The organism is Methylomicrobium sp. Wu6 (assembly GCF_035916875.1).
Classification (GTDB): domain Bacteria; phylum Pseudomonadota; class Gammaproteobacteria; order Methylococcales; family Methylomonadaceae; genus Methylomicrobium.
Window position 1 is genome coordinate 1 of the sequence record NZ_JAXUHN010000080.1, and the last position, 57,384, is coordinate 57,384.

The 57,384-nt window shown below is 53.5% G+C and carries 58 protein-coding genes and 2 tRNA genes (1 of these 60 only partly in view); 31 read left to right on the top strand and 29 right to left on the bottom strand.

Annotated features, from left to right (window positions below):
* Positions 1–208: cold shock domain-containing protein (locus tag U2W12_RS11385; RefSeq protein ID WP_326500807.1), on the bottom strand; the 208-nt coding region annotated here is incomplete at its 3' end.
* A gap of 172 nt (positions 209–380) precedes the next feature.
* On the opposite strand from U2W12_RS11385, the gene U2W12_RS11390 reads away from it, so the two are divergent.
* The 3 genes from U2W12_RS11390 to U2W12_RS11400 all read left to right on the top strand — a co-directional run bounded on the left by U2W12_RS11390 (position 381) and on the right by U2W12_RS11400 (position 4,566).
* Complete coding sequence (locus tag U2W12_RS11390; protein WP_326500808.1) at positions 381–1,331, top strand: LOG family protein; 951 nt, start codon at positions 381–383, stop codon at positions 1,329–1,331.
* Positions 1,332–1,344: 13 nt separating this feature from the next.
* Complete coding sequence (locus tag U2W12_RS11395; RefSeq protein WP_326500809.1) at positions 1,345–2,607, top strand: DUF4010 domain-containing protein; 1,263 nt, start codon at positions 1,345–1,347, stop codon at positions 2,605–2,607.
* A 273-nt stretch (positions 2,608–2,880) separates the two neighbouring features.
* Complete coding sequence (locus tag U2W12_RS11400) at positions 2,881–4,566, top strand: glycosyltransferase family 39 protein (RefSeq protein ID WP_326500810.1); 1,686 nt, start codon at positions 2,881–2,883, stop codon at positions 4,564–4,566.
* 103 nt (positions 4,567–4,669) lie between these two features.
* Here U2W12_RS11400 and U2W12_RS11405 read toward each other — a convergent pair whose 3' ends face one another.
* The 5 genes from U2W12_RS11405 to U2W12_RS11425 are packed head-to-tail and all read right to left on the bottom strand — an operon-like array spanning position 4,670 to position 11,456.
* Complete coding sequence (locus tag U2W12_RS11405; RefSeq protein WP_326500811.1) at positions 4,670–5,668, bottom strand: cytochrome d ubiquinol oxidase subunit II; 999 nt, start codon at positions 5,666–5,668, stop codon at positions 4,670–4,672.
* A 2-nt stretch (positions 5,669–5,670) separates the two neighbouring features.
* A complete protein-coding gene (locus U2W12_RS11410) occupies positions 5,671–7,068 on the bottom strand; it encodes a cytochrome ubiquinol oxidase subunit I (RefSeq protein WP_326500812.1) in 1,398 nt (465 codons plus the stop codon).
* A gap of 47 nt (positions 7,069–7,115) precedes the next feature.
* The gene (locus tag U2W12_RS11415) at positions 7,116–8,081 is read right to left on the bottom strand and encodes a phosphate-starvation-inducible PsiE family protein (RefSeq protein WP_326500813.1); all 966 of its coding nucleotides are present in this window, start codon (positions 8,079–8,081) and stop codon (positions 7,116–7,118) included.
* A gap of 32 nt (positions 8,082–8,113) precedes the next feature.
* Positions 8,114–9,736 carry a GTPase domain-containing protein gene (locus U2W12_RS11420; protein ID WP_326500814.1) on the bottom strand — a complete coding sequence of 541 codons (1,623 nt, stop codon included), beginning with the start codon at positions 9,734–9,736 and terminating at the stop codon, positions 8,114–8,116.
* Positions 9,717–11,456, bottom strand: a complete 1,740-nt coding sequence (locus tag U2W12_RS11425) for a GTPase (RefSeq protein WP_326500815.1) — start codon at positions 11,454–11,456, stop codon at positions 9,717–9,719. The genes U2W12_RS11420 and U2W12_RS11425 overlap by 20 nt, the downstream gene beginning before the upstream one ends.
* Positions 11,457–11,584: 128 nt before the next feature.
* Here U2W12_RS11425 and U2W12_RS11430 point away from each other — a divergent pair, with 128 nt between their 5' ends.
* Complete coding sequence (locus U2W12_RS11430; RefSeq protein ID WP_326500816.1) at positions 11,585–12,013, top strand: hypothetical protein; 429 nt, start codon at positions 11,585–11,587, stop codon at positions 12,011–12,013.
* Between the two features lie 78 nt (positions 12,014–12,091).
* On the opposite strand, the gene glgC is transcribed toward U2W12_RS11430, so the two are convergent.
* On the bottom strand, positions 12,092–13,309 hold the full coding sequence (glgC, locus tag U2W12_RS11435) for a glucose-1-phosphate adenylyltransferase (RefSeq protein WP_326500817.1): 1,218 nt from the start codon (positions 13,307–13,309) through the stop codon (positions 12,092–12,094).
* A gap of 751 nt (positions 13,310–14,060) precedes the next feature.
* Here glgC and U2W12_RS11440 point away from each other — a divergent pair.
* Positions 14,061–14,507 carry a CBS domain-containing protein gene (locus U2W12_RS11440; protein ID WP_326500818.1) on the top strand — a complete coding sequence of 149 codons (447 nt, stop codon included), beginning with the start codon at positions 14,061–14,063 and terminating at the stop codon, positions 14,505–14,507.
* A gap of 16 nt (positions 14,508–14,523) precedes the next feature.
* On the opposite strand, the gene U2W12_RS11445 is transcribed toward U2W12_RS11440, so the two are convergent.
* Positions 14,524–16,254, bottom strand: coding sequence for a hypothetical protein (locus U2W12_RS11445; RefSeq protein WP_326500819.1), 1,731 nt, complete (start codon positions 16,252–16,254; stop codon positions 14,524–14,526).
* 352 nt (positions 16,255–16,606) lie between these two features.
* Between U2W12_RS11445 and U2W12_RS11450 the strand changes: the two genes are divergently transcribed.
* The 6 genes from U2W12_RS11450 (at position 16,607) to U2W12_RS11475 (ending at position 22,809) form a co-directional block, all read left to right on the top strand.
* Entirely contained in the window at positions 16,607–18,211 is a 1,605-nt protein-coding gene (locus U2W12_RS11450) for a hypothetical protein (RefSeq protein WP_326500820.1), read from the top strand.
* Between the two features lie 149 nt (positions 18,212–18,360).
* Positions 18,361–18,927 (top strand): 2OG-Fe(II) oxygenase family protein, encoded by a 567-nt coding sequence (locus U2W12_RS11455; RefSeq protein WP_326500897.1) that lies wholly within the window; start codon positions 18,361–18,363, stop codon positions 18,925–18,927.
* A gap of 386 nt (positions 18,928–19,313) precedes the next feature.
* A complete protein-coding gene (locus U2W12_RS11460; protein WP_326500821.1) occupies positions 19,314–20,096 on the top strand; it encodes a GNAT family N-acetyltransferase in 783 nt (260 codons plus the stop codon).
* Entirely contained in the window at positions 20,068–20,871 is an 804-nt protein-coding gene (locus U2W12_RS11465) for a lysophospholipid acyltransferase family protein (RefSeq protein ID WP_326500822.1), read from the top strand. Before U2W12_RS11460 ends, U2W12_RS11465 begins: the two co-directional genes overlap by 29 nt.
* 131 nt (positions 20,872–21,002) lie before the next feature.
* On the top strand, positions 21,003–22,019 hold the full coding sequence (locus U2W12_RS11470) for a M14 family zinc carboxypeptidase (RefSeq protein ID WP_326500823.1): 1,017 nt from the start codon (positions 21,003–21,005) through the stop codon (positions 22,017–22,019).
* Positions 22,012–22,809: an alpha/beta hydrolase gene (locus U2W12_RS11475; protein WP_326500824.1), complete on the top strand. Its 798-nt coding sequence runs from the start codon at positions 22,012–22,014 to the stop codon at positions 22,807–22,809. Before U2W12_RS11470 ends, U2W12_RS11475 begins: the two co-directional genes overlap by 8 nt.
* Positions 22,810–23,132: 323 nt before the next feature.
* Here the strand turns inward: U2W12_RS11475 and U2W12_RS11480 are convergent, their stop codons facing one another.
* Positions 23,133–23,534, bottom strand: a complete 402-nt coding sequence (locus U2W12_RS11480; RefSeq protein ID WP_326500825.1) for a hypothetical protein — start codon at positions 23,532–23,534, stop codon at positions 23,133–23,135.
* 279 nt (positions 23,535–23,813) lie between these two features.
* Here U2W12_RS11480 and U2W12_RS11485 point away from each other — a divergent pair, with 279 nt between their 5' ends.
* The 12 genes from U2W12_RS11485 to U2W12_RS11540 all read left to right on the top strand — a co-directional run bounded on the left by U2W12_RS11485 (position 23,814) and on the right by U2W12_RS11540 (position 33,116).
* Positions 23,814–24,266 carry a TerB family tellurite resistance protein gene (locus U2W12_RS11485; RefSeq protein ID WP_326500826.1) on the top strand — a complete coding sequence of 151 codons (453 nt, stop codon included), beginning with the start codon at positions 23,814–23,816 and terminating at the stop codon, positions 24,264–24,266.
* A 460-nt stretch (positions 24,267–24,726) separates the two neighbouring features.
* Entirely contained in the window at positions 24,727–26,037 is a 1,311-nt protein-coding gene (locus U2W12_RS11490) for a tyrosine-type recombinase/integrase (RefSeq protein ID WP_326500827.1), read from the top strand.
* A gap of 863 nt (positions 26,038–26,900) precedes the next feature.
* Positions 26,901–27,323 carry a CHC2 zinc finger domain-containing protein gene (locus U2W12_RS11495; protein WP_326500828.1) on the top strand — a complete coding sequence of 141 codons (423 nt, stop codon included), beginning with the start codon at positions 26,901–26,903 and terminating at the stop codon, positions 27,321–27,323.
* Entirely contained in the window at positions 27,316–28,758 is a 1,443-nt protein-coding gene (locus U2W12_RS11500; RefSeq protein ID WP_326500829.1) for a DUF3987 domain-containing protein, read from the top strand. Before U2W12_RS11495 ends, U2W12_RS11500 begins: the two co-directional genes overlap by 8 nt.
* On the top strand, positions 28,751–29,413 hold the full coding sequence (locus tag U2W12_RS11505; RefSeq protein ID WP_326500830.1) for a hypothetical protein: 663 nt from the start codon (positions 28,751–28,753) through the stop codon (positions 29,411–29,413). Before U2W12_RS11500 ends, U2W12_RS11505 begins: the two co-directional genes overlap by 8 nt.
* Complete coding sequence (locus U2W12_RS11510) at positions 29,403–29,579, top strand: hypothetical protein (RefSeq protein ID WP_326500831.1); 177 nt, start codon at positions 29,403–29,405, stop codon at positions 29,577–29,579. The genes U2W12_RS11505 and U2W12_RS11510 overlap by 11 nt, the downstream gene beginning before the upstream one ends.
* Positions 29,580–29,615: 36 nt before the next feature.
* Complete coding sequence (locus tag U2W12_RS11515; protein WP_326500832.1) at positions 29,616–30,029, top strand: DUF5681 domain-containing protein; 414 nt, start codon at positions 29,616–29,618, stop codon at positions 30,027–30,029.
* Positions 30,026–30,502 carry a hypothetical protein gene (locus U2W12_RS11520; RefSeq protein WP_326500833.1) on the top strand — a complete coding sequence of 159 codons (477 nt, stop codon included), beginning with the start codon at positions 30,026–30,028 and terminating at the stop codon, positions 30,500–30,502. The genes U2W12_RS11515 and U2W12_RS11520 overlap by 4 nt, the downstream gene beginning before the upstream one ends.
* Positions 30,503–30,565: 63 nt before the next feature.
* Positions 30,566–31,924, top strand: a complete 1,359-nt coding sequence (locus tag U2W12_RS11525; protein WP_326500834.1) for a hypothetical protein — start codon at positions 30,566–30,568, stop codon at positions 31,922–31,924.
* Between the two features lie 104 nt (positions 31,925–32,028).
* The gene (locus tag U2W12_RS11530; protein WP_326500835.1) at positions 32,029–32,280 is read left to right on the top strand and encodes a hypothetical protein; all 252 of its coding nucleotides are present in this window, start codon (positions 32,029–32,031) and stop codon (positions 32,278–32,280) included.
* Between the two features lie 4 nt (positions 32,281–32,284).
* Positions 32,285–32,536: a hypothetical protein gene (locus U2W12_RS11535; protein WP_326500836.1), complete on the top strand. Its 252-nt coding sequence runs from the start codon at positions 32,285–32,287 to the stop codon at positions 32,534–32,536.
* Between the two features lie 307 nt (positions 32,537–32,843).
* Positions 32,844–33,116 carry a hypothetical protein gene (locus U2W12_RS11540; RefSeq protein ID WP_326500837.1) on the top strand — a complete coding sequence of 91 codons (273 nt, stop codon included), beginning with the start codon at positions 32,844–32,846 and terminating at the stop codon, positions 33,114–33,116.
* A 599-nt stretch (positions 33,117–33,715) separates the two neighbouring features.
* Here U2W12_RS11540 and U2W12_RS11545 read toward each other — a convergent pair.
* The 10 genes from U2W12_RS11545 to U2W12_RS11590 all read right to left on the bottom strand — a co-directional run bounded on the left by U2W12_RS11545 (position 33,716) and on the right by U2W12_RS11590 (position 41,456).
* Positions 33,716–33,792 (bottom strand) — tRNA-Pro (locus U2W12_RS11545).
* A 105-nt stretch (positions 33,793–33,897) separates the two neighbouring features.
* Entirely contained in the window at positions 33,898–34,251 is a 354-nt protein-coding gene (locus U2W12_RS11550; RefSeq protein WP_326500838.1) for a MerR family transcriptional regulator, read from the bottom strand.
* Positions 34,232–34,531, bottom strand: coding sequence for an integration host factor subunit alpha (gene ihfA / locus U2W12_RS11555; RefSeq protein ID WP_326500839.1), 300 nt, complete (start codon positions 34,529–34,531; stop codon positions 34,232–34,234). The genes U2W12_RS11550 and ihfA overlap by 20 nt, the downstream gene beginning before the upstream one ends.
* Before the next feature lie 4 nt (positions 34,532–34,535).
* Positions 34,536–36,911, bottom strand: coding sequence for a phenylalanine--tRNA ligase subunit beta (gene pheT / locus U2W12_RS11560; RefSeq protein WP_326500840.1), 2,376 nt, complete (start codon positions 36,909–36,911; stop codon positions 34,536–34,538).
* Positions 36,912–36,925: 14 nt separating this feature from the next.
* A complete protein-coding gene (gene pheS / locus U2W12_RS11565) occupies positions 36,926–37,945 on the bottom strand; it encodes a phenylalanine--tRNA ligase subunit alpha (RefSeq protein ID WP_326500841.1) in 1,020 nt (339 codons plus the stop codon).
* Between the two features lie 187 nt (positions 37,946–38,132).
* Positions 38,133–38,495 carry a 50S ribosomal protein L20 gene (rplT, locus tag U2W12_RS11570; protein ID WP_326500842.1) on the bottom strand — a complete coding sequence of 121 codons (363 nt, stop codon included), beginning with the start codon at positions 38,493–38,495 and terminating at the stop codon, positions 38,133–38,135.
* A 15-nt stretch (positions 38,496–38,510) separates the two neighbouring features.
* Positions 38,511–38,708, bottom strand: coding sequence for a 50S ribosomal protein L35 (gene rpmI / locus U2W12_RS11575; RefSeq protein ID WP_326500843.1), 198 nt, complete (start codon positions 38,706–38,708; stop codon positions 38,511–38,513).
* A gap of 152 nt (positions 38,709–38,860) precedes the next feature.
* Positions 38,861–39,391: a translation initiation factor IF-3 gene (gene infC, locus U2W12_RS11580; protein WP_326500844.1), complete on the bottom strand. Its 531-nt coding sequence runs from the start codon at positions 39,389–39,391 to the stop codon at positions 38,861–38,863.
* Positions 39,392–39,406: 15 nt separating this feature from the next.
* Entirely contained in the window at positions 39,407–41,314 is a 1,908-nt protein-coding gene (gene thrS / locus U2W12_RS11585; RefSeq protein WP_326500845.1) for a threonine--tRNA ligase, read from the bottom strand.
* Between the two features lie 65 nt (positions 41,315–41,379).
* Positions 41,380–41,456: transfer RNA gene (locus tag U2W12_RS11590), tRNA-Val, on the bottom strand.
* Between the two features lie 229 nt (positions 41,457–41,685).
* Here U2W12_RS11590 and acs point away from each other — a divergent pair.
* From acs to U2W12_RS11605, 3 genes are all read left to right on the top strand, one after another.
* Entirely contained in the window at positions 41,686–43,629 is a 1,944-nt protein-coding gene (acs, locus tag U2W12_RS11595; protein ID WP_326500846.1) for an acetate--CoA ligase, read from the top strand.
* Positions 43,630–43,757: 128 nt separating this feature from the next.
* Positions 43,758–44,426 (top strand): hypothetical protein, encoded by a 669-nt coding sequence (locus tag U2W12_RS11600; RefSeq protein ID WP_326500847.1) that lies wholly within the window; start codon positions 43,758–43,760, stop codon positions 44,424–44,426.
* Entirely contained in the window at positions 44,399–45,448 is a 1,050-nt protein-coding gene (locus U2W12_RS11605; RefSeq protein ID WP_326500848.1) for a hypothetical protein, read from the top strand. The genes U2W12_RS11600 and U2W12_RS11605 overlap by 28 nt, the downstream gene beginning before the upstream one ends.
* A gap of 13 nt (positions 45,449–45,461) precedes the next feature.
* Here the strand turns inward: U2W12_RS11605 and U2W12_RS11610 are convergent, their stop codons facing one another.
* Positions 45,462–46,256, bottom strand: coding sequence for a ferritin-like domain-containing protein (locus U2W12_RS11610; RefSeq protein ID WP_326500849.1), 795 nt, complete (start codon positions 46,254–46,256; stop codon positions 45,462–45,464).
* 165 nt (positions 46,257–46,421) lie between these two features.
* Complete coding sequence (leuB, locus tag U2W12_RS11615) at positions 46,422–47,528, bottom strand: 3-isopropylmalate dehydrogenase (RefSeq protein ID WP_326500850.1); 1,107 nt, start codon at positions 47,526–47,528, stop codon at positions 46,422–46,424.
* 234 nt (positions 47,529–47,762) lie between these two features.
* Between leuB and U2W12_RS11620 the strand changes: the two genes are divergently transcribed.
* Positions 47,763–48,365 carry a hypothetical protein gene (locus U2W12_RS11620; protein WP_326500851.1) on the top strand — a complete coding sequence of 201 codons (603 nt, stop codon included), beginning with the start codon at positions 47,763–47,765 and terminating at the stop codon, positions 48,363–48,365.
* A 17-nt stretch (positions 48,366–48,382) separates the two neighbouring features.
* Here U2W12_RS11620 and plsY read toward each other — a convergent pair whose 3' ends face one another.
* Positions 48,383–48,967: a glycerol-3-phosphate 1-O-acyltransferase PlsY gene (gene plsY / locus U2W12_RS11625; RefSeq protein WP_326500852.1), complete on the bottom strand. Its 585-nt coding sequence runs from the start codon at positions 48,965–48,967 to the stop codon at positions 48,383–48,385.
* 94 nt (positions 48,968–49,061) lie between these two features.
* Here plsY and folB point away from each other — a divergent pair, with 94 nt between their 5' ends.
* A complete protein-coding gene (gene folB / locus U2W12_RS11630; protein ID WP_326500853.1) occupies positions 49,062–49,421 on the top strand; it encodes a dihydroneopterin aldolase in 360 nt (119 codons plus the stop codon).
* Positions 49,418–49,918 carry a 2-amino-4-hydroxy-6-hydroxymethyldihydropteridine diphosphokinase gene (gene folK, locus U2W12_RS11635; protein ID WP_326500854.1) on the top strand — a complete coding sequence of 167 codons (501 nt, stop codon included), beginning with the start codon at positions 49,418–49,420 and terminating at the stop codon, positions 49,916–49,918. Before folB ends, folK begins: the two co-directional genes overlap by 4 nt.
* On the opposite strand, the gene U2W12_RS11640 is transcribed toward folK, so the two are convergent.
* On the bottom strand, positions 49,907–50,638 hold the full coding sequence (locus U2W12_RS11640; RefSeq protein ID WP_326500855.1) for a pteridine reductase: 732 nt from the start codon (positions 50,636–50,638) through the stop codon (positions 49,907–49,909). The two genes, folK and U2W12_RS11640, sit on opposite strands and share 12 nt — an antisense overlap.
* A gap of 14 nt (positions 50,639–50,652) precedes the next feature.
* Between U2W12_RS11640 and U2W12_RS11645 the strand changes: the two genes are divergently transcribed.
* On the top strand, positions 50,653–51,255 hold the full coding sequence (locus U2W12_RS11645) for a GDSL-type esterase/lipase family protein (protein WP_326500856.1): 603 nt from the start codon (positions 50,653–50,655) through the stop codon (positions 51,253–51,255).
* Positions 51,256–51,259: 4 nt separating this feature from the next.
* On the opposite strand, the gene murI is transcribed toward U2W12_RS11645, so the two are convergent.
* From murI to rpe, 6 genes are all read right to left on the bottom strand, one after another.
* Complete coding sequence (gene murI / locus U2W12_RS11650) at positions 51,260–52,078, bottom strand: glutamate racemase (protein ID WP_326500857.1); 819 nt, start codon at positions 52,076–52,078, stop codon at positions 51,260–51,262.
* Between the two features lie 13 nt (positions 52,079–52,091).
* The gene (gene trpC, locus U2W12_RS11655) at positions 52,092–52,892 is read right to left on the bottom strand and encodes an indole-3-glycerol phosphate synthase TrpC (protein ID WP_326500858.1); all 801 of its coding nucleotides are present in this window, start codon (positions 52,890–52,892) and stop codon (positions 52,092–52,094) included.
* Between the two features lie 3 nt (positions 52,893–52,895).
* Positions 52,896–53,921 (bottom strand): anthranilate phosphoribosyltransferase, encoded by a 1,026-nt coding sequence (gene trpD, locus U2W12_RS11660; protein ID WP_326500859.1) that lies wholly within the window; start codon positions 53,919–53,921, stop codon positions 52,896–52,898.
* Positions 53,922–54,027: 106 nt separating this feature from the next.
* Positions 54,028–54,618, bottom strand: a complete 591-nt coding sequence (locus U2W12_RS11665; protein WP_326500860.1) for an aminodeoxychorismate/anthranilate synthase component II — start codon at positions 54,616–54,618, stop codon at positions 54,028–54,030.
* The gene (gene trpE / locus U2W12_RS11670) at positions 54,615–56,102 is read right to left on the bottom strand and encodes an anthranilate synthase component I (RefSeq protein WP_326500861.1); all 1,488 of its coding nucleotides are present in this window, start codon (positions 56,100–56,102) and stop codon (positions 54,615–54,617) included. Before trpE ends, U2W12_RS11665 begins: the two co-directional genes overlap by 4 nt.
* A gap of 151 nt (positions 56,103–56,253) precedes the next feature.
* Positions 56,254–56,928, bottom strand: coding sequence for a ribulose-phosphate 3-epimerase (gene rpe / locus U2W12_RS11675; protein ID WP_326500862.1), 675 nt, complete (start codon positions 56,926–56,928; stop codon positions 56,254–56,256).
* A 111-nt stretch (positions 56,929–57,039) separates the two neighbouring features.
* Here rpe and U2W12_RS11680 point away from each other — a divergent pair, with 111 nt between their 5' ends.
* On the top strand, positions 57,040–57,384 hold the 5' end (the start) of the coding sequence (locus U2W12_RS11680; RefSeq protein ID WP_326500863.1) for a fumarylacetoacetate hydrolase family protein. It continues 510 nt past the right edge of the window; 345 of the gene's 855 nt are visible here — the first part of the coding sequence; it begins with the start codon at positions 57,040–57,042; its stop codon lies off the right edge, out of view.

A 57,384-nucleotide genomic window follows, 5' to 3' on the forward strand; every position in this document is an offset into this window, starting at 1 on the left:
AATGAAATACGAGTGGCTGCCATTCCAATCGTTTACGCCTACCGAACTTGAGGAGGCTATCGATGAAATCGGCGCTGGTTTTGGCTCTCAATACCAATTTACTTTCTGCTAAGCACTTATGAATGAAAATGTCTTGTTCTGCGGCGCCCGTTTTAATAAAGCCATACCCCTTGTCCTGCTTCCAGGATTTGATGATGCCTTGGTACATTTGCAAAGAATGTCCCCCGAATTTCTAGCAATTTGTCTGGCCAGCTATAGTTTCGAATGAGAGTCCGCGCAATACGATCAAATATCGGCGCCTCCTTTCGGCCTCTTTGTTTTTTCCACTTCCGTTAAACCTTAAATAAACAGTTTTCTTAGATCCCATTTAATAAAAAAGCATGAACGAACACGACGCTCATCCAAGGCCTTGTCAAAAACCGATTGCCGGAGAAAGATCGGAACCCTTACCCTTGCAAATCCCCAAAGCCGCCGAGGAAGATCCCGAAGCGCCGCAGCGCTTGAAAAAAATACTTTCCAGCGCCAGCTATCGGCAGGCCGATCAGGATGTCGATTTTCTGAATCAGGACGAACTGCGCGCGTTCCGTTTGCAAGTCGATTTTTTCAAAGCCGAACAGACGCTCCAGGAAAACCAGATCAGAAATACGATCGTGGTGTTCGGCGGCACGCGCATCAAGGAACCCGGCGAGGCCAAGCGGAAGGTCGATGGCCTAAAGGCTGCGCTCGAAAGCAAGCCTGGCGATCCTGTCTTGCTCAGAAAACTCGGAACCGCAGAACGAATTTATGCAAAAAGCCACTACTACAATATTGCCCACGAATTCGGCCGCCTGGTCGGCGATTCGCGGCGGCAGGCGCCCGAGCGCGCCTGCGTGATCATGACCGGCGGCGGCCCCGGTCTGATGGAAGCGGCCAACCGCGGCGCCTACGATAGTGGCGCGCTGACTGTCGGCCTGAACATCAATCTGCCTTACGAACAGTTTCCGAATCCGTATATCACCCCCGAACTGTGTTTCCGCTTCCATTATTTCGCGATTCGAAAGCTGCATTTCTTGCTCCGGGCCAAAGCGCTTGTCGTGTTTCCAGGCGGCTATGGCACGTTTGACGAACTGTTTGAAACCTTGACCCTGATGCAAACCCGCAAGATAAAGCAGGCACCGGTCGTACTGGTAGGTGAATGCTTCTGGAAGGACGCCTTCAATGTCGATTTTTTGATCGACGAAGGTGTGATCGACCCTGAAGACCGCGATTTGTTTTGGTATGCGGAGACCGCCGAGGAAATATGGCAAAGCATATTGGACTGGTACAACATCAGCGGCGCCCCGCTGATTTAAAGAGGATCGATTTATGGAATTCACCGCTACCATCCCGCCCTTGCTGCTCCAGTTTGCGATCACGGTTACCTTTGCGTTCGGGGTCGGACTGGAATTCCGACGCTACCATCAAATCAATCAATACCAACTGCATTTCGGCAGCACCCGGACCGCTGTGCTGATCGCGATTATGGGCTTCATGCTGTATTCGCTCGATCCGAGCAGACTACTGTTCGCCGCCGGATTTTTCTTGCTGGGTGTTTTACTGCTGGTCTATTATTGGCAGCTTGCCGCGAAAGGCATTTACTCGATATTCAGTCCGATGCTGGCCTTGCTGATCTATCTGATCGGCCCGGTCGCCATTGCGTTTCCGAACTGGTTTCTGGTCCTGTTTGTCGTAGTCCTGATCCTGATACTCGGCGAAAAGCCGTTGATCCACCGATTCTCGGATCAACTCGCAAATGACGAAGTCGTCACGCTGGCCAAGTTTTTGATCATTTCCGGCGTGGTTTTACCGTTGTTGCCGGCCCAGCCGATCGCGTCCGAATTACCGGTCACTTACTATCAAGTTTGGGTGGCGGTAATCATCGTCTCCGGCTTTTCGTATTTGAGTTATCTGCTGAACAACTATTACTTCAAGAACCGCGGCCTGATGGTGACCGCGGTGTTGGCCGGACTTTATTCGAGCACGGCAGCCACCGTCGTGATCGGGCGGCGCGCCCGCGATCTGTCCGGGGCGGAGAGCCTTGTGTCGGCCGCCCTGATCACCGCGACCACCATGATGTATCTGCGCTTGCTTGCGCTGATCTTTCTGTTCAATCGACATGCAGCCGTGGAATTATTGACGCCGTTCGCGTTGATCATCGCGCTATCGACGATTGCAGTCGCTGTTTTGAGCCGCTATCAGAAGCCGGCATTGCCCTTTGCGAATGCGGTCGACGTCCAACATCCTCTCGAATTATCGACAGCGGCTATCTTCGCGATCCTGTTCGTGATTTTTACCTTCGTCACGCATTATGTGACCAGCCGATTCGGCAGCGACGGACTGAGTGTGCTAGCGATTGCGGTCGGCATGACCGATATCGACCCCTTCATTCTGGCATTGCTTAGCGGCAAATTTTTGGCTTCCAAATCGGCGATCATCGCGGCCATCGTCATGGCTAGCGGCAGCAACAATTTGTTGAAGGCCGCCTATGCCGTGTTCTTCGCACGCAACGTTTCCGTGCGCTTCGGGGCGCTCTGGCTGACGGCGTTATTTGTTATGTCGGCGGTTTACGCGAAGACACTGACGGCATGATCTCTTGCCTCCAAAGGGTTTGCCGGTAATCGCAGGCGCTCAAGAATAATCCGATGACCTTTCCCTTACTGCCCCCCCCCCCGAAATCGCATGATCGAAATGGTGGATTTCACCCGCACACGGTGGTTTTACCCCCTCCCCTCCGGTTATTTTCCCTACCATGCCGTATAAATTATTTATTAATCAATCAGATAAAAAATTGGCTTGGCAAAATAAGATTTGGCATAGCTCTTGAACTAAATTAATGCCCTCTAATTTGCCAGACTACTTGCAATGGAACATCCCCAACTCGATTCTTCCGATCTCGACCGTATGGCTCACAACCGACTTCCTGCTCATAACGTTGCTGCTCAGATCAAGAGCAGAGCCTTCATGCAGCAGAGCCATGCCGGCATCTTTACGGTCTGGCTGTTGTTGACTCTGGTCAATCTCTATTTTCACCAACTGATTCCTCTCGATGAAACCCGGTATGCCTCGGTCGCCTGGGACATGTGGGTTCGACATGACTGGCTCGTACCCCATCTGAACGGCATTCCCTATCATCACAAGCCGCCGCTGTTGTTCTGGATTGACAATCTGGGCTGGGCATTGTTCGGCGTGAATGAACTCTGGCTGATGATGGTATCGCCGCTCTGTGCGCTGTTTAGTTTGTATGCGCTTAGCTCTTTGGCCGGCCGGTTGTGGCCTGGCGATATCGACGCGATGCGCAAGGCGCCCTGGCTGTTGCTCGGCACCCTGATCTGGGGCGCTTATTTGAACAGCTCGATGTTCGACATGCTGCTCGGGCTGTGCGTGCTGGTGGCGATGATAGGTCTGGTCGAAGCCGCCAAGCGCCTGGTCTGGAAGCACTGGGCGTTGTATGGGCTAGGCTGCGGTTTCGGCTTGTTGGCGAAAGGCCCCGTGGTCTTCATGCATATCCTCGCGCCTTTTTTATTGGGCCTATTCTGGAGCGAGACGGCCAAACGCGAACCCGCGAAATGGTATCTGCAAGGCGCTATTGCGCTAGCCGTCGGTATTTCGATCGGCCTAGCCTGGGCCGTGCCTGCCGTGTTGAATGCGGGCAATGCTTTCGGCGGCACCCTGCTCTGGCATCAGACAGCCGACCGGGTCGTCAACAGCTTTGCGCACCGCCGGCCGTTATGGTGGTATCTGGAATTGGCCCCGCTCATTTTATTTCCGTGGTTTTTTTGGCCGCGGTTTTGGCAGGTCATCTGCCGTAAGGAACTCTTCGCTGATCCGGCCATACGTTTCTGCGCCATTTGGTTTATTGCAGGAATCGTCGGTTTTTCCGCGATCAGCGGCAAGCAAGTGCATTATTTGCTGCCGTTAATGCCAGCCTTGGCGCTGTTGATGAGCCGGGCGCTGACCGCACGAGCACCGGCCGACCTGCGCATTGGCGATTTTCTGCCGTTCGTGGTCATTTGTTTGTTCGGTCTCAGCCTTCTGCTGTTGCCGATGATACCGAATCTCAAACTCTATCAATGGCTGCAAAACCGGCAAATCTGGTGGCCGCTGGCGATCATCGCGACCGGCGTCGCGGGCATCGCACTGAAAACCAAAACCCGCCGCTTGACGCCGTATTCCCTGTCGGCATCCGTAATCATTCTGTTGATGACCAGCATAGCCGGTTTTTTCAGCTCGACCGGCAACGCCTTTCATTTAAACGATGCGGCAACACATTTGCAAAAATATCTGAAGGCTGGTGAACCTATCGCCTGGGCCGGCAAATATGAGGGCCAGTTTTTATTCTTGCTGCGCCTCAAAGAGCCGATGCCGGTGATCCAATACAGCGATATTCCGCAATGGCTCGACGAACACCTCAAGGGCCACGTGATTTCTATCGATGCCTCACCGAATCCTCCGATCAAAGGCCTTGCATTGAAAACCGATTATGTACAGCACTACCGCGAGGATTGGTTGATCGTTCGATCGAAACCGCGCTTTGAAAATCTTCCCTAATACGTTTCATTTCAGCATTAGCGTTCGGTTTGTGGCAACCTTCGCTAATCGAAACTTTCGCCAAGCTCAAGACGATCGGTTTCGTATCATCGATGAGGCCGGATCAATGTTCCGATTTTAGGTGGCCTCGAAATACATAATACTGATAAGCGTTATAACCCAATATAAAAGGCAACAGTCCGCCCACTGCATAGAGCATAAATTCCAGCGTTTTGGTCGACGACGCAGCGCTATGCAGTGTCATGGAACCCGGAACCAGGAACGGATAATGGCTTAACACCAAGCCTATTATCGCCAATATCAATGCAGTTAAAGACCAGAAAAACGGGCTGCCGTTACGCCGTTGATAAAGACTTCGCATTAACATCAGCAACGGAATGGCAAGGCAGCTAGCCAGTATTGCGAATACAGACGATTCAGCACCCCAACGCTCTCCTACAGAAGGCATTACCCGGGTGCTGCACCATATAAAAATCGGTAACAGTAAAACCAGCGATAGCACAGCCCGCCAAGCCCAACGATGAGCGGAATCAAGCAGGCCCCCATCGGACTTGCGCAGTAAATAACAGGCTCCAAGCAGGACATACAGATTAATTACCAAGACGGTCGCCAACACCGAAAACGGACTGAACCAATCGAAAAACTCCACTGGCTTGCCGGCCCTGTCAAGGACCCTGCCGCCAAGCAAACCGCCCAACGCGAATCCCTGCGCCAGCGCCGCCAGCAAGCTGCCGATACCGAAAGCCAACAGCCATCCGGCCGGGCGACGCGCATACAGACGAAATTCAAAAGCGACGCCACGAAAAATCAGCGCGAACAGCATCAGCAATACCGGCGCATACAACGCTTCGAGAACCGCTGCATAAGCGAGCGGAAAAGCGCCGAACAGAGTGCCTCCCAGCAGCACCAGCCAGGTTTCATTGGCGTCCCAGACTCCGCTCAGGCCCTCCATCATGACAGCCTTACGGGACGAGTCCCGCTCCATCAATGATAAAATTCCGATGCCAAGATCAAAACCGTCCAGCGCCACATAGGCAGTCAACATCAAGGTGAATATCGACGCCCAGGCATTGATCAAAAATTCAGAGACTTGATGTTCCATGTTTATGCCTTTTCTTGCTCGGGATGGGCTGAAAGCATGAATACCGGCAACGGTTGATCGACATTCGGTCCGGCCATGATGATACGCCGGGCGAACACTAAAAATGACGCCAACAAAAACGTATAAACCACGGCGAACAAACCCAGACTGGTCGCGACCGCGCTTGCGGGAAGAGTCGATGCGGCCTGTTCGGTGCGCAACAAACCATAAACCGCCCAAGGCTGACGCCCGACCTCGCGCACTATCCAGCCGCATTCGGTAGCGACATAGCCCAAAGGTATGGCGGCAACCCAAGTCTTCAATAACCATGCAGGCAAATCCAGTGTCATCGGCAGCTGACGTTGCCGCCACCAATAATACGCGCTGCCCAGCGTCAGTGCCGCCATTGCCAATCCCGCGATAAACATCATCCGGAAACTGTAGAAGATCAGCGCGATCGCCGGCGGCTGATCGGTAGGGACGGACTCCTTCAAGCCCTTGACTTGCCCGTCCAGCGAATGAGCAACAATCAGACTCAGGGCATTCGGGATCGAGATCGCCCAATCATTGTCCTGTTCTTGTTTGTCAGGCCAGGCAAGGATATGCCATTCGGCGCCCTGCCCCGCAGGATTGGTGTCCCAATGCGCCTCAATCGCAGCCCCCTTCGCCGGTTGCAACTCAAAAATGTATAAGCCGGTCACATCGCCGACCAGAATCTGCAACGGCGCCGCCGCCAACAAGCCGGCCAAAGCCAGCTTCAAGGATTTGAGGAACAAGCTTTGATGGCGATGCTTCAGGATGTACCATGCGGACACACCGCCCACCACGAGCAGGCTGGTCTCGATGCAGGCCAGCCACATATGGGCATAACCCCAGTAATGATACGGATTCGTCAAGGCTTCGGCATAACTGTCGACCACATAGCGCCCGGCCTCGATATGGCCGCCGGTGGGCGCTTGCATCCATCCGTTGGCGATCATGATCCAGAATGCGGATAGCGACGATCCCAGCGCCACCATTATGGTCGCGAACAAATGCATGCCTGCCGGCACCCTGTTCCAGCCGAACATCATGATGCCCAGAAATCCCGCTTCCAGCATCAATGCCATCGCGCCATCGTAGCCGAGAATGTTGCCGAAAAATTCGCCGGTCATGCGGGAGAACGGCGCCCAGTTGGTGCCAAATTCAAATTCCATCGGTATGCCACTGACCACGCCGACGGCAAAGTTGAGCAGAAACAGCTTGCTCCAAAAGCGTGCGTGAACAAAATAATCCCGGTCTTTTGTCTTCAGCCAAAGAATTTCAACGACGACAAGAAAGATCGATAATCCGACCGTCAGCAGCGGCCAGAGGATGTGAAAAATTGCGGTCAGGGCGAATTGCAGGCGTGATAACAACAGTGTATCTTGCAGAAACTCCATAACCTTTCCTTCAATCGAAGTCTGTAGGAACGACCAAACTCGGCCGGTTAATCCGAGTGCACTTTAAACTCGCGCTCCAGCAGCCAATAACAGCCGCCCAAAGCGATTACCAGCAAGCCGGTGCCGATCACATGCATTGCCGAGACGTCATGAAAGTCAAAGACGATGATTTTTCGCGCCACCGCCATCAGCGCCGTCGCAACGACCATTTTGACCGGAATCACATCGTTCCGAATATACAAGGTGATATTGATAAAAATTTCGACCGCGATCAGAACGATCATGAATGAACCGAATACATGCAGAATTTCGGATTTGCCGAGAGTGTTAATCGGATGAATCAAGATTTCCTGGTAAATGACGACCATCACGTCGAAGACGCACCAGAGCACGGTCAGCATCATCAATAAAGCCAGCGTCTTGACGCCGAAACGAATCATCGCATGCAGGAAATAGATGAATTTGTCCTCCTGATCCAGGGACAATTCATCGTGGATATTTTTCTTTTTACTTTCGCTCAGGAAATGGTGGGTCAACTTGTTGATCAAATCGGATTTATCCGCGCTCAAACTACCGCTCAGGTCGGTCTCAAAAAACTTATTCAATCCCGGCACGAGACGCAGGTCATCCTTATCCACCCTTTTGAACCCCATCGACCACTCGGCGTATTCGCGCGCCGTGATTTTTTTTCTTTCAATGATGCGAAATTCTTTATGCCGGGGGTCCTTTTTGATGTCCGTTACCAATTCATCAATGACCTTCTCCTCACCTTCCAAGACCTGTATGAACGCTTCGCCGGTGTACAGGAGCATTCCGGAGACACCGAGGCAAGCATTATTGTGGCGAGAGTTATTGAGGATGTCCATGAGGTCGTCGTTGCTCATGGAGCGGGTAGGAGTGCTAATATAGGTTAGCTGAATCACGTTGAATGCCTCTGTTGTTATAATTATACGAGCGCTATTCGAGAGTACGCGGCAAACGCAATTACAATGTGATGCGACTGGCGAAGGCACACTTTAACATGCGCCCTATAATAGTCAAATGGTTATTCAATCAGCATACGCGACAATGGGCTGCTGCTTTCGATCGCGATTTTCTCACTGTTTTCTAGGGCGGCGCATTGACTCAGTAGATCTCCGACCTGCCTTTGCTGCTCAGCGTGTAAACCTTTAGCTTGGTCGATCGCCGCCATTACTTCGCCGTCGATCATTGCAAACGCCAGCGTCAGACCTTTTTGCAAGCCGCGCTGCGCGCTGGCTTTCAAAGACGGTTTCAATTTTTTCGCGATGAACCAGGGCGTCAGCCAGCTGATCGCGACCATCAGACTGCTGTGAATCAGAAAATCGGCGCCCAGATAAGCCGAATGGGTCTGATTACTTTGCTGAAAACCGGTGAACACCTGATAACCGACCCAACTGAGCGCGGCCAGGGGCAGTAGGATTTCGGCGATGCGCGCCGCGCTTAACAAGGTTCGCTGGAGTGCATTGCCGGGATTTGCGAGAGCCTGTCTGACCGCCAGTTCGCTCTGGGTTTCGATGATTTTCGGCGCCTTGTCGCGCAACGGAGCCAATTGCTGCTTCAGTGGGAGCGCGGGAATGCCGCGCTGCTCGGCCTGCAGTACGAATTCATCGAGCGCATCGTCGAAGCGGGTTTTGGCCCAGGGGTCCCATATTATCGCGTCGGCCTTGGCCGACGGGTATTTGCCGGCCGCAAGATTCGTCAACAGGCCGACCGCATGTTCCGCATAGTAATTGGCCAGTTGCTTCACCGGCCAAGTAAAGCCTTCCTGTAACAAGTGCACGGTACGCTGCCATTGCTGTTGCCAAAGCGGGGCCACCGTCATGAGCGCCGCCTCCTTCGCCAAGGCCTGCCGGTAATGCTCGAGCGTCTGCCGCAGTACATCGAGACGAGCCTGCAAACCGCGTTGTTCGAGTTGCCGCACGGTATGGTCGTTCGCCAGGGCGGTCAGCGTCTCTGCCAGTTCCGCGAACTCATCCGGCTGTCTCTCTTCGGCGCAGATGGTTTTGAAAATGATCGGCTCGACAAAACCGGCCTTGCCGAGCTGGCGTTTAAAATCCTCGAATTGTTCTACCTGGCCTCGATCCCACTGATTCAATACGAACAGCCAGGCATGCCGCGCGCCTTCGGCCAAGAGCAGCCGCCAGGCTTTCTCGTCGCGATAGCGCTCGGGACTGACCACATAAATCAGCACATCGATATGCGGCAGCCATTCCAGCACCAGATGCCGGTTGTTTTGATCGATGCTGTCAAAATCGGGCATGTCGATCCAGACGATGTGCCGCTTCGCTTCGTCATCATGTTGTGCAATCTTGACGCTGGCAATCGGCAGATTTTCAGGCAGATGCTGAAGCGCGACCGAGCGATGATGAAACAAAGTCACTTCGCGAGAGGTCGGCCTTTCGATGCCGGTCCGCGCAACAGCCTTGCCTGCCAGCCGGTTCAACAACGAGCTTTTGCCGACGCCGGTTCCGCCCATGAATGCGGCCAACAGCGGCCGGCCCTGCACTTCCGTAAACAATGCATTCGGGGTGCCAGCCTGCAGCGTTTTTTCCTGTTCCAGCATCTCCGGGTCTATCCATCCCGCGGCCGCCGCCTGCCGAACCCACAGCCGAGTGTTTTCGACCAAATTAGAGTAATCGTAAGCCATGGCGTTTTTCCTTCAGGTGGTTTTCCGCTTCCTGTAATTGCTCGGGCGTAATATTAAAATGCGAAAGCCCCGACAATTGTTTCGGCAAAGGCAACAATTTGTCGCGCAGCGCCTCGATGAACAGCGCCTGTTTAACCTGGTTCAACTGATTCTTTTTCAAATCGGCCTCGACGCTACGCATGTAACTGCCGATCGCGCTCTCCGCCAACAGCGAGGTCACCGTCAACAGCGACGGCGCGATCACCAGATCGTGCACACCGATGCCGCCAGTATGCAAGGCCAACGCAATCACCGCCGCATCGGTCGTCACCCGCGTCGCGCGCAGACTGTTCAGCAATAACGGCTGTTCCTGCAGTTTGCGGTACAATCGGTGCGCGGCGCTTTCGACGTCCTGTTGAAAGGTCAGGTGATAATGCCTGACCGCGCCATCGAAATCGGTCAGCATTTCCGGACGCCTGCTGCGCAACACCGCGCTCATATCCCGCCACCACAAGCGTTGTTGATGCTCCTCGGCCTTGTCGCGCAATTTATCGGCCATTTGCAGCAAGGCATGTTCGGCAATCTGATTCAGCAGCGCGACTTCATGGCTGGTTTCGGTCAACGAGGCTTTCTTGCGGCCCAGCTTCATCAATTGCCTGACCGGCCACGTCAAAGCCCGGCGCGTACCGGCCAGCACGCTGGCTAAACCGGGAATTTCAAGCAGGGTCAATAGCTCGGCCATGGCAATTTGAAAGGTTTCGTAATGATGCGGATGATTCAAAAAATCACGCTGATAATTGTCCAGCGCCTGTTTGATCATTTGCTCGATCAGCTGATGCCAGTCATTAAGCGCCTGATGTTCGTGATTAATCGGCTCCAGCCATTGCGGCCAATAATAGTGCAGCAGTTCCTGCTCGTAACGCGCATGCTTCTTATAGGAGACCTGTTTGGCCAGCCGCGGCAGCAAGGCCTGCTGGGCCTCGGGCCAGACCGGCAAGCCGGATTGTTTCTGATAATACAGCGGCACGACGTCCGGAAACGGATCTTTCCGGGCCAGTTGCCATTTTTCTTGTAACGAATGCACGATCAGGGCTTCGGAACCTTCGTTGAGTTTATTCAGACAGATCACAGTCGGCTGACGCAAGGCTTCGAGCGTCGCCATCATATCCCAGACCGACTGATCCGCGTATTTTTCCTTGCTGACCACCAGCACGACGACATCGGCTAGCGCGATGGTCCGGATCACGCCTTCGCGATAAGTCGCCGAGTCGATCGAATCGAAATCGGGCGTGTCCCACAGCACGCATTCGGGCAACAAGGAAGAATGCGAAGCCGAGTCCGACAACGAAAAACAATCGTGCCGCTCTTTGGTCAATTGCATCGGCGACAATTGCTGAAAACGCCCGAAATAACGTTGCAGGCCGCTGCAATCCTCGCGTCTGACCCGATGGCAAAAACCTTGCGGATGCACCGTATAACCCGCCAGCGGACTGACCCCGGCCGCGCCGGACTGCAGCAGCACGTTCACCAATGTACTTTTGCCTGCCTGCGTCGGCCCGACGACCGCGATTTGCAATGGCGGCAGCGGCGTCGAATCGATCAGTGCGCCCTTGCGTAAAAACGCTTCCGCCATCAGCAACTGATCGATGCGTTGCTGATAAACCGTCTTGACGGATTCGAGACGGGCCTGCTGTAAAATCGTCTGATAACGCTGCTTCAGTAATTGGATAAATTCCAGCATAAGACTTTGCTTGGGTTATAATGACCGATCATTTTACCGAGTTTTTTGAAGATCAGGCGTTATAAATTAACAACAAAAAGCAAACAAAAACCACTTAACTCCGATCCGTAACACACAGAGGCAGCCTAATGAAAAAAATTTCTGTATTCCTTATTTTCGTGCTGAGTTGTACGCTTTTATCTGCCTGCGGAAGAGGCGAAAAAGTCAACGGTCACAATATCCGCACCGCCTATAAATCGGTCAAAATGCTGAAGGAACGGTTGCCGGCCGAAAAGCGCATCGAATTCGAAGTGTCGTTTTGGACCATCCGCGATGCGCAAAAAAGCGATGCCGGATTTTTGGAAGCTGTTGACGGTAAAACCCCGCTCGAAATCATCGATATAGGCAGAGACATCTACCAACAGCGTAAGAATGCCGGTTTCAAAGGCTATGAGCAATATTCGAGTTGGGAAGACATGATTACCAAATTCGGCCAGGAAAGGTCAGAACAAGGCGCCATCAAAAAAGAAGATGCGAAAGATAAAGCGAACGACGTGCTTTATAACTTGCAACGTTAACCGGAAAGTCATAAATCTACTCGGATGGGCTAATGCTTGGCGGCCCATCCCAGCTGACACGGCCAAGGCTCATCCGGGCTAAAAACAATAACCTTTCGGTACCACCGTCACGCCGCTTTCCGAAACGGTAAAATGCGCCGAATCGACTGCGGGATTGCCGCCGATTTTCTCACCGGGCGGCACCCGCACATCCTTGTCGATAATGCAGCGCTTTAACAGCGCGCCAGCACCTACCTGAACGCCGTCAAACAGAATGGAATCCTCGACCAGAGCATTGTCATCGACGCGGACTTGCGGAGACAGGATTGAATGCCTGACCGTGCCGCCGCTGATCACTGCGCCGCCGCAAATTAGCGAGTTGTCGAAATGGCCCGCCCGCCCGGAGGCACCGGGCGCCATCCGAGCCGGCGGATATTGACCGGGATAAGTCCGGATCGACCAGTCCGGCTGATACAGATTGATCGGCGGCACGGGCAATAACAAATCCATGTTCGCCATGTAGTAGGAATCAACCGTGCCGACATCGCGCCAATAGCGGTCCGGCGTCACGCGCCCGCCTTCGCCGCCGAAACGGTAGGCGAATACCCGTTGCTTATCGATCAGCCGTGGAATTATGTCCTTGCCGAAATCATGGCTCGACTCGGTCAGTTCGTGGTCGAATTTCAGTTCCCGGCAGAGTAAATCAATAGTGAACACATAGACGCCCATCGAAGCGAGCGCATGTTGTGGGTCGTCCGGCAACGACCGGGGATGCGCGGGCTTTTCGTGAAACTCGCGCACTCGTTGCGCTGGGTCGACCGACATCACGCCAAAACTGCTCGCATCGGCAAGCGGCACCTGCATACAGGCAATCGTCAACTCCGCGCCCTGGTCGCGGTGAAAATGCAGAAGAGCCGCGTAATCCATCCGGTAAATATGATCGCCGGACAGAATAAGCACATGCGTGGCGTTGCTGCGTTCGAGCAGATACAAATTTTGCAGGATCGCATCGGCGGTGCCCGAATACCAGGAACCGCCAGTACGCATCTGCGGCGGCACCGGAGTAATGTATTCGGAAACTTCCGGATTAAAAATCGACCAGCCGTCGCGCAAATGTTTTTGCAGGGAATGCGATTTGTATTGCGTCAGCACCAGAATGCGCCGCAGACCGGAATGCAGGCAGTTTGATAGAGTGAAATCGATAATGCGGTATTTGCCGCCGAAGGGGACCGCGGGTTTGGCCCGTTCGGCCGTCAACGGATGCAATCTAGCGCCGGCGCCTCCGGCTAGTATAATGGACAGAGTTTTGTCGAGCATGTAGGATCCTCGCAGCCAAACCTGTCCGCGGGAATCGAACAGCTTAAGGATTAGAAAAGCGAGACAAACTGTATAGGGATACAGCGGCGAATGGACAAATCCTCCCTCCTTCCAATCTTAAGCATGGCAAGGAGGGTTGAAATGATGAATCATAGAAAACCGCATTTTCGATAAATAAAATGTCACCGATGCCCGTCGCGCTGCCGTTGGGGACGATACCGAGCCGTTGACGCGCTTTTTTGACGAGTCGCCAGTTCACGCCGATGTACTTCGATCAGCATCAATAACAGGCAGGAAAATACAAAAGCCGCCATAATAGTCTCCTTAATACATTGAAAAGGAAAACGCCAAGAAAGTTTGCTTGGCAAAAATTATAGGCATTTATCATGCCATTTATTCTATTTGCTGTGGTTATTTACAACAAATAGCAAAAACTTCAAATCAATTTTAAGCAGTCGGCCCCCTTAGCACTAAAGCAGTGCTTTCCGTTCATAACTTGAGCTATCTTAGTGCACACCTTTGCCGGCCCCCGGCTTAATATGCCACACCTAAAAATACCTGCTCTGAAATTTCCTACCTTATAAGTCACCTACTTCTTTAAAATAGTTCATTTTCAGAGACTGCCATTGACAAACAACTTGCGAACTGATGATTAATTTTTCATCTGCCTCAATTGTTAATTTGGTCGAAATTTGAATTAAATCCGCGAAACATAATCCCACAGAGACATTTTCCTTAAAAAGGACGTATCATGACTCTTAAAACCGTATGCAATCGTGAAGTGTTGGTTGCCGCCAAAGACGACAGCATTCTCGAAGCCGCCAAACTGATGCGTGAATATCACGCTGGCGATGTGGTCATCGTTGAAGAACGCAAGGGATCAAGATACCCGATCGGTATCGTAACGGATAGGGATATTGTGATCGAATTGATCGCGAAGGAGACTGCAATCGGTTCGGTCACGGTAGGCGATCTGATGTGCCGCGACCTGGTGCTCGCTCAAGAAGACGACAGCATATTCGATGCGATCAAACTCATGCGTCTAAAAGGTATACGGAGACTGCCGGTAGTCGATAAAACCGGCGCGCTGGCCGGAATCATCACCGTGGATGATCTGATCGAACTGATCGCGGAACAATTGCACGAAATCGCCGGATTGATCGGCAGGGAGCAAACGCTGGAAAAGGAAAACAGGTAAACTATCACGAGCCTCGCTATGGCGTTACCTCGATTTTATAACCTTCCAGAATAGCTTGATTGGTGGTTGGCAAGGTTGACGCCGCATAAAGCATATCATTGTGAACCACCGGCGCCGACAACGGGCGGCCGGTGCCCTTCATCAACGTCTTAACCAGCAGCTTGCCGTCCTTGACGCGAATACCGTAAATCGTTCCCTGCATGCCGATATCGATGATCCAAACCACATCATCTCCGGTTTTAGCGAACTTCGACAACACCGGCAACGAGGGATGCGAACGAAAGACCTGTTTCGCTTCCGCGCTCGCGGGATCGGGATATTGCCAGAGCCGCTTGAATTTCGGAGCCCCGTTTGCAGACACGATCTTCAATGCGACCAACCCGGCCGGATGCGTATGATCCGGGACAAAGGTCGGAATCATCACGACCGGAGCATCATCAACATAACTCAACACCGGCTGCGTCACGATCATGCCTGCCCATGACATCTTGCAGGGATCTTGGGCCGCGCCGCAGACCTGGGCAATTTGCAGTCGGTCAAATTGGGTACCGAGATGATCCGTATCCAATAAGGATACGCCTCCGTCCTTGCCCGCCTGGATCAGCACTGAACGTCCGTCACGTAAAGTCGCCTTGACCGGCGCATTCGCTCCGAGATCGTAATCCATCCAGGCTAGGCATTCCGCATAGCTTTTATTCTCGCAATCCCCGCTCGCGGGTTTCAAAGGCGCATTTTGGTCAGCCAGACGCGGAATGAACAAATTCTTGCAGGACGCCATGCAAGCCTTGTCAGGATCGGCTGGATCGAAATTCGAACATAGCTGCGCATCGCAGCCTGGATCGAATTCGAGTCCGGGTTTCAGGCGCATCAGGGTATTCGCATAATCGCGCCGTGACAAATCAACCTGACCATTACCGGTCGGCACGAAGATTTCATAACTGTCGCCCGCTGGGTAAATTTGCGGTCCGGGCGGCGTCCAAATACCGCCGCCGCAAATCATTTCCTGAGTGCCGGATTCAATCGTCACGGGGCATTCGGCTTCCGCCGTCGTCAATAATGTCGCAGTAACCGCCTGATTCGCCCCTTGTTGGCGCCAGGCATCCAGGTCGATTTCAAACAGCCAGCCATGAAAAGGCTGGGTATCGCCGGCATTGCCGAAAGACGCATAAATGATGCCGAGCCCGCCGTCTTTTTTAGCGGCATGCTTCAATGCCGCGTGCGAATATGCGGTCGGAGGATTGAATTTGACGATAGCCAGGCCGTCGGCTGAAGGTTTCTCGGCATAAAGCTCTAACACCGGAAAAGCTTCATCCAGCTTTTTGTTCGCCATGTCGATCACCGCGATGCGATGGCTCATGCGCACGCCATGATCGAGGCATTGATAAATGATAATCAGCTTATCGCCGACAATCACCGGCGTCGACACCAGTTCAGTCTGTTGGCCTCCAGGCGCCGGCGCCGCAATCTTCCAATCCGGCGCACCGGTTTCGGCATCCAGCATTGCGATGACACCATTGGAAGCCGGAACGACAATCAACGGCCTGCCTTGCGATTGATCAAGCAGTGGTGAAGCAATGATTGCTTGGTCGAAAGTGACCGGCGGGAGATTTGCGGTTGGAAATGAAGTTGTCAGGAAAATATGCTGGGGTCCGCCGCCCATTGCAAATACCGGCACTTGATCATTCGATAAGGACAAACCTGCCGCCAAAATAAAAGCGGCTTGCAAACATACCAGCGCAAATTTCATGAAGTCATTTAATTATTACGATTTTAGCCCGGATTTTAATAATCGACTGTTACGAAATGATGAAGGATACGGAATGATTGCGTTATGGACATTACTCTTTGGTAGTCGAGTTCTCTCGGCCTGAATCAAAATCTTAACCTCACCCGCTACACCAGACGTCTAAATGGCCTTGACAATTCAGGAGATCTAACCATGAGCGCAAATGACTCATAAATTCCTTTCATTTTTCGTCAGAATGTAACGTTGCCAGTTTAGTTTATGCATCGTCGCAGCAAGCTCGCTGCCGCTCGAAAGACAATTCCCAACATTGTTTTTCGACAATTCACAATGCTGATGTTTTAGGAGTACTTAGATGAAAATGAAAACACTTCCTGCCATGATCAACGTCGCTCTGGTCGCAATGGCTGTTCCTGCGATGGCTGATCAAGGTATTAGCTCAAGCGCAGCCCCTTATTTGCAAGCGGTTGCCCCAGACGTTAATTTTACCTCCGTTCTGACTGCGGGCGATGCTGTAGGCACCTACCACATGGTAGGCCTGCCCGATGGTCTGGGTGCCTATGGAAACGATGATGGCACGTTTACCGTATTGATGAATCACGAATTGGGCAACGCTCTGGGTGTAGCTCGTGCCCATGGAGGTAAAGGGGCTTTCGTATCCGAGTGGGTTATCGACAAGAATACGCTGCAGGTCATTTCTGGCGGCGACCTGATCAAGAATGTTCACGGGATTGATGGTGCTTTGCTTAGCAACGTCAGTTTTAGCCGTTTTTGCTCCGCCGACCTAGCTCTTCGTAGCGCGTTCTACAATAAGAAAAGCAAGCTGGGCAGCAAGGCGCGTATATTCCTGAATGGTGAAGAAGGCGGCTCTACCGGCTATGCCTTGGCTCACGTCGCCAGCGGGCGCGACAAAGGCGAAACCTACATCCTCGGCAAATTCAACCTGGCCACCAACGGCTCCGGTATCACTGCCGTGGGCGGCTGGGAAAACCTGCTGGCCAATCCCAATTCCGGCGACAAAACCGTGGTGATCGGCACCAACGACGGCGGTACCGGCATCATGACTAACACGGTTGCTGTCTACGTGGGCAACAAAACCGATACCGGCAGCGAAGTCGACAAGGCCGGCCTGACCAATGGCGTTGTGAAGTTCATCAAGGTTGAGGGCGCCAATGATGCAAATGGTGCAACCGCAGACGAGTTTCTCAACACAACTACCCGTACCACCCGCATTGTAAGCGGCACCAGCTTTACGCTGAGTGACGCCGTCACCGATCCTAATGTCACCACTTTCTCTCGTCCGGAAGACGGTGCCTGGGCCGACGCCAAGACTTTCTACTTCGTGACCACCGACCGGCTTGATCAGACGGATTTGGCAGGAAAAACCCAACAGGGCGGCACGCGTTTGTGGAAGCTTAACTTTAACGACGATTACACCGGCGGCACCATAGACGTGGTTGTCGATACCGCAAACTGGGATGTCGTTACGCGCGGACCAAAGCCCAACATGTTCGACAACATCAGCGTGAATACCGATGGCACCCTGACGCTACAGGAAGATGTGGGCAATGCCGAGCACAATGGCAAAGTGTGGCAGTACGCGCCTATCAACGGCAACCTGACGCTGCTTTCCAAATTCGATCCTCTTTTATTCGGCGATATCGATAGCACCACAGGCCTGTTTACTGCCGGTTCGCATACCAAGGACGAAGAAACTTCCGGCGTGATCGATGTGACTCGCATCCTGGACCGTGAAGACGACAAACGCTACAGCTTGCTGGTCGCGCAGGATCATGCCTCTGCATCTTACCTGCAGGGCATCGGTGCGATCAATGCCGGCGCCAATCCAGTCGAACTCGTTGAAGGTGGTCAGTTACTGCTGATGTCCCGTCCGGAAGTTGAACTCAAGGATGAGAACGAAGACGAAAACGAAAACGAACACAATCACGCACACAACTAAGCGGGTCCTATGATGCCGATTTATTGATACAACAAATCGGCAAATAGATCGTTGACGCGCGGCGGTATCCACTGCCGCGCGTTTTTTATTGGAGAAAGTATGGGAAGTTTGAAGTTGAAAGGTGTTCAGCCCTTATTTTATTCGCCGAGCTGGAGGATGCGGAGGCGCTAAATGCTCAATTGTTGGCCGAAGCGTTAGCGCGTCGTGCTGCTTCACCGGGGCTGGATCGCAGTAACTGGCAGGGCTGGCATTCGGAAGACGATTTTTTCGGGCGCACGGAGCCGGGCTGCCGGGTTCTGCAGGACCATATTGTTCAAGCGGTACAGATTTGTACCATGAATATTTCTCCGAGTTTCGATTTCACTCATTACCAGATTCAGGCGGAGGGCTGGATCAATGTGCTGCCTCGCGGTGGCCTGAACACCCCCCACGATCACCCCGCGTGGGTGTGGTCGGGCTGTTACTATGTCAGCGTTCCGGTGGGCGACAAGGAGTTGAGCGGCAATATTGAGTTTTTTGATACCCGCACCAATGTCCGCACATTAACGGTGGACGGCGCAGCCTGTTTCGCCAGCAAGTTCGTCATGAAACCGCGAGCCGGAATGTTGTTGATGTTCCCGTCCTATTTACGGCACTGGGTTTACCCCAACGACAGCGATGAAGATCGCGTGACGATAGCCTTTAATCTGCGCTTTGCCAGAAATGCCCAAAGCTAGGAAATGACTTCCCGATTTTGCGTAAGGAGCTTTAGCCTCAGACGAACGCCTCCGGTCAGATTACTCTCGCATAGCTCTGTCTTTCAGTGATTCGATTTTTCGGTTATCCGGTTGGCTGATCATGGTCGGTTTGAGCCAATCAATTTTAATGCGCCCTTTCTTTTCAACAGAACAAAAGCGAGGAACCCTCTCCTAAGTGATAATCTTGCCGCTTAAGATGACAGACTGATGATGCATTAATTCCGGGATATAGCCTTAATTCAACGGACCCAGCCCCTCTGTCATCAAAACTTCATTGTTTTGTCATTGCGCGTTAACGGTCCTGACACAGTACTGACATGATATTTCCTTACTTTATCGGTATCTTTTTAACCCTCGAGAAACCGATGAAAAACCCCAACCTGGAGACATCCACCAAACGCTTCAGCAGCTTTATCGCAGACTCGGACGCGATGATCAAAACCGCGCAAGAGCTCCGCTACCGGGTCTTCGGCCGGGAAATGGGAGCCAGGCTCAAGTCCGCATCAGAAGAGCTGGATTACGACGAAATTGATACCTATTGCGATCACTTGATCGTTTATGACAATCAGAGAAATAAAATCGCCGGCTATACCCGTCTATTAAATCAAGAGCAGGCACAATTGCTCGGCCGCTTTTATTCTGCGGATGAATTCGACCTGACCCAAATTCTGGCCCTCCCCGGCCGTTTTCTCGAAATCGGCCGCACCTGCGTCGATCCGGACTACCGCGGCGGCGCGGTATTGACAACCCTGTGGTCGGCTCTCGCACAATACGCGATAGAAGGCGGTTATCACTATCTGCTGGGCTGTGCCAGCATCACCCCGGGTCCAAGCGGTTATGCGGTCGATGCGGTATTTCGCCATATCGATCAGAAAAATCTCGCGCCGATGGGATTGAAAACCACACCGACCATTCCGGTGCCAGAGCATTTGCGCTGCCGGCGCGACGAATCGGGCATTCCGCCGCTGTTGAAGGCTTATCTGCGTTTCGGCGCACTGGTGTGCGGCGAACCGTTTTGGGACGAAGACTTCAACTGCATGGATTTATTGATGTTGCTGCCGCTCGAACAATTGGAACAACGCTACAGCAAACACTACCTGAGAGACAGTCAAACCGCCAATGAAAGCGAAATTTCGGCTGTACTCTAAAGCGCTTCGGCTGGCTCTACTGTTCTTGTTAGGATTTCTTATCGCCGGAGGGCTTTTTCCGGCCATCGAACTGCTATTGCCTCCTGTCCGGGCCAAACACTTTAGGGACTCGATCAAAATACGCTGGCTGAATGTTTTTAGCAGAATCCTGAAGCTTGAAGTCGAGAAAAAAGGCAATGTCGCCTCACGCCCGGCTTTCATCGTGAGCAACCACATTTCCTGGCTGGACATCATCGTCCTGGGCCAGTTCGTACCCGGTTGTTTTGCAGCGAAGAGCGACATTGCCGGCTGGCCGGTGATCGGTTATTTGTCGCGGCAGGCCGGCACCGTTTTTATTCGCCGGGGCGATAAAAGACAGATTGTTCAAACCACCGAAACGATGGCTTGGCAATTGCGACAGAACGGCAATATCCTGGTGTTTCCGGAAGGAACGACCACTGCCGGCGATCAGGTTATGGATTTTCATGCATCGCTCTTTCAACCCGCGCTGCTGACCAAAGCCGCAATTCAACCGGCGGCAATTCGTTATCTGGGAGCAGCGAAGGAAACCGCGCCGTTCATCGGCGATGACGAATTCGTCGCGCATTTGTTAAAGATGCTGGCGATGGAACGGATCGAAGTCAACGTCGACTTTCTGCCGCCAATTGACAGCGAAGGAAAAACCCGCAACTGGGTCAGCAGCGAAGCCAGAGGTCTGATCGAGACGACCCTGGCGTCTGATGATTTTGCGGACAAATTGCCTTACCTACGCCAGAAAATCACACAGGCAAAATAACGGCGCGGCCTGCTGTCAACTCGGCAAAGGATTGAGTACAATGAAATGGTTGCCAGTTGGATGAGTAGCGCGCCAGCAAACCCCCTCTGCCCTACTGTGCTCAATTCATCCCGGGAATAACAATAATCATCATGGCGGATATTCACTTAGCGGAACTCGACCAGCTCGAGCGCATCATCGAGCAATTCGGCGGCCGGGCGCACTGCGAAATCATCGACCACATTCCCTATAAGAAACACCAATTTCCGATTCATTGCATCACGCTCGGTTCAAATCAGCCGGAGGCGCCGGCCTTGGCTTTTTTCGGCGGCGTGCACGGCCTCGAAAAAATCGGCTCGGAAGTGATTTTGTCCTTTATGCAAACGATCAGCCGACTGCTCGATTGGGACGAAGAATTTGCCGGCAGACTGCAAAAGTCGCGGCTAATCTTCGTGCCGCTGGTCAATCCGGTCGGCGTCTATGTCGGCACGCGTGCGAACGGCAACGGCGTCGACCTAATGCGCAATGCGCCGATCGAAGCCGAAGGCGCCACCAAGCTTTATTGCGGACAACGCATCAGCCACCGCCTGCCCTGGTACCGCGGCATTGAAGGAAAAATGGAGAAAGAGGCACAAGCGCTGTGCCGCGTGGTCGAAAAACATCTTTTTAACGCTACATTGTCGATTGCCGTCGATCTTCATTCCGGATTCGGCCTTCGCGACCGACTATGGTTTCCCTATGCCTCGCGCAAGACGCCCTTCAGCCACCTGGCCGAAACGCTGGCGCTAAAAGAAAATTTCGACCGCTGCTATCCCTATCATATCTACAAGATCGAACCGACCTGCACCGAATATCTGATCAACGGCGACTTATGGGATTATCTGTTCGACCAATTTGCCGAGCAGGCGCCCGATGACCGCCTGTTCCTGCCGCTGACACTCGAAATGGGTTCCTGGCTCTGGCTGCGCAAGAGTCCATTGCATCTTTTTTCACGCCACGGCTTGTTCCATCCGATCCTGCCTCACCGACAACAACGCATCTACCGGCGGCACTTTTTGCTGTTCGACTTTTTGCACCGCAGCCTGCTTTACCCGAAAACCTGGATACAACTGAACGAACAGCAAAAGCACCTGAATACTCAAAAAGCGTTGGAGATGTGGTATGCCTGAACAACTTTCGGAACATTTTATTTTGCTGCGCGGACTGACTCGGGAATCCGCACACTGGGGAGATTTCGTGCCACGACTTAAAGCCGCGTTTCCGCATGCAAAACTGACCCTGCTCGATTTACCCGGCGCGGGGCCTTATTTTCGGGAGATCTCGCCGAACACGGTCAACGGCATCCTAGAGAAAGTCCGCACGCAAGCGCTCGAACAAAGCGCGCTCGGCAAACCCGCAACGCTGATTGCCATCTCCTTGGGCGGCATGGTCGGTTGGGAATGGCTGCTCAGCTATCCCGAAGAAATCGGCCGCGCGGTGTTGATCAATATCAGCCTAGGCGGACTAAGCCCTTTTTATCACCGCTTACGCTGGCAATGCTACAGCAAACTTTTCGCCGCAGCCGGAAATCGGAATATCGAAGCGCGGGAGGCAGGGCTGCTCAAATTGCTCAGCAACCGCGAAGAACACTATCAGAAAACCGCCGCAGACTGGATACGCATTCAAAAAGCGCGCCCCGTCAGCGGTAAAAATGCTTACCGCCAACTTTATGCAGCAGCCACCTATTATCCGGGCAACAGTAAACCCACGCCGCCGATCCTGCTGTTAAACAGCCTCGGCGACAAACTCGTCGCGCCGTGCTGCTCCGAAACGATCGCGCAAAAATGGCAGATCGAACTCCATACCCATTCCTGGGGCGGGCATGATTTGACCCTGGATGACAGCGAATGGGTCGTGACAGAAATCGGCGGCTGGGGCTCGACAACCCCGAGACCGCCTGATTTTGGCGCAACGGAATGATAATCTGCAATGCGCGCGCGGCCTCCTGTAATCCCGCCGCGGCATGATCATCAGCTTAGCTTGGAAAGTTTTTCGAATTCTTCCTTTTGCAGAAAAACCACACCGGCACTGACGATAAAACGGGTTACGCCTTCAATAGGCTTTGTTACATAAATCAAAAGCCGGATAAATTTCCCCTTACCGCAAATTTGAGGCGGATTTAGGGTATAGCAACCGTCACCTGTGTACCCAATCGGGTAAACCGATTTAAAAGTGCAGCGCCGATTTATGCAACAAAGCCTTTTCTTGGCCTTAGTCATAAAGCCTTTATAAAAATTATAAATTCACGGCTTTTGACCAGAGGTTCGATTTTTTTCTACGGTATTAGCTACACTTTTTATCTTTTCTTGGATTTCTGAAGGTAATGAATTCAAAAAGCTCTCAGGATCAGTTTGTGCTTTCGTCAAGATAGTTTGCATGTTTGCAGGATCACCGTCGGCCTGCTGCACCAAGATGGGCATAATATCAGCGGCGATGTTATACAACGCTTGGGTGTTACCGGCATCACCTCCCGCAGCCTCCAACGCTTTTTCTACTGCCGCATTGCCTTCATCGGTGTTCACAGAGTCGCAATTCTGATTTCTAAGACACTCTTGCGTTTGCTGTAGCGCAAAACCGGTATCATCCGCATAACCATTTTGAAGAGACATCGCCAGCAAAGCTAGCCACATCTTGTCTTTGTACATTCCCTACCCACCCATTTAAGTTTTAGAAAAAGTAGCTGGCGCTTGTATTTTACGACCTTTATAAAGATTAAAAGTTTTATTAGAGTCTGTTCAGTAAATCAGCCCGCGCAACGATGCGCATGTCGACACGGTCATGAACAAACTCAACCAGCGCCCACGGAAAACGTTAAACTATCGAGCCACTCACGAGTTTTTTTAAAGAAAAACAGCGGCAAGTAGCAAGATTACCAGAATTTCACTTCAGAGTTGAATCCGCGAAATTTATAAAAATCTTAATAAATGCTTAACATAATCAAACAATTTTTAGATCATCACTTCGCTCCATTAGCCCCTCATCTTTCGAGTGAAGAACAACTGCGGGTCGCGAGCGTGGCTTTGTTCTTAGAAATGATAGAGATGGATGATAAGGGTGAGGCTAAAGAACGAGATCTGATTTTATCTCTAGTTCAAAAGAGCTTCTCTTTAACCGCGGAGCAAGCCGAAGCATTAATTGCAATGGCCGAGCAAGACAGAAAGCAAGCGACGGATTATTTCCAATATACCTCACTGATCAACAAGCTATGCAGTTTGGAGCAGAAAATCCAGTTAATTGAATCACTTTGGAGAATTGCCCTGGTTGATGGTCAATTAGATCCAGAGGAAGAATATTTAGTAAGGAAGTTAGCCGAGCTACTTTATGTGCCACATGTAGACTTTATAATGACGAAGATCCGCGTTAATCACAACTTATAAGCTACGCGTCGCCATTCAGTCTTTTTGTAGCGGGCGGGTAGGTGCGGGAAGCATACAAATTCTGACGATAACTCTAAAAAACCAACAATAGTGAGGTTTTGGCTAGGGTTACGCGCTGACGGATGCGTTACGGCAAAATGGTAAGCGGGAAAATTTGTTATCCCGGATGTTACCCCGAAATCGATTTTTCGAATTTATAATGTCTTATCTATTTTATAAGCCATTGATTTTATTGGCCTGGACGAGAGGATTTGAACCTACTACCTCTTGCACCCCATAAGGGTAAAATTCTCCCCCAAGTCGTATCTGACAATTTCACACCCTCCAAAAAACTCATTATTTTTCAGCATTTTATTGCTTTATTTATTCTCAAGCTGTATCATGCCGTTTCGTCAAATCTCACAAAAAAAGTTACCCGAAAGTTACCCGGAAAATTCCGCACAAACCGTACAGGTGAATCATGGCATCGAATCGACTAACCCCATTGGCGTTCAAAAACCTAAAGCCGCAAGACGATGAGCAGACAATTTCGGATGGCGGCGGGCTGTTTATCCGCGTCCGGTCGATTGCCGACGGCGGCGCGATAACCTTCCGTTTCTGCTATCGGATCGACGGCAAACAACGATGGAAAAATCTATCTGCAAAAACCCTTACAGCCGCGAGAGCAGAACGCGATAGCATCAAGCTGCAAGTGAAAGCCGGCATCGATCCAATGCTTGAAGAAAGCTTGCAGAAAGAACGCCAGCGCCAAGCGCAATTGGCTGAGCAGGCCGAGCTTGCCAAACAGCAGGCGCTTATCACCGTCCGCGACCTCTTCGAGCGTTGGGCCGCTACCGACTTGCAAAACCGTAAGGACGGCGGCAAAGAGATCAGGCGCATGTTTGAAAAAGACGTGTTGCCTATAATCGGCGGGCTGGCCGTGGCCGATGTGCGCAAGGGCCACATCACCGAGATAACCGACACATTGCTGCTGCGTGGTGTCAATCGCATGGCGAAATTGATCCTGGCATTGGTGCGCCAGATGTTCCGCTTTGCCGTGGATCGGGACATCATCGAGTTCGACCCAACAGCCAGTATTCGCAAGGCCAAGATCGGCGGCAAATCGGTAGAGCGCGACCGCATCTTATCCGAAGACGAAATTAGGGCGCTATACAGGCAACTGCCCGACGCCAACATGATGCCTTCAACCGAGTGCGCGATATGGATCATGCTATCGACGCTTTGCCGTGTGGGGGAGCTATCGAAGGCGAAATGGGAGCATATCGACTTTACCGCAAAGACGTGGCTTATTCCTGACGAACACAGCAAGAACGGCAAGCCGCATACGATTTATCTTTCCGACTTTGCCCTGGCGCAATTCAAACGGCTGGCGGAATTTCGGGAGTCCGATGTATGGCTATTCATGGATCGGACCAAGACTACCCACGTCTGCGACAAGTCCATATCGAAGCAGGTGAACGACCGCCAGACCGACCGCGACTTGAGCAACCGCAGCCAACATAAAGACGCCTTGCGGCTGACCGGAGGCAAATGGACACCGCATGATTTACGGCGTACCGGCGCCACCTTCATGGGGAACCTGGGTATTTCGCCGGACGTAATAGAAAAATGCCTGAACCATACCGAGCAAAACAAAATGAAGCGTGTTTACCAGAGGCAGGAATTAAAAGCGGAACAAGCCGAGGCTTGGCGGAAACTGGGTGAACGATTGGAAATTTTGACGCGAGAGCATACGGGGAACGTAATCGTTCTCAAAACTTCCCCACGTTAAAACCAATCATTATATGAAGTAGCCTCACAGCAACATTCCCCCACCGTTATGCATTTAGTGAGACAAAACCGCAGTCATTGCGGAGGGCGTTTCAAATGCTTTTCAATTACAAATAAAAATTGTTTCAAATAAAATCAAATAGTTTCATTAGAAATCTAGAAATCCATAATTAAACAGCGTTCAATTTTTACCCTCGTTTGAAAAATATTTTTTTTGTATTCAGTAGAATAATAATCGATACCTCGCATGAGGGATCGCAAAGACTCCCTCAGGCGCTAATGACGCCATTCGAGGGCAGACGGCAGAAAATGCCCGGCAAGTGTTGGCGCGCGAACCGGGCTGAATTTGAACAAGCAACGCCGCACGAAGCGGCCCTCCTTTAAACAGCGTAAACGGCTGAGATTTTTTATTGTTAGTTGCTCTTGATGGGAGCCTTAGCATCATAAGGCAATTTGCGACGGATTCAAAATTATGCGTAGATTCGTCGCAGATAGCATTCAGCAACTCATATCAAAAAATCCCCGTTAACGACATTACTCGGCTAATGCCAGAGGTTAATACATGGGATCAATTATTCGACCAAACGCAGCAGCGAAACACTTGGGCATATCTATTGCAACGTTTTGGCGCATCGTCCAACGTGGCGAAATCCAAACAATTAAAGTAACTGAACGCACAACCGGCGTGTTAAGCTCCGAATTGGAGCGGTACATTTCCGAACGCGCGAAACGCAGCGTATAAAAAAACCCCGAACCTACCGATATAGGCCGGGGCTTTGCGTATTTCATTAATGCCAAATTACCAAGCGTGATTTTATCACATTGGCGTGCGAGACGCACCCCCGGCAAAACTGGAGTTTTGCCATGAGTATAGAGAATCTTTTAAACCGACTCGATGCCGTCAAACGCACCGGACAAGGTCGATATATTGCCAAGTGCCCGGCTCACCCCGATAAATCCCCATCCCTCGCGGCTGCCGAAAAGAATGGAAATATTGTTTTTCATTGCTTCGCAGGCTGCGAGCCGGCCGACGTGCTCGCAGCAATTGGTTTGACCTTCAGCGATTTATACCCTGAGCGCCCAACCTATGCCAAAGGCAGCAGATCGGCCGCTTTCAACCCTTATGATGTATTGAAGTGTCTGGTCCGCGAGGCTGGCATTGTCACCCTGGCCGCGGCTCAGGTATCGAGCGGCCACCCATTGGGCAGCGCTGACACCGCACGCGTGGCGCTGGCGCATGAGCGGCTAAGCGATGCGGCAAAGCTGATCGGGGTTCGCCATGAATGAATTCGTTTCAGGCATCGAAGAGTTATTCGACCAACAACAAGCGGGCGAAAGGGGCGAATCGGGCGAAAACTCAGAAACGGCGCGGGTTTCAGGCGGGCGAAAATTGGGCGAATCGGGGCGAAAATTGGGCGAATTCGCCTACCGTTCGCCAGAATACCCGGTTGATGCGCTTGGACCGCTGGCGGAATTGTGCCAAACGATCACGCTCAACGCTCAACTCAACCCGGCGATAGTCGGTCAATCGATCCTGGCGGCCGCTTCGCTGGTCACTCAAGGCGGCTTCGAGGTTGAAACCTTGGCCGGTTACAAGCCGCTCTCGATCTATGCCTTGACCGTAGCGGAATCAGGCGATGGGAAATCAACTGCCGAAAGCATAGTCTTGCGCGGAATCCAGCAGCATCAAAAAGAGCAACACGACGCAATACGGAACAAACCGCCGGTCGAAGGGGAACGCGAGATAGAGCCATACTTACTCGCATCCGACGCGACCGTACAAGGCGTTATCAAGGGCTTTAAGAATGGTTGGCCGAGCCAAGGCATTTTCACGGCCGAAGGCGCTACGATGCTTTGCGGCTGGGGCATGGCCGCAGAGCATCGAGCGAACACGTCGGCGAACTTGAATAAGCTCTGGGACGGTGAGGCGGTATCGGTTCAGCGTGGCATGAGCGGCCGCATTCAGCTTTACAACCGGCGGTTCTGCGCACACTGGATGATTCAGCCGGACGCAGCACAAGACGCCTTGGCCGATCCGAACTTATCCAGTATCGGACTCTGGCCGCGTTTTATGGTGAGCTGGCCGGAACCCTTGCCGCCCCGAAAATATCTCCAGTATAAGCCTTGGCATGATCCAATCGTTAAGGCGTTTTGGGATCGGTGCAAGGAGATGCTACGCGATCAAGCCATCACAGACGACGGCGAATGCGGCGAGTTCCGGACAATTCGATTGAGCGATCCGGCGAAACAAATCTTGGTTGAGACCTTCGAGCGCATGGAGCAGGCGCGAGACCCAGCGCATAAGCTGCACAGTGTAAAACCATTCGCGGTCCGGCTATGTGAGCTGGCTTGCCGAAATTCTGGAGTGCTCGCGGCTTATGCTGGCGAAGACATCATCAGCGACGAACGGATGAAAAGCGGGATAGCCCTTGCCGGGTATTCGCTCGACAGCTGGCGTGGAATCTTCGGGCAGCGGGAAGATTTGACCCACGACAAATGGGCGCGGGAACTACATGCGTGGCTACTGAAGCGGCCGGGACAACGCGCCAGCGAGACAGACATCCTAAAGACGGCGACCCCTAAGCATCTCCGCAACAAGCATAAACGGGACACCGCACTATCGGTTTTGCGCGAATGTGGGATGATCCAGAAGGCCGTTGATACCGTGGCAGGAGAAATCCGAATCGCCCACGCCGAATGGGAGGTGATTCAAGATGCTTGACGGAATTCTTGACGACATCCTGAAAAAATCGCTCGATGCGGGCGAAATTCGCCCCAATTCGCCCGCGATTCGCCCATCTCAATGCCTTGGTATTACTGAGCTTTCGCCCAATTCGCCCAATTCGCCCGGTACAAATGCGTTTTGCGATGATGACAGACATTTTTGCCACCACTGCCGCCATCTGAACCAGTTAGGTTATTGCACCCGGCAAAGGTTCCGACCCATGGACGACATTCCAAGGCGATGCGAAGACTTCACAGGCTACCCGGATCAGATCGGCCAACAGGCAGAAAGCGAAGCCAAACTAGAGCCCGCCACCGATCCGCTGATTGTCACGGTTTGGACGCCAAGCGGAACGGCGCTGATGACTCGGGCCGACAATGCCGAGCATGCCGAATGGATGCGAAGAATGAACCCGAAACCCGAGAACCCGGCGCCTAAGCCGACGACGCCAGAACCTGACAGTGACTGGATCAGCGAAGCTGAACACAATGCCCAAGGCCGCTACTTTAAATTCCTGGCGACTTGGCCGGATGGCAGCCAGTGTTATTTGTGCCAGATGCCGAGACAAACAGTTGATGAAATGCAGGCGCAGTATCCGACCATCACGCACATTGAACCGATTGAAAACGAGGCATATCCCGATGACGAATAACATCGAGCAAAAATCGGACGAGGAACTCTGGGTTGCCTGGGGTGCTTACATCACCGCAGCCGGCCGGATCAAGAAAGAGATAGACCGAAGACAAGGCGAGACTCCGTTTAACCGTCGAGGTTCCCCAAGGGTTCGGCAGGCGTCACGTAAATTAAACGATGTTTAATTATTATCGTAATCTGATATAAACAGTTCGGAAACAGTGAGCAAAGATCATCTTTATAAGCCTGGACAGACAGGAAACGCCAACGGCAGGCCAAAGGACAAAACGCCGGCAACGATAATCCGCAAAGCCATTGCCGACGCCATGCCCGAAATCCTGGCGCAACTGGTCGAGCAGGCCAAAAGCGGGAACGTTACCTCGGCTAAAGTCTTGGTCGACCGGGTTTGCCCACCGTTGAAACCGCAAGCCATGCCGATCAACCTACCGGTCAACGGCACGCTGGCGGATCAGGGCGCGGAAATTATCCGGGCGACGCTGGCCGGCCAGATACCCCCCGACATTGGCGCACAACTCATCACCGCATTGTCCGGGCAGTCGAAAATTATTGAAATGCAAGAAATGGCCGACCGCCTTGAGCGAATCCAACAACAACTCGAACAAAGAAGAAAATGATACCAAAACAAGTAAACCGCCTGTACGACGGACTGACCCCGCGAGAACAGGCGAATATGGTTTTTGCCGCCGGAGCACGGCGCGACAATGCCGAAGCGGACGTGATCCTGAGCCGCGTCGAGCGTGTCGCTTGCAAAGTCCCGCATTTGGACTATATCCAACGCATTCTCGCATCACAAGCATTGATGTTTGCGTACGGCATTGAGTATTGGCGGGTCAGAGCCTTGATGTTTTCCGTCAGCAAGGAGACGGACGCCGAAGCTAAAAATGCCGCGAAACGGCTCTTTCAACAGGTTAAGGCTCTCGAATCGGCATTGACCGATGTGTGCGAGCGGTTCAACGTGGACATAACCGCCATCAAGACGATGGCGCAATGCCCGGACAACGAACCATTGTCAACAGCCGAGGCCGACGCTGATCTTGTGTCTCAATACACTGAGTTTCTGACTGTTTCGGCGTTCGGCGTGCAGTAGCGCGATTTGAATTAGGTTGCCAAGAAATATCGAATCAATTCCAATAAATTGGAGGACCACAAAATGACAGGTTTTGCAGAAGGTTTAGCAAGTGGATTCAAGACTGTATCGGATGCTCTGAACGAGCGCGATCGCACGCGTGTCGCCGAGGAAGAAGCGCAAAATCAGCGCGACTACAAGGCGTCGCAAATCGGTTTGCAGAATCTTGAGCTGCAGAACAAGCAGGACATCCAGCGCCATAATGATGCGACCCTGAACGAAACGATCCGGCACAACAAGGCGACAGAGGCGAACAGTTCCGAAAGTACGCAGGGGCAGAACGCCGAGCGCCAGGCGCGGATAGGCATCGATCAGATGCGGGCGGAGACTGACGCCGCCAAAGCCAAGAAGGACGCCGCTAATATCGAAAGCCAGATTCAACAACGTAGCGTCCAGAATCAGCGCCAAAACTGGGAAACAAGCCTTAAGCAACAGCAAGAAGCCCGCAAGCAGGCATTCCAAACATTGAACAATGTCGTCACCATTGACCCATCTACCGAGAAAATGTCGCTGAATGTGCAGCCCGGACAGGAAGGGCAGGTGCTTGACGCCATGAACAAGGTGGGCATTCCGACGCAAGCGATTAACGACAACATGCAAAATTACCAGCGCGATGTGAATGTCTTGAAAGGCGCACTAGCGCACGACAATCAAGACGAGCTTCGCGGCAAATACGGTCAGACCGTGATGAACGCATTCAATAACGTCTATGGTTCCAGTATCAATCAGAATGTCGGACAGCCTTATGCTGGAGACGACCCGCGCCTTAAAGGCTTGGTCGAGGCGCAAAAGGTGGCGGTCGATGCGCTGCCGGTGCGAAGCAAGGATGGCAAGATCGTACCGCACGCCCATCATATCGTGATCCGCAGTTATTTTACCGACAAAGACGGCAACCCGGCGCTGGACGCAAACGGCCAGCCGCTTTATGAAGACGGTCCGATGACGGTCGGGCGCGACAATGACCCGAACGCGCCGCTTCGCGAAGTGACCGCTCAAGAATTGATCAGGTCGCTCGATGCTCACCAGAAATTCGGCGAGATTATGGCGCAAAATCCCGAACTGGTCGCGCAACTCAGGAATTTGACGAAATCCCAACAGAAGGGCGGCAGGGGCACGGCGCCGAAAGGCTATCAATCCGTGGTGGTCCCGCAAGGCGAGGACGAACTGGGCAACAAATTGCCGCCGTCGCTACAGGTCATCAACAAGGACACCGGATTAACAAAAGACCAAGAAGACGAAATGTTCCTCAGAAAAAATCCTGAAAATAATTCAACTTCCTCGCCTGATGCCGCGTCTCAGGCTACAATGGGCGCCGTAGGAGGTAATGCACCGACTCAGCCGGGGCTATATCAGGCGCTTCCTAATGTCGGCGCCCTGCATTGATTCAACCGACAAACGAGGCAAGTCATGAAGAAGATCATTGCATTGATTCTGCTTTTTTCGCTTTTGACTATGACTATTACATTCGAGCACCAATAAGGAAGCACATGTTCAAATTAACACGATTGATTCTGCTGGTGCTTATTCCGTCTTTAATTACAGGCTGTTCTCAAGCTCATGTGGATATTGCGTCCGCGCCTGCCGGCAAGCCGAAGATGGAACAACAACTTGATGACTTGCAATGTGCAAATCTTAGCCGATATACAGGGCCTTGGATGTTCCATTTTCTTTTTTATTTCAGCAATAAAGCCGATTACAGAAAATGTCTTGAATCCAAAGGTTATACAGTGAAGGATTAAATAAATGAAAAGAATTTTGCTATTCAGCCTAATTGCAATGCTTGTTGGATGTAGTCCTGTTAAATTCAATATCAAGGAAAAGCCAGCCAATTTAACCAAAGAGCAACAGGTAATAGATGATCTTCAATGTTCAAAAGAAAGCGAACGCAATGGGCCTTGGTTATACGGAATTGGTAATCTTATTTATCGGGAAATGGCGAAAAGTGCTTATTCAGAATGCATGGCCAAAAGAGGGTATTCAGTTGAACCTTTATAATAGAAATTAAGAACTGCGAGTTGACACGAAGCACACCTTGTCTTACTCTTTCCCCGCCTTGCAAAAAAACAGGGCCGGGCGTGAGAACCCGTTCGAAGTACAAGGCGATCAAGACGCCGTGATTGGCGTTTTTTTATGCACGTCGAAAACAGCGCGACTTCGGTCGTGCCTCATGTTATGGCGGGCTGTTTGGGCAGCGTTCGGCGCTGGCCGGTTCCTTGTACCTGGTTTTCTCACCCCAGGCAGTCCGCCGCCCATGCTGTGAGAAGTAAGGCGGCGGTTCATTCATTTTAAACAGGAAACCGCTATGACCACCCAAACGAACCTATTCTCTCATCGTTTCGATGCGACCCAAGCCCATGACGCCTATTATGTTAATGAGGCTTTAAACCTGACTGTTTGCCATGTAGAAGGCGTTTTGAACTCAATATGTGTCCAATTCGAGGGATGCAACGCCAGGGCAAGTGACGAACTTATAGCAGACAGCGTCAATGCTGTCTGCTTTATGATGAAAGATATGAAAGCCATCATTAATGCACATTTCGACGCGGTTAAGGCCGGCAAGGATGGTGCACAATAAGCAGACTGAACGTTCCGACAGTTGCCAACATCCTCGATGATGTTGAAACGAGATGGAAGGCTAGGGCGATCTGAAGGAGTAAGTATCAAACAATTAAGCCGGGGCAACCCGGCTTTTTGTCCGAAGATATTCCGTGCCATGACAACGTCAATGGTTACACGGTTACATGGTTACATGGTTACACGAAATTGAGCCCTTTTAACATTGATTTTTCATAGAGTTTTTCTTAGTCTTCAATCAAATTCCTACAATCAGCCAGTCTCTCCAAAGGTTTTATGAGTTTTTCGTAAAACCCAGAGGCTCTGGGTCTTGGCTGGCCACAATTTCACCGTCCGCATGTGCCGCCCTCAGAACGCGCCTTGAAGCACCATGACACCGGCTAGGGATGTGTAAGAAATGGCTGATGATCACCCCGTCGAGATCGACGGCAAAACGAGCGAAGGTTACGTGCTGGCGGCGGATCGGTGGCGCTGGCTGGCGGGTCGGGATCGATGGCGGCGGTGAATCCGCATCTTTTGATAAAAGTTACCCGAAAGTTACCCGAAATTGGCATTTTTTGCTTTCGGAGTTTTTCAGCTTTTATAAGCCTTTGATATCATTGGTCGGGACGAGAGGATTTGAACCTCCGACCCCTTGCACCCCATGCAAGTGCGCTACCAAACTGCGCTACGCCCCGATGATTTGACAACTGCTTTGGCTCGTCGCCATTGCAATTTAGAAAGAAAGGTATATTCCGGCTTTTGAGCAAAGCCGAAGGGATGGGATTATATTACAATCGCCTTTACTTAAGCAATTCCAGAATGTCTTCGAGTTCGACGACCATTTGCTGGATCAATTGCTTAGTGCGGGTCGCGTCCTCTTTGTGCTCGTCGCTAGTCAAATGCGCCCTTGCGCCACCGATTGTATAGCCTTGCTCGTACAACAACGAGCGGATCTGGCGGATCATCAGCACATCGTGTCGCTGATAGTACCTGCGGTTGCCTCGGCGCTTGACCGGGCTCAGCTCGGCAAACTCTTGCTCCCAGTAGCGCAGTACATGGGGTTTGACTGCGCACAGCTCGCTAACTTCACCGATCGTGAAATAGCGTTTGGCCGGTATCGGCGGCAATTCGTTATTATGACTCGGTTCCAGCATAAGCTTCTACCCGCGCTTTTAGTTTTTGACCAGACCTAAATGTTACCACACGCCGAGCGGTAATAGGTATCTCTTCTCCGGTTTTTGGATTTCTACCCGGACGGCTGTTTTTATCGCGCAGTTCAAACTTGCCGAAACCGGACAGTTTGACCTGTTCTCCGTGTTCCAGAGCGGTTTTGATTTCTTCAAAAAACAGCTCCACAATGTCTTTAGCTTCGCGCTTGTTCAAGCCGAGCTCTTCGAAAAGTTTTTCAGCAAAATCAGCTTTAGTTAATGCCATTTAATCAATCCCTCAACTTTGCACCAATTTTATTTTTCAAGTTTTCCAAAAGCTTACATACTATAGCATCGATTTCGGAATCTGTCAGTGTCTGTGAATAATCTTGCAGCGTTAGACTCAGGGCAATGCTTTTGTGCCCCGCCTCGACGCCTTTGCCACGGTACACGTCGAACGGCACGGCGGTTTGCAGCGCGGGCTCCTGGAGCTCGCTAACGCAAGTGGTAATCTGCTCGGCGGTGACCTCTTCTTTGACGATCAACGCCAGATCGCGCCGCACCGACGGGTATTTCGACAGCGGCTTGAACTGCGCTTTTTGTTTGGCCAGCAAGGCATCCTGATCCAGTTCGAACAGGAATACCCGACTATCGAATCCAAATTGTTTTTCAAGATTCGGATGCAGCATGCCGATCAGACCGACCCGTTGACCGTCCGACGCAACAATCTCGGCGGTCTGACCGGGGTGCAGTGCAGGATGTTCGCTTGGCACGAAGAGGGCCGCACAACCGGTCAACGCAAACAGCGCCTCGACATCGGCCTTGATATCGAAGAAATCCACCGCGCGCGCCGCCTCACCCCATTGCTCGGGATGCGCACTGCCGAGCGCGACGCCGGCGAGCATTTTTTGTTGCAGCACCTGGCCTTCGAGACGAATGAAACGCAGGCCGGTTTCGAATAGGCGCACCCGATTTTGCTGACGATTCACATTGTGCTCGGCAGCCTTGATCAGGCCGCACCAGAGCGTGCCGCGCATCACCGACAATTCGGATGAGATCGGATTTTGCAGGGTGATCATCTCGGAACCCGGCATGAACGCCTGTTGCGTTTCCGCATCGACAAAGCTGAAGGTGATCGCTTCCTGATAGCCGCGGTCGACCAACAGGTCGCGGGCGCGATCGAGCTCCAGCGCCGACTCGGTCGCCTTGTGCAGTTCGGTGCGCACCAGTAAACGATTGCTGGGCAGGTTGTTGTAGCCGTAAATGCGCGCGACCTCTTCAATCAGATCAGCTTCGATCGCGACATCGAAACGGAAACCGGGCGGGGTCACTAACCAGCCATCGGAGACCGTTTCGATACCCATGCCTAAGCGGCGGAAGATGCCGGCAATTTGTTCGTCGCTCGGTAGCAGGCCGAGCAGCCGCTCGATTCGTTGCCGACGCAGTTCAATCGGTAGGCGTTTCGGCAAATGCACGTCTGCAACCGCTTCGCTGAGCAGGCCGACACTGCCGCCGGCAATTTCGGTGATCAGTTGCGTCGCGCGTTCGATCGCGCGTTCCTGCAGAAACGGATCGACGCCGCGTTCGAAGCGGTGCGAGGAGTCGGTATGCAGGCCGAAGCGGCGGGCCTTGCCAGCGATGCTTTGCGGCGCAAAAAACGCGCATTCGAGGAAAATGTTTTGCGTGCCCTCGCCGACCGCCGATTCGCTGCCGCCCATCACGCCGGCCAGTGCCAGCGCGCGCGCGTTATCGGCAATCACCAGCGCTTCGGCATCGAGCTTGATCGTCTGGCTGTTCAACAAGGCCAATTCTTCGCCGTCCTCTGCCCAGCGCACCCGGATGCCGCCGTTCAGCTTGTCCGCATCGAAAGCGTGCAGAGGCTGACCGAGTTCGAGCAACACGTAGTTGGTCACATCGACGACCGGGCCGAGGCTTCTAAGGCCCGAACGCCGGAGCCTTTCCTGCATCCACAGCGGCGTTTCGGCCTGCGGGTTGACGCCCTTGATCAGGCGGCCGAGATAGCGCGGGCAGGCTTCCACCGGGTCGATGCGAATGTCCAGCGTATCGCGGTGCGCGACATCGGCCTTCTTCAGCGGCGTGACTTGGCAGTCGATTTGATTCAACACCGCGACTTCGCGCGCCAGGCCTTCGACGCTCAGGCAATCGGCCCGATTCGGCGTCAGGTCGACCTCAATCAGGTTGTCGTTCAGCGACAGATACTCGCGAATATCGACGCCGACCGGGGCGTCCTCAGCCAGTTCCATCAAGCCGTTGGCCTCTTCGGCCAGGCCGAGCTCCTTTTCCGAGCACAGCATGCCGTTAGACTCGACACCGCGCAGCTTGGATTTTTTGATCTTGAAATCGCCCGGCAGCACCGCGCCGATCAGGGCGGCAGGAATCTTCAGGCCGGGGCGTACGTTGCTCGCGCCACAGACGATTTGCAGCGGCTCGCCCTGCCCGACCTCTACCTTACAGACCCGCAGACGGTCCGCATCGGGATGCTGCTCCGTCGCGAGCACTTCGCCGATCACTACGCCGCTGAATACCGCGGCGGCCGGTGTGACCGAGTCGACTTCGAGACCGGCCATGGTCAATTGCGCGACCAGTTCTTCGGTGCTGACGGCCGGATTGACGTAGGTTCTTAACCAGGCTTCACTAATTTGCATGACTTATCGACGGCTTACTTGAATTGTTGCAGGAATTTCAGGTCGTTTTCGAAGAACAACCGTAGATCGTTGATGCCGTAACGCAGCATCGCGAGCCGTTCGACGCCCATGCCGAACGCAAAACCGGTATATTTTTCGCTGTCGATGTTGACCGCCTTGAACACCTCGGGATGGATCATTCCGCAGCCCATCACCTCGAGCCAGCCGGTATGTCCGCATACCCGGCAGCCAGAACCGTTGCAGATCACGCATTCGATATCGACTTCGGCCGACGGCTCGGTGAACGGGAAATAGGACGGACGGAAACGAACCTCACTGTCTTTTTCAAAAAATGCCTGTAAAAAGTCGTACACGACGCCCTTCAAATCGGCGAAGCTGACGTCCCGGTCAACCAAAAAGCCTTCTACCTGATGGAACATCGGCGAATGGGTCAGGTCGGAATCGCAACGATAGACGCGGCCAGGTGCAATCACTTTCAGTGGCGGCTCTTCGGATTCCATCACTCGAATCTGTACCGGCGATGTGTGCGTCCGCAAAACAGTATGAGCGTCGAAATAAAACGTATCGTGCATCGCCCGCGCCGGGTGGTGGTCGGGAATATTCAACGCCTCGAAGTTATGATAATCGTCTTCGATTTCGGGCCCTTCTACGGTCTTGAAGCCGGCACTGGTGAAAATCCTCGAGATGCGCCGCAAGGTAGTGGTGACCGGATGCAGGCCGGCAACTGCCTGGCCTCTACCCGGCAAGGTCACATCGATCCGTTCGCTCGTAAGACGGGCGGCCAGTTCATTGGCTTCGAGCAATTGCTTGCGGCCGTCCAACTGTTCCTGAAATCGATCTTTCGCCTGGTTGATTTTTTGGCCGGCTTCTCGACGTTGTTCCGGATCGAGCGTACCGAGTTCTTTCATCAGATGGGTTAATAAACCCTTCTTGCCGAGATAATGAACGCGGACCTGATCGAGTTGCGTGAGGTCTTGGGCATCCGCAAGCGCCGTAGAGGCCTGCGCGAGAATTTCTTCAGGAGTGAAAGACACTGCTTGGCTCGTTGATAGAATGGAAGAAAATGGGGCGTTGATAGTTGCGCTAACACGACAAAGCGGCAAACGGACCGACCTGCGATCCTGCCGCTTTGCTAAACATTCTGTTCTTGGGTTTTGTGTTCCACCCGCACTTTAGGCGGAAACAAGGTATCTCCCGATGACTCGGGAGATTCAGACCGACTTACAGCGGGCTGACGTTGGCTTTCGCAATCTTTGCGATTTCGGCGAAAGCGTCCATGTCGCGCACGGCGATATCGGCCAGCACCTTACGATCGATCGCCACATTCGCGTTCGACAGACCGTTGATCAGACGACTGTAGGACAGACCGCATTGTCTGGCGGCCGCGTTGATACGAACGATCCATAACGCGCGGAATTGACGTTTTCTCTGTCTGCGGTCGCGGTACGCATACTGACCGGCCTTGATCACCGCTTGCTTAGCGACGCGATAGACCCGGCTGCGAGCGCCGTAGTAGCCCTTTGCCTGTTTTAAAATTTTCTTGTGTCTTGCTCTGGCGGTAACGCCGCGTTTTACTCTAGGCATTGTGATTCTCCGCGCTTAGGTGTAAGGCAGCATGCGCGCTGCGCTACGCAGATCGGATGGATGAATCGCCGCTGGTTTACGTAACTGGCGTTTCCGCTTGGTGGTTTTTTTGGTCAGTATATGACGCTTATGCGATTGACCGCATTTGAAACCGCCGTTGCCGGTGCGTCTAAAACGCTTGGCCGCGCCGCGGTTAGTTTTAATTTTTGGCATTTGTTTGCTCCAACGTTAAAAATAAAAATCCCTGAGAAAATAACCCAGCAAGGCAAAATGCATGGCCCTGAAGAATTATGCGCATCGTATTTAAATCAAGATGCAGACAGTCTCGTCCTGAGACTGCGAAACTTTGCGTTAAAAAACGCTGACTATTTTTTCTTTTTGGGGGACATCACCATGACCATTTGACGACCTTCCATCTTCGGAAACTGTTCGACGACTGCGACATCTTCCAAATCCTTTTCAAGGCGCTTCAACTGGTCCATGCCGATTTCGCGATGCGCCATTTCCCGTCCGCGGTAGCGCACGGTGATTTTGGTTTTATCGCCATCGTTCAAAAATTTGATCAGGCTTTTAAGTTTGACTTGATAGTCGCCCTCATCTGTTCCCGGCCGGAATTTGATTTCCTTGACCTGAATCTGCTTTTGTTTTTTCTTGGCAATCGCCAGTTTTTTGTTTTGCTCGAACTGGTATTTGCCATAATTCATTATCTTGCAAACCGGCGGCTCCGCATTCGGCGAGATTTCGACCAAGTCCAAATCGGCCGCGTAGGCCAACTGCTTGGCTTCTTCCAACGAAATAATGCCCAATGACTCGCCATCAGCGCCCGTGACCCGCACCCGTCTGGCGGTAATCGCATCGTTCAGGCGGGTTTCATCTTTTTTAGCAGCGATCTTCAAATCCTCCAGCTACAATCATTTTCTGTCCGCGATTTCCTGATTTAGCCGTTCGCCAAATTCCTGGATCGTCAGACTGCCCAAGTTATCACCTTTTTGCGTACGCACGGTAATCGTCTGATCTTCGAGCTCTTTATCGCCGATGATCAACAAATAAGGGACGCGCTGCATCGAGTGCTCGCGGATTTTAAACCCGATCTTTTCATTTCTCAAGTCAATTTTGACTCTGAAACCCTGTTTTTCAAGCACTTTCATCGTTTCTAGCGCGAATTGGTCATGACGGTCCGCGATCGTCAATACGACCGCCTGCACCGGTGACAACCAGACCGGGAAAGTACCGGCGTATTGCTCGATCAAAATGCCGGTAAAACGTTCCAACGAACCGAGTATCGCCCGGTGCAGCATCACCGGCACTTGCCGTGAACTGTCTTCGGCGATATACGTGGCACCCAAACGTCCAGGCATCGAGAAATCGACTTGAATCGTACCGCACTGCCAGACGCGGCCGATGCAGTCCTTCAGCGAGAATTCGATCTTGGGTCCGTAAAACGCACCTTCGCCCGGCTGCAAGTCCCATTTCAGGCCCTTGTTATTCAAGGCCAGTTCGAGCGCGCTTTCGGCCTTATCCCAAACCGCGTCGTCGCCTACCCGGTTTTCCGGACGGGTCGACAGTTTGATGATCACTTCCTCGAAGCCGAAGTCCTTGTATACATCGAACAGCATGTCGATAAAAATCGACACTTCGTCCTGAATCTGCGCTTCGGTACAGAAAATATGCGCATCGTCCTGCACAAAATTTCTGACCCGCATCAGGCCATGCAAGGTGCCGGAAGGCTCGTTGCGGTGACAGGAACCGAACTCGGCTAGGCGGATCGGCAAATCGCGGTAGCTCTTCAGGCCCTGATTGTAAATCTGAATATGGCACGGACAGTTCATCGGCTTGATCGCATAATCGCGATTCTCCGAATGGGTTGTGAACATGCCGGCGCTGAATTTGTCCCAGTGACCAGATTTTTCCCACAGCGAGCGATCGACGATTTGCGGCGTCTTGACCTCGCCGTAGCCGTTTACCCGCAGCTTTTCGCGAATGTATTGCTCGATCTTTTGATAAATGGTCCAGCCTTTTTCGTGCCAGAATACCATGCCGGGCGCTTCTTCCTGAGTATGAAACAAGTCCAATGCCTTGCCCAGTTTCCGGTGATCGCGTTTTTCGGCTTCCTCGAGACGCGCGAGATAGGCCTGCAAATCTTTTTTGTCGCCCCAGGCGGTGCCATAAATGCGTTGCAGCATTTCGTTGCTGGAGTTGCCGCGCCAGTATGCGCCGGCAATCTTCATCAGTTTGAACGCGGTCAATTTGCCGGTGCTCGGCACATGCGGACCACGGCAGAGATCGGTAAAATCGCCCTGGTTATATAATGAGAGCGCCTGATCGGCAGGAATCGACTCGATGATCTCGGCCTTGTAATACTCGCCCAATCCGCGAAAATATCGCACGGCTTCATCGCGGGACATGATCGAACGGGTTACCGCATAATCGTCGGCCGCCAGCTTTTGCATCCGCGCCTCGATTGCTTCGAGATCTTCCGGCGTAAACGGGCGGTGATAGGAAAAGTCGTAATAGAAGCCATTTTCTATGACCGGACCGATCGTGACTTGCGCGTCGGGGAATAGCTGCTTGACGGCCTGAGCCAGAAGGTGGGCGGTGGAATGGCGAATCACATCGACGCCGTCGGCGTCCTTCGCGGTGATGATTTGCAGCGTGGCATCATGATCGACCAGAGTGCTCGCATCGACCAACTTGTCATTCACCCGACCCGCCAAAGTCGCCTTTGTCAGCCCGGAACCGATGGACTGGGCAACTTCCAACACCGTAACCGCGCGTTCGAAATCGCGTTTGGAGCCGTCGGGAAGAGTGATTACTGGCATGTTAAATCAAAATAATTCGGTATCCAAAATAAAAAAAGCACTGCGGAGCAGTGCTTTTGGGTATCTGGTAGGCGCGATTGGACTCGAACCAACGACCCCCACCATGTCAAGGTGGTGCTCTAACCAACTGAGCTACGCGCCTGAAGTATTGTTACTTCATCTGTGCATTATAACAACAGATTTACCCTTCGTAAACATCAAATATTCATTTTGCGTGATTTCTTATTCAGGGGACTGCTTATTTTTATACCGTTTCCGAACATTCCGAACTTCCCTAACCGATGTCTTACCGTGCTCACGACATTTTGATAAGATGCATCCTTCAGCCTGTCGCCTCACAACTTCCAACCTACTTATAAAGGACCCGCTTCATGTCAGACGTCCACGTCTATCCGGTAAAGCCTGAAATCGCCGCCCATGCGCACATCAACCGCGAAACCTATCTGACCCTTTATCAGCGCTCGCTCGCCGAACCCGAGGCGTTTTGGGCCGAGCAGGCGGAACTGTTTTTGAACTGGGACCGGCGCTGGGACAAAGTCTCCGACTGCGATTTCGAATCCGCGCACATCCGCTGGTTCGACGGCGGCCGGCTGAATGTCAGCGTGAATTGCCTGGACCGTCATCTGCAACAGCGCGGCGATCAGGTTGCGATCATCTGGGAAGGCGATGATCCGGCGCGCGATAAAAAAATCACCTACCGCGAACTACACGATCAGGTCTGCCGGTTTGGGAATGTACTGAAAGCCCAGGGCGTCGAAAAAGGCGACCGGGTCTGCATCTATCTGCCGATGATTGCCGAAGCGGCGGTCGTAATGCTCGCCTGCACCCGCATCGGCGCTGTGCATTCGGTCGTTTTCGGCGGCTTTTCGGCCGAAGCATTGAAAGACAGGATTCTGGATTGCGGCTGCAAATTTCTGGTTTGCGCGGACGAAGGCTACCGGGGAGGCAAGATCGTACCGATCAAGACCAATGTCGATAATGCCGCCGAGCATTGTCCCGACCTCGAAAAAATCATCGTGATCCAAAATACCGGCGGCAAGATCGGCTGGCAGGAGGGCCGCGACCTCTGGTACCACGAAGCGATGGCGACGGCCTCCGCCGATTGCCCGCCGATACCGATGGGAGCCGAAGATCCCTTATTCATTCTTTATACGTCGGGCTCGACCGGCAAACCGAAAGGCATGCTGCATACGACCGGCGGTTATTTGCTGTATGCCGCGATCACGCATAAATATGTCTTCGATTATCATGACGGCGACATTTACTGGTGCACCGCCGACATCGGCTGGGTCACCGGTCATTCTTATGTAATCTACGGTCCATTGTGCAATGGCGCCACCACCTTGATGTTTGAAGGCGTGCCGACCTATCCGGGGCCCGACCGTTTCTGGCGCGTCGTCGACAAACACCGGGTCAACATTTTCTATACCGCGCCGACCGCGATTCGCGCGCTGATGGCACAGGGCGATCATTATGTGACCGACACCTCCAGGCAAAGCCTCAGAATCCTCGGCAGCGTCGGCGAGCCGATCAATCCGGAAGCATGGGAGTGGTACTATCATGTGGTCGGCGACGGCTCGCGTCCGATCATGGATACCTGGTGGCAGACCGAAACCGGCGGTATACTGATTACACCGTTGCCGGGCGCGATCGACCTGAAGCCGGGTTCGGCGACTCTGCCGTTCTTCGGCATCAAGCCGGAGATTCTCGACACGAACAACCAAATACTCGAGGGTGCTTGCGAAGGCGTTCTGGTGATAGCCCGCTCCTGGCCGGGGCAGTCGCGCGGCATTTACGGCGATCATAAGCTTTTTATCGACACCTATTTCAGCAAAGCCTCCGGCTTTTACTACAGCGGCGACGGCGCCAAACGCGACGCCGACGGCTATTACTGGATCACCGGACGCATCGATGACGTGATCAACGTATCGGGGCACCGCATGGGCACTGCCGAGATCGAAAGCGCGCTGGTGCTGCACGAACTGGTGGCGGAGGCGGCCGTGGTCGGCTACCCGCACAATATCAAGGGTCAGGGCATTTATGCCTACGTCACCCTGAACGCGGGCGTCGAACCGACCGAACAACTGCGCAAGGAGTTGGACGATCTGGTCAGAAAAGAAATCGGGCCGATTGCCCACCCCGACATCATCCAATGGGCGCCGTCCCTGCCCAAGACGCGCTCCGGCAAGATCATGCGCCGTATTCTGCGCAAGGTCGCGGCGGGCGAACTCGACAATCTCGGCGACACATCGACGCTGGCCGATCCTTCGGTCGTGCAGAACATCATCGATCATCGTATCGTCAAAAACAATTGACCACGAGCACAGCGCAAAAAATACCATCAAAAATCAGCCCGGCGGAAATAGTCGCCAGGCGCGCAATATCATTAACCGCGTTGCCGATCAATCACAGCGCGGATGATTCTATGCACAGGAGGCACGAGATGCCAGTAAAACCCGCTATCGTCAGACCGACATCCCGGCCACGCTTGCTATTGACCGCGCTATGGCTCTCGACACTCGCCGGCTGTGCCGATCCATTGGCTCAACCTGACGCTCCGAAAGCCGCCCTACCCTTGTTTGCCGGACTGGGCACGCATCGTTATCCGATATCAACCTCGATTCAAGACACACAGCGTTATTTTGATCAGGGCCTGATTTTAGCGTACGGCTTCAACCATCCGGAGGCTGCGCGTTCGTTTCGCGAAGCCTACCGGCTCGATCCCGATTGCGCGTTGTGTTACTGGGGCGAGGCGCTGGTGCTCGGTCCCAACATCAATGCACCGATGGCGCCCGGCGATTTGCCGATTGCTTACCACGCCATTCAAAAGGCGCAAGCGCTGGCCAAAAAAGCGACCGAGAAGGAACGGGCGCTGATCGCAGCCTTGGTTCAGCGTTACAGCCAAAGCGCAACGGCGGATCGGCAATCGCTCGATGAAGCCTATGCCAAGGCGATGCGCGGGGTCGCCGCGCGTTTTCCGGGCGATGCGGATATTGCGGCTTTATTCGCCGAGGCCCTGATGGATCTGCATCCCTGGAATTTCTGGACCAACAGGGCGCGGCTCAATCGTGGACGCCGGAAATCGTGGCGACGCTGGAACATGCTCTTGTGATCGACGCGAATAATCCGCTGGCTAACCACCTCTATATTCATGCGCTGGAAGCCTCGCCCGATGCGGCCAAGGCCTTGCCCAGCGCCCGGCGGTTGCCGTCGCTTGTACCGGGCTCGGGTCATCTGGTGCATATGCCCGCGCATATCTACATCCGGATTGGGTATTACCGTGATGCGATCCTGGCCAACCAGCATGCGACCAAGATCGACAAGGACTATCTGGGCCATGCGCATCATGCCGAGGGCATTTATACGCTCGCCTATGTGCCGCATAACTACCATTTCCTGTGGGCCGCCGCGATCAAGACCGGGCAAAAAAATTTGGCGGCGCAGGCCGCTGCCGACACCGCCGCACGGGTCAAGCAAGACATGTTGCGCACCCCCGGTCTCACCGGCTTTTTGCAGCATTTCTCCGCGATTCCGCTTTATACGAAAGCATTGTTCGGCGACTGGGACGCCATCATCAATGAACCCGCGCCGCCGGCCGATCTGTTGTATTTGACCGGCGTCTGGCATTATGCGCGCGGCATGGCCCTGCTCAGAAAGGATCGGTCCGATGCTGCACATCAGGAATTAGCTCAACTGGAAAAAATTGCCGCCGATCCCTCGATTACCCACATGACCGTTTCCGATAAGAATCCGGTGACAAAAATTTTGCAGATTGCCGTCGAGATGCTGCGCGGAGAAATCGCGGCGCAACGCAAGGATTACCGCAAGGCGATTGCGCACTTACAGCGCGCGACCGCGATCGAGGACGGTCTCAATTACACCGAACCCAGAAACTGGTATTTGCCGCCGCGGCAAGCGCTCGGCGCGGTTTTACTGGAAGCCGGCAAGGCCAGAAAAGCCGAACAGGCCTACCGGCAGGATTTGCGCTATCATCCGCAAAACGGCTGGTCGTTGTTCGGACTGGTGCTGAGTCTTTTCGAACAAGGCAGAATGCAGGATGCGGAAAAGATAAAAAAACAATTTGCCGAAGTGTGGAGCGATGCCGATGTGAGGCTAACCAGCTCACGGTTTTAAAGACCCGAAGGCATTAGCGTTCGAGCCAGTCCAACTCGGCGGCCGAAAACCCGGCCTGAATACGCAGCTCGCGGTTGAAAGGACCTTTCGGCCTGCCGCCTTTGTAAAACTGATCGAGCAGGCGCCGGTATTCGTCTTCCGGCTCCAGTCCCTGCTCCCGGCAAACAAACTTGAACCAGTAAGACCCGAGTTCCACATGGCCGACTTCATCGGTCAAAATCCGGGTCAGGATCGCCACACTCTGTGAGTCGCCCGCCCGCCTGAATTTTTCGATCAGCGCCGGCGTGACGTCGAGTCCGCGCGCCTCCATGCAGCGCGGCACTAAAGCCAGCCGAGCCAACAGATGTCCGGCCGTATCGGTCGCATGTTCCCACAAGCCGCCATGAGCGGGCAGATCGCCGTAATCGACGCTCATCGCCCGCAGATGCTCGCGGATCAAGGCGAAATGCTGCGCTTCCTCGTCGGCCACACGCAGCCAGTCTCGGTAAAACTGCTCCGGCAGGTCGCGAAACCGGTAAAGCAGGTCCCAGGCCAGATAGATCGCGACAAACTCGACATGGCCGATAGCATGAAAAAACGCCGCGACGCCTTCCGGCGTCGTCAGTTTCCGGTTTGGCATCGCGCGCGGCGGCAACAGCAGGGGCCGCGCCGGAAAGCTGACATCGTCGATCGGCAATGCCGGCGCGGACGCCGCCAACTGTAACCGGTCTTCCCGCAGAAGTTGCATCGCCCGGTGTGTCAGCGTCAGTTTTTCGTCGATGTCGTTCCGGTAAAGACAGGCTTCGGCGAATTCAAAGATCGAACTCATTGACCATTCGACCGAACAGAGACGCCCCTAGACTCCATAGCCGGACGAGGCATGTTGCCCCGCCCACAAGGTTTCACATAGGTTTCAAAATCATGACATTGCCAAAATGATCGGGACGGAGTTACAAACCCCGTCCCGCGCAAGTTCAACCGGACAAACATACCCTTAAACTTTCGGCATCGCGCGCAGTTTTTCGACAACCTTGTCGCCGAATTCGACCGTGCTGATCATCTTGACGCCGCTGCCCGGCTTGGACAAATCGGCGGTCGAATAGCCGTCCGCGAACACGCCCTGCATCGCGGCCCAAACATTCTTCGCTTCTTCGGCCATGCCGAAACTGTTTTCGAGCATCATCGCGACCGAACCGATCATCGAATAGGGGTTGGCGATATTCTTGCCGGCGATGTCCGGCGCGGAGCCGTGCGAAGGCTCATAATAGGCCTTGTCGTCGCCGAGACAGGCCGAAGGCATCAGCCCCAGAGAACCGAGGATGCCGCCACCCTGGTCGCTCAGGATGTCGCCGAACATGTTTTCCATCACCATCACGTCGAACTGGGTCGGCTTCAGGCACAGCGCCGTCGCTGCCGCATCGACCAGATAATTAACCACCTGCACTTCCGGGTATTCCTTCGCGACCTCCTCCATTACTTCGTTCCAAAGTACGCTCGATTTCAGCACGTTACTCTTGTGGATATTGTGAAGCAACTTGCGGCGCTTCATCGCCAGCTTGAACGCCTGGTGCATGATTCGGCGGATTTGCAGTTCGTCATATTCGAGCGTTTCGCGCACATAACGCAGGCCCTGGGCGTTGATACCCATTTCCTTCTCGCCGAAATAAAGGCCACCGACCAGTTCGCGCACCATGATCAGATCGATACCTTCGCCGATGATTTCGGGCTTCAGCGGCGAAAAATGCGCCAGCGCCTTCGGCAGAGAAACCGGCCGGAAATTGGCGTAGGTATTGTAGCGGCGGCGCAGCGGCAGCAACGCGCCACGTTCAGGTTGCTTATCGACAGGAATCTTTTTCGATTCTTCATGACTGAGCCCAATCGGACCTTTCAAAATCGCATCGGCCTGGTCGCAAACATCGATCGTCGCTTGCGGGAAGGCATCGCCAGTCGCGAAATAAGCACAGGCGCCGAACAACGCCGGCATCAGTTCGAAGGATACGTCGTTGCGCTCTTCGACAACTTTAAGAACCTTGAGGGCTTCCTGGGTGATTTCGGGGCCGATACCGTCACCGGCGAGTACGGCGATTTTGTAATTCTTCATAGATGCCTTGTGAAATGGTTATAAGTTCAAAGAAATGCTGTAAAAAAACCGGCGATTATACTGCACTTTGCCCGGGCGGCATGATTGAAAATTCATTACTGCTGTTTCAATCCGCTCCCCTTCCCTTCTTTACTGCGAGCACTTTCGTTGAGCCGGAAATCGACATACAATGACCAAATTAGGAATTGTCCTTGAGGGAAGCATAATAAACCTAATGAGTCATCTGTTCAGGGGATGGGTAAAATAAAGCTGCCGACCTTGTGCAAGATATTGATTTCGCTTCTGCTGTGGGTGCCGCCCTACGGCTGGGGCCAGGATGCGATTATCGTTTCCGCACCAGCCGGCGAGTACACTCTCAGTATCGAAGCGGACGAGGAATGGCATACCTTGCGTTTGCGCGCGCTTCATCCGCGTTATCAACCCTGCAATGTTGACCTGGAAGCCGTTCTGTCGATCCTTGCCTCGGCATTCGCCAAAACCGAGCCGCCCACGCTGCGAGGCGAATATACGTCCTTATTTATCGGCAGGCTGATCGACTACCCATGGCTGTCGCATTTTCTGGCCGACACCGCCTACCGGGACAAGCGCTGGAATAAGAAAAAAGGCAGGCCGATCAAAATGGACATCAACACCTATGCTGCCCGCGCGCTTTATAATCAGAATGTGCTAAAACCGATCCAGACAGAACTGGCTCGACACAGCTACCGAATTGTGGGCGTATCGGTCGAAAAGGTGCTCGTCGGCGGCTTTCGCGACCTGCCCAAACCCAAACGAAAACGTCTCGACGGCCGCATTCCTTTCGATGCGCAGGTTTGGTTTCGACTGCTAAAACACTGAAGCGCACCGCGTAAAACTCAAGGCTTGATCGCCTCTTCGGCCCCCGATAGCAATCTCTGGATATTGCTTTTATGCCGCCACAGCAATATCACCGTCATCAACGCCGCAGCCATCACCAATGTCGGCTTGCCGACGATGAACCAGGCATAAATCGGTGTCAGTGCCGCAGCGATCAGCGCGGACAACGAAGAAATCTTGCCGACCTTGTAAATCAACATCCAGGTCGCGACGAAAGCCAAGCCCAGAAGCCAGGAAAAACCGAGCAAGACGCCGATTGTCGTCGCCACCCCCTTACCGCCTTTGAAACCGAAAAACACCGGGTAAAGATGGCCGATGAACGCCGCAAGGCCGGTCGCGGCCAGCAATTCGATCGGCATGCCGAGCAGATTCGCGCCATAAACCGGAATCAGTCCCTTCAACATATCGCCCAGCAAGGTGATACCCGCCGCTTTTTTGCCGCCGATGCGCATCACATTGGTGGCGCCGGGATTGCCGGAACCCTGCTCGCGAGGATCGGGCAAACCCATCAGCCGGCAGATAATAATCGCACTGGAAACCGAGCCTATCAAATAGGCTGCCGGAACAAATAACCACTCTATCATCGGATACCTTTCATCAATCAAAACTTGTAAGCCGGAGGCAATTCCCCGATACTTAGTGCTTTTAAAAATCGCACATCATAACCGGAAAATTACCATGGACATCATTTTTTTAGGCGGGCTTGAGATCAAAACGATCATCGGCATTTATGACTGGGAACGAGAAACCAAACAAAGCGTGGTGCTCGATATCGAAATGGGTTTCGACATCGAGAAAGCCGCCGAAACCGACGACATTCAATATGCTCTCGATTACAAAAAGGTTTCCAAACGGATCATCGGCTTCGTCGAGGACAGTCAATTCTTTCTGGTCGAAAAACTCGCGGCGGAAATCGTTAAAATTATTCAGAACGAATTCAATGTGCCGTGGGTCAAATTGACGTTGAACAAAAAAGGTGCAATCAGCGGCGCCAGCGATGTCGGCATCATGATCGAAAGAGGGGAACGCAAGCGGTGAGCAGAGGCTATATCAGCATCGGCAGCAATATCGACAAGGAGAAAAACATCCTGAGTGCATTGCGTGCGCTCGCCATTTTTTTTGGTGGCCTGGTGGTTTCGAGCACTTATGAAACCGAAGCGGTCGGATTTACCGGCGATACCTTTCATAATCTGATCGTCGGCTTCGACTCCGATCTCGATGTCAAAACGATTGCAAAACAACTGAGACAAATCGAACTCGATCACGGCCGCACCCGGGAATGCAAAAAATTTTCGTCACGAACGCTCGATTTGGATTTGATCTTGTACGGAGACGAGGTGATCAGCGACGGCCGACTGCAAATCCCGCGCGATGAAATCGAAAAATACGCCTTTGTGCTGGAGCCGCTTGCCGAAATAGCGGGGGACCAGAAACATCCGGTCAGCGGGATCAGCTATCGCGAGTTGTGGGAGCGGTTCGACAAGGATGATCTCCAGCAAAAACGCATCAAACCGGGGTGGTCGTCAATAGAATAACGTGCGACCGCCATCAACTGTCACTATCTGGCCGGTCATGTAATCGGCATCGCGGATCAGAAATAAAACCGCTTTCGCAATATCGTCCGGCTCCCCGCTTCGCTTCAATGCCACACGCTGCAAAATCTCCTGTTTGTCCTGCTCTGACAAATCGCGCTCAGGCCAAATGATCGCACCGGGCGCCACGCCGTTGACCCTGACCGCGGGCCCCATCTCCTTTGCCAACACCCGGGTCATCGCAGCAAGACCGGCCTTAGCGATGCTGTATGCCGAAAACCCGGGCAAGCCGCGTTCGGCATGGATGTCGACGATATTCACGATACAGCCCTTCCTGACCTTCAGCGTGTCCAGCAAGGCCTGTGCGAGAAAAAACGGTGCTTTCAAATTGCTTCCGAGCAGTTCGTCCCATTGGGCTTCGGTGACCTCGCCAAAAGTTGTCGGATAAAATGCCGAGGCATTATTGATCAGCACATCGATCCCGCCGCGGATTTTTTGTGCGGCATCGGCCACTTCTTCGAGATGGCCCGTATTTAACAAATCGGCCTGAAGCACGCTAGCCGAATCCGGGCGCAACCGGTTCAATTCCTCGCACAGTTCAAGCGCTTCCCGTTCCGAGACCTTATAATGCACGATGATATAACAACCCTCCCGGTGCAGTCGCCGCGCGCAAGCCGCGCCGATGCGCTTAGCCGCGCCGGTGATCAGTACATTTTTTTGCATCAAAACCGCCCCTTATGAAAATCATTCCGATTGCCCTGCTTTTGCTGTTGACCGCCTGTAACAAATCCTCGGACACCTTGAGCAAACTGCCCAGCGACGCGGTCATTCTGGCCTTCGGCGACAGCCTGACCTACGGCACCGGCGCCTCTCCGCAGCACGATTACCCGAGCATACTCGCGAAACTGACCACGCTGCAAGTCGTCAATGCCGGGCTTCCCGGCGAAATCAGCGGCGACGGCGCCAAACGCCTGCCCGCCCTACTCGACCAGCATCAACCCCATCTGTTGATTCTGATCCACGGCGGCAACGACATGCTCAAAAGAATTCCGCCCGAACAAACCGCCGGAAATTTGAAGCAGATGATCACCTTAGCAAAAAACCGCCAGATAGGCGTCGTCATGCTAGGCGTACCTAAACCGGCTATTTTATGGATGTCCAGCGCCGATTTTTATCAGGCCACCGCGGAAGCGATGAAAGTACCGATCGATGTTGAAACACTGCCCGAAGTGCTCGGCGATACCAGCCTTAAATCCGATATGATCCATCCTAACGATCAGGGTTACGAAAGAATCGCGACGCAAATCCACGGTCTATTGCAGAAATCAGGGGCGTTATAAAAGTTCAACCTGCGCTTTGGCTGTCAGGCTCCAACAGCTTGGCAACTTTTATATCCGGCTTCCAGAGTTCCGCGATAATAGCCGCAGTTTTAGTTGGATCGGCGCTGGTCCAAAATTGCTCGACCCCACACTCACCCGTATCAGCTAACAACCCGTGCGCAACGAGACGGTGACGAAGTTGGCGCGCAACCGCATCCGACGAGTCTATCACCACAACATTCGGCCCGGCAATTTCCTGAATCAACGGGCGTAAAAAAGGATAATGCGTGCAGCCGAGCACTAGCGTATCGGCCCCGCGCGCCACTAACGGAATCACATAATTTTCCAGCAGATCTCGGGTCTTTTCACCCGCCAGATCTCCAGCTTCGACCTGCTCGACCAAACCCGGACAGGCTTGTGCGAGAATCTCGACGTCGGAACCGTAGCGAGCGAACAATTTGACAAAATTTTGACCTGCCAGCGTCCGGCGGGTCGCAAGCACACCGATCACGCCGGTTGTGGTTTGCGCGGCGGCCGGTTTGATCGCCGGCTCCATCGCGACGATAGGAAGGGTAAAATGGCTTCTTAATGACGTTACCGCCGCGCCGGTCGCGGTGTTGCAGGCAACTACGATCGCCTTCGCGCCGCAATGGAGTAAAAATCGCGTGATTGCGAAGGACCGTGCCTCGATGAACTCCCGTGCTTTGTCGCCGTATGGCGCATGCGCGGAATCCGCGACATAGATTAGATTTTCGGCGGGCAGCTCGCGCCGTATTTCGCGCAGCACCGACAGGCCGCCGACGCCGGAATCGAATACGCCGATCGGGTAGGCTGCGGAACGCAAGATCGTTAAATCCTCACAACCCGAACAACTCGCGCATTTTTTGACCCGGGCTGTCCGCGCGCATGAACGCTTCGCCGACCAAAAATGCATAAATGCCGTTATCGAGCATCAGCTTCACATCGTCCGGTGTATGGATGCCACTTTCGGTGATGATCAGGCGGTCTTCCGGAATTTGCGCCTGCAAATCCAGGGTCGTTTGCAACGAAGTCTCGAAGGTGCGGAGGTTGCGATTGTTGATGCCGATCAGCTTGGTGTCGAGTTTCAATGCCCTGTACAATTCTTCTTCATTGTGGACTTCGACCAGCACGTCCATGCCCAGCTTGGCAGCAAGCTCGGCCAGTTCGCGCATTTGGCCGTCTTCGAGCGCGGCGGCGATCAGCAAAATGCAGTCCGCCCCCAGGGCTCGCGCTTCATAGACCTGATACGGATCGATCATGAAATCCTTGCGCAGCACCGGCAGCGGGCAGCGCTCACGGACCATTTGCAGATAGACTTCGGAGCCCTGGAAAAACTCCTTGTCGGTCAATACCGAAAGGCAGGTCGCACCGTTAATCGCATAATCCTGGCCGATAGTGACCGGCTGGAAATCTTCCCGGATCACACCTTTGCTCGGCGAGGCCTTTTTGATTTCGGCGATGATCGCCGGTTTTTTGAGCGCAACACGCCCTTGCAGGGCCCGATAAAAGCCGCGCGGCTTCTCAACGCTCTCGGCAAAACTTTCGAGATCGCTGATCGGGGTGCGCACGCTGCGGTGGGCCACTTCTTCGGCTTTTTTATCGAGGATTTTCTTCAGGATGTCGGGCGTATGGGTCATGGTTTAATTGATTTTTGAAGAGTTTGAATAAGCAATCAGAGCATCCAGTTTGGCGCGCGCCGCGCCGCTGGCAATCAGCCCATCCGCCATTTTAACGCCGGCGTCGAACGAGTCGACAAGATTCGCCGCATAGATCGCCGCACCGGCATTCAGTACGACGATGTCGCGCGCAGAGCCGGGCTGATTATCGAGCACGGACTTCATCATCGCAAAGCTTGTCTCGGCGTCGGCGATCGCCAGTTCCGCAAGACTTGCGCGTTTCATGCCGAACTGTTCTGGCGTCACCGTGTAGGTCGTAACGACGCCCGATTTCAGCTCGGCGATGTGCGATGGCGCAGCGATGCTGATTTCATCGAGGCCGTCGTCCGCGCTGACCACCAACACATGCCGGCTGCCGAGTTTTTTCAGCACCTGGGCTAATGGCTCGACCCATTCCTTCGCAAACACGCCGATCAACTGGTTCGGCGCGCCGGCCGGATTGGACAAGGGGCCGAGCAGATTGAACAGCGTCCTGACCCCCATGTCTCGGCGCGCGGAACGAGTATATTGCATAGCGCCGTGCAGCTTTTGCGCAAACAAAAAGCCGACGCCGATCCCTTCGACGCAGCGAGCGACTTGATCCGGGCTCAACTCGAGATTCACGCCGGCCACTTCGAGCACGTCGGCGCTGCCGGAACGGCTCGACACCGAACGGTTGCCGTGCTTGGCGACCTTGGCGCCGGCCGCAGCGACCACAAAGGCGCAGGTCGTCGAAATATTGAACGTGTTCGCGCCGTCGCCGCCGGTGCCGCAGGTGTCTATCACATACTCGCCCGTCACCGGCACCTTGCTTGCCAGTTCGCGCATCACTTCGGCCGCCGCGGCGATTTCGTCTATCGTTTCGCCCTTGCAGCGTAGCGCGATCAAAAAACCGCCGATCTGCGCGTCGGTCGCGCCGCCGCTCATGATCTGGCGCATCACCGCGCGCATCTGCTCGCGGGTCAGATCGTGTTTATCGAGCAGTTTTTGCAGGGCGTGTTGGATTTGCATCAGAGGGTTCTGTTGTAGAGCTTTGTAGGGTATGCACCGCATACCATTTTCAGAGTTATCCTATATCAAGATATTAGAAAAGGTACGCAATGCGTACCCTACCTTGTTATCTCTCCAAAAAATTCCGCAGCAGATCATGCCCATGCTCGGTCAAGATCGACTCGGGATGGAACTGCACGCCTTCGATATCGAGCGTCTTATGACGGACGCCCATGATCTCGTCGATGTTGCCTTCCTCGTCCTGGGTCCAGGCGGTCACTTCGAGGCAATCGGGCAGGGTCTTCTGTTCAATCACCAGCGAATGATAACGGGTCGCGGTGAACGGGTTTTTCAGCCCCTTGAACACGCCGACGTTGTCGTGGTAAACCTCGGAGGTCTTGCCGTGCATGATGTGCTTGGCATGGATGATGTTTCCGCCGAAGGCATAGCCGATACTTTGGTGGCCGAGGCAGACGCCGAGGATCGGATAGCGGCCGGCTAATGTCATGATCGCTTCGACCGAGACGCCGGCTTCTCTGGGCGTGCAAGGGCCCGGCGAAATTACGATCTTGTCGGGCGCCAGGCGCTCGATGTCTTCGACCGTGACTTGGTCGTTGCGCACGACCGTCACGTCCGCGCCGAGTTCGCCGAAATATTGCACCAGGTTGTAGGTGAACGAATCGTAATTGTCGATCATCACCACTTTGATTGCGCTCATGCTCCTTCTCCTTCGAGTCCTGCTTCGGCCATGCTGACCGCGCGGAAGATCGCCCGGCCTTTGTTCATCGTTTCGTCCCATTCGTTGCGCGGTATCGAATCATAGACGATGCCGGCGCCGGCCTGGATGTGCAGCACGCTGTCCTTGATCACGGCCGTGCGGATCGCGATCGCGGTATCGAGATTGCCGGACCAGGCGATGTAACCGACCGCGCCCGCGTAGATGCCGCGTTTGACAGGCTCCAGCTCGTCGATGATTTCCATCGCGCGGATTTTCGGCGCGCCGCTGACGGTGCCGGCCGGAAAGGTCGCGGCGAGCACGTCGAAGGCGTTTTTTCCCGCTTTGAGGCGTCCGTTCACATTCGAGACGATGTGCATCACATGCGAGTAGCGTTCGACGATCATCTTTTCGGTCAACTGCACGCTGCCGATTTCGGCGACTCGGCCGGTATCGTTGCGGCCGAGATCGATCAGCATCAGATGCTCGGCGATTTCCTTCGGATCGGCCAAAAGTTCCTTTTCGAGCGCAAGGTCCTGCTCCTGCGTTGCGCCGCGGCGGCGGGTACCGGCGATCGGACGTACGGTCACGATATTGTCTTCGAGCCGGACCAGAATTTCCGGCGACGAGCCGACGATATGGAAATCGCCGAGATTCAGGAAGAACATATACGGCGACGGATTCAGGCAGCGCAACGCGCGGTACAAATTCAACGGCGCGGCGGTATAAGGAATCGATAACCGCTGCGACAAGACCACCTGCATGATGTCGCCGTCGGTGATGTATTCCTTGGCCTTGCGCACCGCATCTTCGAAGCCTTGCTGGGTAAAACCGGAGACGAAATCGGATTCGTTGACCTTTTTGGGCGCCGAGTGACGGGCAGGCTTGGCCTGCACTTCACGCAGTTTGACCGACCATTCGTGCAAGCGCTGCTGCGCTCGCTCATAAGCCCGGTCTTCGCTAGGATCGGCATGTGTTAACAGCAGCAGCTTGCCTGACAGATTATCGAACACCAGCATTTCCTCGGACACCATCAACACGATATCCGGATTGCCGAGTGGATCGGGCTTGCCGGCGCTGCTGAGACGCGGTTCGATATAAGAAATCGTCTCATAGCCGAAATAGCCGACCAAACCGCCGTTGAAACGCGGCAGATCGTCGATGTCGGGCACTTTATAGCGCGCCTTGAACTGTTCGATCCAGAGCAGCGGATTGTCGAGTACGGCCGTTTCGACGATCTCGCCGTTTTTTTCCAGATTGATCCGGTTGCCGATCACCTTGACGATCGTTTTGCAGGGCAGTCCGATGATCGAATAACGTCCCCATTGCTCGCCGCCGAGCACCGATTCGAAGAGGTAGGAATAGGCGCCGTCGGCCAACTTCAGATAGGCGCTAAGCGGCGTGTCCAGATCGGCCAGCACTTCCCGGCTGACCGGGATGCGGTTATAGCCCTGGCGGGCATATTGATTGAATTGTTCCGGGGTCATTCTGTTTCTTCAAACTGCGCCCTGCGCCTGATCAAACCAAATGCGCGCAGAAATGGCAAAAATGGGATTATGTTATTCGGCAATTACTCCGGCATCGCTTTTAATTGCGAACGATGGGCTTCCTGACGTCAGCCCATCCTATGGCAATGTTTTATTTGCCGGCTTTCGCAAGTTCGGCGCGCATCTCGTCGATGATCTTCTTGTAATCGGGCTTGCCGAAAATCGCAGAACCCGCGACGAACGTATCGGCGCCGGCTTCCTTGATTGCACGGATATTGGCGCCGTTGACGCCGCCGTCGATTTCGAGACGGATGTTCAAACCGCTGTCGTCGATTTTCTTGCGCACTTCACGCAGCTTGGTCAACGCGGACGGAATGAACGATTGCCCGCCAAAGCCCGGATTGACCGACATCAACAGAATGATGTCCAGCTTGTCCATCACATAATCCAGATAATGCAGCGGCGTGCCAGGATTGAACACCAAGCCGGCCTTGCAGCCGTTGTCCTTGATCAGTTGCAGGGTGCGGTCGATATGCACGGACGCTTCCGGGTGGAAGGTAATGATGCTGGCACCAGCCTTCGCGAAGTCCGGCACGATGCGGTCCACCGGCTCGATCATCAAATGCACGTCGATCGGGGCGGTCACGCCGTGTTTTCTGAGCGCCTCGCAAACCAGAGGGCCGATAGTCAGGTTCGGGACAAAATGATTGTCCATCACGTCAAAATGCACAATGTCGGCGCCGGCAGCCAATACGTTATCGACTTCCTCGCCCAATTTGGCGAAATTGGCCGACAGGATGGAAGGCGCAATCCAATTTTCGTTCATTATCGTCTCCTCGCGTTTAAACTTGGTTTAAACAGGGCATTATATCTTTTTTTTTGCCGACAGGCTTCGATATACAATAGCCGTTTGCAATCTTACCGGAAAAACTCCACGATGAAACTGGTCACCTTCACGCACCACCAAGCAACCCGCGTCGGCGCGGTCGTCGAAGACTTTGTTGTCGATAGCCTGGGCAATGCCGACATTCCGGCGCGGATGATCGATTTTCTCGACACGGGCACAAAAGCGCTCACAGCAATGCAGGCGCAAATCGACAGCGGCAAGCACCGCATTCCATTCACGGAAGTCAGCCTCGAAGCGCCGGTGCCTCGGCCCGGCAAGTATCTAGCGATCAGCCTTAACTATGCGGATCATATTGCGGAAACCGGCAAAGACAGGCCCGAATACCCGAGCTTTTTCACCAAACAAAGCACCTGCGTGATCGGGACCGGCGCTGCG

Bases quoted from the DNA above. Each gene is read 5' to 3' on its own strand.
- trpE (WP_326500861.1), bottom strand. From the start codon at position 56,102: ATGACCCCGGAACAATTCAATCAATATGCCCGCCAGGGCTATAACCGC.
- U2W12_RS11640 (WP_326500855.1), bottom strand. From the start codon at position 50,638: ATGCAAAAAAATGTACTGATCACCGGCGCGGCTAAGCGCATCGGCGCG.
- U2W12_RS11410 (WP_326500812.1), bottom strand. From the start codon at position 7,068: ATGGAGTTTCTGCAAGATACACTGTTGTTATCACGCCTGCAATTCGCC.
- acs (WP_326500846.1), top strand. From the start codon at position 41,686: ATGTCAGACGTCCACGTCTATCCGGTAAAGCCTGAAATCGCCGCCCAT.
- U2W12_RS11620 (WP_326500851.1), top strand. From the start codon at position 47,763: ATGGGTAAAATAAAGCTGCCGACCTTGTGCAAGATATTGATTTCGCTT.
- rplT (WP_326500842.1), bottom strand. From the start codon at position 38,495: ATGCCTAGAGTAAAACGCGGCGTTACCGCCAGAGCAAGACACAAGAAA.
- U2W12_RS11390 (WP_326500808.1), top strand. From the start codon at position 381: ATGAACGAACACGACGCTCATCCAAGGCCTTGTCAAAAACCGATTGCC.
- ihfA (WP_326500839.1), bottom strand. From the start codon at position 34,531: ATGGCATTAACTAAAGCTGATTTTGCTGAAAAACTTTTCGAAGAGCTC.
- U2W12_RS11465 (WP_326500822.1), top strand. From the start codon at position 20,068: ATGAAAGCGAAATTTCGGCTGTACTCTAAAGCGCTTCGGCTGGCTCTA.
- leuB (WP_326500850.1), bottom strand. From the start codon at position 47,528: ATGAAGAATTACAAAATCGCCGTACTCGCCGGTGACGGTATCGGCCCC.
- U2W12_RS11645 (WP_326500856.1), top strand. From the start codon at position 50,653: ATGAAAATCATTCCGATTGCCCTGCTTTTGCTGTTGACCGCCTGTAAC.
- folB (WP_326500853.1), top strand. From the start codon at position 49,062: ATGGACATCATTTTTTTAGGCGGGCTTGAGATCAAAACGATCATCGGC.
- U2W12_RS11480 (WP_326500825.1), bottom strand. From the start codon at position 23,534: ATGTACAAAGACAAGATGTGGCTAGCTTTGCTGGCGATGTCTCTTCAA.
- U2W12_RS11530 (WP_326500835.1), top strand. From the start codon at position 32,029: ATGTTCAAATTAACACGATTGATTCTGCTGGTGCTTATTCCGTCTTTA.
- rpe (WP_326500862.1), bottom strand. From the start codon at position 56,928: ATGAACGAAAATTGGATTGCGCCTTCCATCCTGTCGGCCAATTTCGCC.
- U2W12_RS11460 (WP_326500821.1), top strand. From the start codon at position 19,314: ATGAAAAACCCCAACCTGGAGACATCCACCAAACGCTTCAGCAGCTTT.
- U2W12_RS11540 (WP_326500837.1), top strand. From the start codon at position 32,844: ATGACCACCCAAACGAACCTATTCTCTCATCGTTTCGATGCGACCCAA.
- thrS (WP_326500845.1), bottom strand. From the start codon at position 41,314: ATGCCAGTAATCACTCTTCCCGACGGCTCCAAACGCGATTTCGAACGC.
- plsY (WP_326500852.1), bottom strand. From the start codon at position 48,967: ATGATAGAGTGGTTATTTGTTCCGGCAGCCTATTTGATAGGCTCGGTT.
- U2W12_RS11550 (WP_326500838.1), bottom strand. From the start codon at position 34,251: ATGCTGGAACCGAGTCATAATAACGAATTGCCGCCGATACCGGCCAAA.
- pheT (WP_326500840.1), bottom strand. From the start codon at position 36,911: ATGCAAATTAGTGAAGCCTGGTTAAGAACCTACGTCAATCCGGCCGTC.
- U2W12_RS11610 (WP_326500849.1), bottom strand. From the start codon at position 46,256: ATGAGTTCGATCTTTGAATTCGCCGAAGCCTGTCTTTACCGGAACGAC.
- U2W12_RS11485 (WP_326500826.1), top strand. From the start codon at position 23,814: ATGCTTAACATAATCAAACAATTTTTAGATCATCACTTCGCTCCATTA.
- U2W12_RS11520 (WP_326500833.1), top strand. From the start codon at position 30,026: ATGATACCAAAACAAGTAAACCGCCTGTACGACGGACTGACCCCGCGA.
- U2W12_RS11600 (WP_326500847.1), top strand. From the start codon at position 43,758: ATGCCAGTAAAACCCGCTATCGTCAGACCGACATCCCGGCCACGCTTG.
- U2W12_RS11470 (WP_326500823.1), top strand. From the start codon at position 21,003: ATGGCGGATATTCACTTAGCGGAACTCGACCAGCTCGAGCGCATCATC.
- U2W12_RS11425 (WP_326500815.1), bottom strand. From the start codon at position 11,456: ATGCTGGAATTTATCCAATTACTGAAGCAGCGTTATCAGACGATTTTA.
- U2W12_RS11440 (WP_326500818.1), top strand. From the start codon at position 14,061: ATGACTCTTAAAACCGTATGCAATCGTGAAGTGTTGGTTGCCGCCAAA.
- U2W12_RS11420 (WP_326500814.1), bottom strand. From the start codon at position 9,736: ATGGCTTACGATTACTCTAATTTGGTCGAAAACACTCGGCTGTGGGTT.
- U2W12_RS11510 (WP_326500831.1), top strand. From the start codon at position 29,403: ATGACGAATAACATCGAGCAAAAATCGGACGAGGAACTCTGGGTTGCC.
- U2W12_RS11665 (WP_326500860.1), bottom strand. From the start codon at position 54,618: ATGAGCGCAATCAAAGTGGTGATGATCGACAATTACGATTCGTTCACC.
- U2W12_RS11430 (WP_326500816.1), top strand. From the start codon at position 11,585: ATGAAAAAAATTTCTGTATTCCTTATTTTCGTGCTGAGTTGTACGCTT.
- trpC (WP_326500858.1), bottom strand. From the start codon at position 52,892: ATGACCCATACGCCCGACATCCTGAAGAAAATCCTCGATAAAAAAGCC.
- U2W12_RS11525 (WP_326500834.1), top strand. From the start codon at position 30,566: ATGACAGGTTTTGCAGAAGGTTTAGCAAGTGGATTCAAGACTGTATCG.
- rpmI (WP_326500843.1), bottom strand. From the start codon at position 38,708: ATGCCAAAAATTAAAACTAACCGCGGCGCGGCCAAGCGTTTTAGACGC.
- U2W12_RS11495 (WP_326500828.1), top strand. From the start codon at position 26,901: ATGAGTATAGAGAATCTTTTAAACCGACTCGATGCCGTCAAACGCACC.
- U2W12_RS11535 (WP_326500836.1), top strand. From the start codon at position 32,285: ATGAAAAGAATTTTGCTATTCAGCCTAATTGCAATGCTTGTTGGATGT.
- trpD (WP_326500859.1), bottom strand. From the start codon at position 53,921: ATGCAAATCCAACACGCCCTGCAAAAACTGCTCGATAAACACGATCTG.
- U2W12_RS11450 (WP_326500820.1), top strand. From the start codon at position 16,607: ATGAAAATGAAAACACTTCCTGCCATGATCAACGTCGCTCTGGTCGCA.
- glgC (WP_326500817.1), bottom strand. From the start codon at position 13,309: ATGCTCGACAAAACTCTGTCCATTATACTAGCCGGAGGCGCCGGCGCT.
- U2W12_RS11490 (WP_326500827.1), top strand. From the start codon at position 24,727: ATGGCATCGAATCGACTAACCCCATTGGCGTTCAAAAACCTAAAGCCG.
- U2W12_RS11505 (WP_326500830.1), top strand. From the start codon at position 28,751: ATGCTTGACGGAATTCTTGACGACATCCTGAAAAAATCGCTCGATGCG.
- U2W12_RS11395 (WP_326500809.1), top strand. From the start codon at position 1,345: ATGGAATTCACCGCTACCATCCCGCCCTTGCTGCTCCAGTTTGCGATC.
- U2W12_RS11500 (WP_326500829.1), top strand. From the start codon at position 27,316: ATGAATGAATTCGTTTCAGGCATCGAAGAGTTATTCGACCAACAACAA.
- U2W12_RS11405 (WP_326500811.1), bottom strand. From the start codon at position 5,668: ATGGAACATCAAGTCTCTGAATTTTTGATCAATGCCTGGGCGTCGATA.
- U2W12_RS11400 (WP_326500810.1), top strand. From the start codon at position 2,881: ATGGAACATCCCCAACTCGATTCTTCCGATCTCGACCGTATGGCTCAC.
- U2W12_RS11445 (WP_326500819.1), bottom strand. From the start codon at position 16,254: ATGAAATTTGCGCTGGTATGTTTGCAAGCCGCTTTTATTTTGGCGGCA.
- U2W12_RS11475 (WP_326500824.1), top strand. From the start codon at position 22,012: ATGCCTGAACAACTTTCGGAACATTTTATTTTGCTGCGCGGACTGACT.